50 protein-coding genes, 1 tRNA gene and 8 pseudogenes (1 of these 59 running past the window's edge) are annotated in these 57671 nt (G+C 63.7%); 21 read left to right on the top strand and 38 right to left on the bottom strand.

Annotated features, from left to right (window positions below; genetic code table 11):
* The 7 genes from CXY81_RS07010 to CXY81_RS06980 all read right to left on the bottom strand — a co-directional run.
* Positions 1-22: the 5' end (the start) of a hypothetical protein gene (locus tag CXY81_RS07010; protein WP_104171093.1), read on the bottom strand. The gene continues 317 nt to the left of window position 1, outside the view; the window shows 22 of its 339 coding nt (coding positions 1-22); it begins with the start codon at positions 20-22; the stop codon falls past the left edge of the window.
* 79 nt (positions 23-101) lie between these two features.
* The gene (locus CXY81_RS16940) at positions 102-539 is read right to left on the bottom strand and encodes a GAF and ANTAR domain-containing protein (RefSeq protein ID WP_233194035.1); all 438 of its coding nucleotides are present in this window, start codon (positions 537-539) and stop codon (positions 102-104) included.
* A gap of 496 nt (positions 540-1035) precedes the next feature.
* Positions 1036-1392 (bottom strand): hypothetical protein, encoded by a 357-nt coding sequence (locus tag CXY81_RS07000; protein WP_104194408.1) that lies wholly within the window; start codon positions 1390-1392, stop codon positions 1036-1038.
* Positions 1393-1645: 253 nt separating this feature from the next.
* Positions 1646-2371: a 5'-methylthioadenosine/S-adenosylhomocysteine nucleosidase gene (gene mtnN / locus CXY81_RS06995; protein ID WP_104194407.1), complete on the bottom strand. Its 726-nt coding sequence runs from the start codon at positions 2369-2371 to the stop codon at positions 1646-1648.
* Positions 2368-2820: an S-ribosylhomocysteine lyase gene (locus tag CXY81_RS06990; RefSeq protein WP_104171090.1), complete on the bottom strand. Its 453-nt coding sequence runs from the start codon at positions 2818-2820 to the stop codon at positions 2368-2370. The genes mtnN and CXY81_RS06990 overlap by 4 nt, the downstream gene beginning before the upstream one ends.
* An 88-nt stretch (positions 2821-2908) precedes the next feature.
* A tRNA-Val gene (locus tag CXY81_RS06985) sits at positions 2909-2981 on the bottom strand.
* A 71-nt stretch (positions 2982-3052) separates the two neighbouring features.
* On the bottom strand, positions 3053-3520 hold the full coding sequence (locus CXY81_RS06980) for a peroxiredoxin (RefSeq protein ID WP_104101900.1): 468 nt from the start codon (positions 3518-3520) through the stop codon (positions 3053-3055).
* A 256-nt stretch (positions 3521-3776) separates the two neighbouring features.
* Between CXY81_RS06980 and aceE the strand changes: the two genes are divergently transcribed.
* From aceE to CXY81_RS06950, 6 genes are all read left to right on the top strand, one after another.
* Complete coding sequence (gene aceE / locus CXY81_RS06975) at positions 3777-6503, top strand: pyruvate dehydrogenase (acetyl-transferring), homodimeric type (protein ID WP_104194406.1); 2727 nt, start codon at positions 3777-3779, stop codon at positions 6501-6503.
* An 8-nt stretch (positions 6504-6511) separates the two neighbouring features.
* The gene (locus tag CXY81_RS06970) at positions 6512-7717 is read left to right on the top strand and encodes a CdaR family transcriptional regulator (RefSeq protein ID WP_104101895.1); all 1206 of its coding nucleotides are present in this window, start codon (positions 6512-6514) and stop codon (positions 7715-7717) included.
* A gap of 105 nt (positions 7718-7822) precedes the next feature.
* Positions 7823-8749 carry an ACP S-malonyltransferase gene (locus tag CXY81_RS06965; protein WP_104171088.1) on the top strand — a complete coding sequence of 309 codons (927 nt, stop codon included), beginning with the start codon at positions 7823-7825 and terminating at the stop codon, positions 8747-8749.
* Positions 8750-8761: 12 nt separating this feature from the next.
* Positions 8762-9766, top strand: coding sequence for a beta-ketoacyl-ACP synthase III (locus CXY81_RS06960; protein WP_104171087.1), 1005 nt, complete (start codon positions 8762-8764; stop codon positions 9764-9766).
* A 64-nt stretch (positions 9767-9830) separates the two neighbouring features.
* Positions 9831-10079 (top strand): acyl carrier protein, encoded by a 249-nt coding sequence (locus CXY81_RS06955; RefSeq protein WP_104171086.1) that lies wholly within the window; start codon positions 9831-9833, stop codon positions 10077-10079.
* 90 nt (positions 10080-10169) lie between these two features.
* Positions 10170-11405, top strand: a complete 1236-nt coding sequence (locus CXY81_RS06950; RefSeq protein ID WP_104101886.1) for a beta-ketoacyl synthase — start codon at positions 10170-10172, stop codon at positions 11403-11405.
* A 93-nt stretch (positions 11406-11498) separates the two neighbouring features.
* Here the strand turns inward: CXY81_RS06950 and CXY81_RS06945 are convergent, their stop codons facing one another.
* On the bottom strand, positions 11499-12020 hold the full coding sequence (locus CXY81_RS06945; protein ID WP_104194405.1) for a DUF3145 domain-containing protein: 522 nt from the start codon (positions 12018-12020) through the stop codon (positions 11499-11501).
* A 231-nt stretch (positions 12021-12251) separates the two neighbouring features.
* Here CXY81_RS06945 and CXY81_RS06940 point away from each other — a divergent pair, with 231 nt between their 5' ends.
* Positions 12252-12836: a PadR family transcriptional regulator gene (locus tag CXY81_RS06940; protein WP_158252019.1), complete on the top strand. Its 585-nt coding sequence runs from the start codon at positions 12252-12254 to the stop codon at positions 12834-12836.
* Positions 12837-12887: 51 nt separating this feature from the next.
* Here CXY81_RS06940 and CXY81_RS06935 read toward each other — a convergent pair whose 3' ends face one another.
* The gene (locus CXY81_RS06935; RefSeq protein WP_233194034.1) at positions 12888-14663 is read right to left on the bottom strand and encodes a bifunctional 3'-5' exonuclease/DNA polymerase; all 1776 of its coding nucleotides are present in this window, start codon (positions 14661-14663) and stop codon (positions 12888-12890) included.
* A gap of 58 nt (positions 14664-14721) precedes the next feature.
* Complete coding sequence (locus CXY81_RS06930) at positions 14722-15411, bottom strand: phosphoribosyltransferase (RefSeq protein WP_104194403.1); 690 nt, start codon at positions 15409-15411, stop codon at positions 14722-14724.
* A gap of 981 nt (positions 15412-16392) precedes the next feature.
* On the opposite strand from CXY81_RS06930, the gene CXY81_RS17465 reads away from it, so the two are divergent.
* Positions 16393-16620, top strand: coding sequence for a hypothetical protein (locus CXY81_RS17465; RefSeq protein WP_104194401.1), 228 nt, complete (start codon positions 16393-16395; stop codon positions 16618-16620).
* A gap of 374 nt (positions 16621-16994) precedes the next feature.
* On the opposite strand, the gene CXY81_RS06915 is transcribed toward CXY81_RS17465, so the two are convergent.
* The 10 genes and pseudogenes from CXY81_RS06915 to CXY81_RS06880 form a co-directional block, all read right to left on the bottom strand.
* A complete protein-coding gene (locus CXY81_RS06915; protein WP_104194400.1) occupies positions 16995-17858 on the bottom strand; it encodes a hypothetical protein in 864 nt (287 codons plus the stop codon).
* A gap of 855 nt (positions 17859-18713) precedes the next feature.
* Entirely contained in the window at positions 18714-19115 is a 402-nt protein-coding gene (locus tag CXY81_RS06910; RefSeq protein WP_104101863.1) for a VOC family protein, read from the bottom strand.
* An 861-nt stretch (positions 19116-19976) separates the two neighbouring features.
* Positions 19977-20171, bottom strand: a complete 195-nt coding sequence (locus CXY81_RS16050; protein WP_134343049.1) for a three-helix bundle dimerization domain-containing protein — start codon at positions 20169-20171, stop codon at positions 19977-19979.
* Positions 20172-21359: 1188 nt separating this feature from the next.
* Positions 21360-21677 (bottom strand): annotated as a pseudogene (locus CXY81_RS06905) (hypothetical protein); the annotation flags it as partial.
* 155 nt (positions 21678-21832) lie between these two features.
* Positions 21833-23794, bottom strand: a complete 1962-nt coding sequence (locus CXY81_RS06900) for an amino acid transporter (RefSeq protein ID WP_369828352.1) — start codon at positions 23792-23794, stop codon at positions 21833-21835.
* 188 nt (positions 23795-23982) lie between these two features.
* Positions 23983-24990: pseudogene (locus CXY81_RS06895) on the bottom strand (magnesium and cobalt transport protein CorA); the annotation flags it as partial.
* A gap of 122 nt (positions 24991-25112) precedes the next feature.
* A pseudogene (locus CXY81_RS16930) lies at positions 25113-25982 on the bottom strand (magnesium transporter CorA family protein).
* 344 nt (positions 25983-26326) lie between these two features.
* Positions 26327-26737, bottom strand: a complete 411-nt coding sequence (locus CXY81_RS16045; RefSeq protein ID WP_146067641.1) for a hypothetical protein — start codon at positions 26735-26737, stop codon at positions 26327-26329.
* 208 nt (positions 26738-26945) lie between these two features.
* Positions 26946-27416, bottom strand: coding sequence for a class F sortase (locus CXY81_RS06885; RefSeq protein ID WP_198411965.1), 471 nt, complete (start codon positions 27414-27416; stop codon positions 26946-26948).
* Positions 27417-27676: 260 nt separating this feature from the next.
* Complete coding sequence (locus CXY81_RS06880; protein WP_104194397.1) at positions 27677-28447, bottom strand: hypothetical protein; 771 nt, start codon at positions 28445-28447, stop codon at positions 27677-27679.
* Between the two features lie 198 nt (positions 28448-28645).
* On the opposite strand from CXY81_RS06880, the gene CXY81_RS06875 reads away from it, so the two are divergent.
* Positions 28646-28921 carry a transposase gene (locus tag CXY81_RS06875; RefSeq protein WP_104194396.1) on the top strand — a complete coding sequence of 92 codons (276 nt, stop codon included), beginning with the start codon at positions 28646-28648 and terminating at the stop codon, positions 28919-28921.
* Positions 28922-29741: 820 nt separating this feature from the next.
* Here the strand turns inward: CXY81_RS06875 and CXY81_RS06870 are convergent.
* Genes CXY81_RS06870 through CXY81_RS06850 form a run of 5 tightly spaced genes read right to left on the bottom strand, consistent with a single transcriptional unit; the run spans position 29742 to position 37838 of the window.
* Positions 29742-30962: an MFS transporter gene (locus tag CXY81_RS06870; RefSeq protein WP_104194421.1), complete on the bottom strand. Its 1221-nt coding sequence runs from the start codon at positions 30960-30962 to the stop codon at positions 29742-29744.
* 27 nt (positions 30963-30989) lie between these two features.
* Positions 30990-31745: a respiratory nitrate reductase subunit gamma gene (gene narI / locus CXY81_RS06865; RefSeq protein WP_104101842.1), complete on the bottom strand. Its 756-nt coding sequence runs from the start codon at positions 31743-31745 to the stop codon at positions 30990-30992.
* On the bottom strand, positions 31745-32392 hold the full coding sequence (narJ, locus tag CXY81_RS06860) for a nitrate reductase molybdenum cofactor assembly chaperone (RefSeq protein ID WP_369828348.1): 648 nt from the start codon (positions 32390-32392) through the stop codon (positions 31745-31747). Before narJ ends, narI begins: the two co-directional genes overlap by 1 nt.
* A complete protein-coding gene (narH, locus tag CXY81_RS06855; RefSeq protein ID WP_104171072.1) occupies positions 32389-34110 on the bottom strand; it encodes a nitrate reductase subunit beta in 1722 nt (573 codons plus the stop codon). The genes narJ and narH overlap by 4 nt, the downstream gene beginning before the upstream one ends.
* On the bottom strand, positions 34110-37838 hold the full coding sequence (locus CXY81_RS06850; RefSeq protein ID WP_104194395.1) for a nitrate reductase subunit alpha: 3729 nt from the start codon (positions 37836-37838) through the stop codon (positions 34110-34112). Before CXY81_RS06850 ends, narH begins: the two co-directional genes overlap by 1 nt.
* Positions 37839-38257: 419 nt before the next feature.
* On the opposite strand from CXY81_RS06850, the gene CXY81_RS06845 reads away from it, so the two are divergent.
* Positions 38258-39106: an alpha/beta fold hydrolase gene (locus tag CXY81_RS06845; protein ID WP_104194394.1), complete on the top strand. Its 849-nt coding sequence runs from the start codon at positions 38258-38260 to the stop codon at positions 39104-39106.
* 98 nt (positions 39107-39204) lie between these two features.
* Here the strand turns inward: CXY81_RS06845 and CXY81_RS17460 are convergent, their stop codons facing one another.
* Positions 39205-39786, bottom strand: a complete 582-nt coding sequence (locus tag CXY81_RS17460) for a hypothetical protein (RefSeq protein ID WP_104194393.1) — start codon at positions 39784-39786, stop codon at positions 39205-39207.
* 43 nt (positions 39787-39829) lie between these two features.
* Here CXY81_RS17460 and CXY81_RS17455 point away from each other — a divergent pair.
* Positions 39830-39934 (top strand): annotated as a pseudogene (locus CXY81_RS17455) (hypothetical protein); the annotation flags it as partial.
* A gap of 63 nt (positions 39935-39997) precedes the next feature.
* Positions 39998-40846, top strand: coding sequence for a transposase (locus tag CXY81_RS06835; RefSeq protein WP_369828351.1), 849 nt, complete (start codon positions 39998-40000; stop codon positions 40844-40846).
* 197 nt (positions 40847-41043) lie between these two features.
* Here the strand turns inward: CXY81_RS06835 and CXY81_RS06830 are convergent, their stop codons facing one another.
* Positions 41044-41643, bottom strand: coding sequence for a TetR/AcrR family transcriptional regulator (locus CXY81_RS06830; protein ID WP_104194392.1), 600 nt, complete (start codon positions 41641-41643; stop codon positions 41044-41046).
* Between the two features lie 131 nt (positions 41644-41774).
* Here CXY81_RS06830 and CXY81_RS06825 point away from each other — a divergent pair, with 131 nt between their 5' ends.
* The 5 genes and pseudogenes from CXY81_RS06825 to CXY81_RS06805 form a co-directional block, all read left to right on the top strand.
* A complete protein-coding gene (locus CXY81_RS06825) occupies positions 41775-43043 on the top strand; it encodes a sugar ABC transporter substrate-binding protein (RefSeq protein ID WP_233194031.1) in 1269 nt (422 codons plus the stop codon).
* A 101-nt stretch (positions 43044-43144) separates the two neighbouring features.
* Entirely contained in the window at positions 43145-44005 is an 861-nt protein-coding gene (locus CXY81_RS06820) for a carbohydrate ABC transporter permease (RefSeq protein ID WP_233194030.1), read from the top strand.
* A 2-nt stretch (positions 44006-44007) separates the two neighbouring features.
* Positions 44008-44829, top strand: a complete 822-nt coding sequence (locus CXY81_RS06815; protein ID WP_198411515.1) for a carbohydrate ABC transporter permease — start codon at positions 44008-44010, stop codon at positions 44827-44829.
* Positions 44830-44840: 11 nt separating this feature from the next.
* A complete protein-coding gene (locus CXY81_RS06810; RefSeq protein WP_104171064.1) occupies positions 44841-46019 on the top strand; it encodes a glycoside hydrolase family 1 protein in 1179 nt (392 codons plus the stop codon).
* Between the two features lie 11 nt (positions 46020-46030).
* Positions 46031-46616 (top strand): annotated as a pseudogene (locus tag CXY81_RS06805) (transposase domain-containing protein); the annotation flags it as partial.
* A 57-nt stretch (positions 46617-46673) separates the two neighbouring features.
* Here CXY81_RS06805 and CXY81_RS06800 read toward each other — a convergent pair.
* Positions 46674-47067: pseudogene (locus CXY81_RS06800) on the bottom strand (transposase); the annotation flags it as partial.
* On the opposite strand from CXY81_RS06800, the gene CXY81_RS06795 reads away from it, so the two are divergent.
* The gene (locus tag CXY81_RS06795; RefSeq protein WP_104171063.1) at positions 47051-47479 is read left to right on the top strand and encodes a TetR/AcrR family transcriptional regulator C-terminal domain-containing protein; all 429 of its coding nucleotides are present in this window, start codon (positions 47051-47053) and stop codon (positions 47477-47479) included. The pseudogene CXY81_RS06800 and the gene CXY81_RS06795 overlap by 17 nt on opposite strands.
* 63 nt (positions 47480-47542) lie before the next feature.
* On the opposite strand, the gene CXY81_RS06790 is transcribed toward CXY81_RS06795, so the two are convergent.
* The 5 genes and pseudogenes from CXY81_RS06790 to CXY81_RS06765 form a co-directional block, all read right to left on the bottom strand.
* The gene (locus CXY81_RS06790; RefSeq protein ID WP_146067639.1) at positions 47543-48196 is read right to left on the bottom strand and encodes a hypothetical protein; all 654 of its coding nucleotides are present in this window, start codon (positions 48194-48196) and stop codon (positions 47543-47545) included.
* 38 nt (positions 48197-48234) lie between these two features.
* Positions 48235-48870, bottom strand: a complete 636-nt coding sequence (locus tag CXY81_RS06785) for a GPP34 family phosphoprotein (protein WP_104194388.1) — start codon at positions 48868-48870, stop codon at positions 48235-48237.
* A gap of 449 nt (positions 48871-49319) precedes the next feature.
* Positions 49320-49952: an IS3 family transposase gene (locus tag CXY81_RS06780; RefSeq protein WP_104194387.1), complete on the bottom strand. Its 633-nt coding sequence runs from the start codon at positions 49950-49952 to the stop codon at positions 49320-49322.
* 20 nt (positions 49953-49972) lie between these two features.
* Positions 49973-50188, bottom strand: a complete 216-nt coding sequence (locus tag CXY81_RS06775) for a DUF2945 domain-containing protein (RefSeq protein ID WP_104194386.1) — start codon at positions 50186-50188, stop codon at positions 49973-49975.
* Positions 50189-50658: 470 nt separating this feature from the next.
* A pseudogene (locus tag CXY81_RS06765) lies at positions 50659-51054 on the bottom strand (recombinase family protein); the annotation flags it as partial.
* A 560-nt stretch (positions 51055-51614) separates the two neighbouring features.
* Between CXY81_RS06765 and CXY81_RS06760 the strand changes: the two are divergent.
* Entirely contained in the window at positions 51615-51845 is a 231-nt protein-coding gene (locus CXY81_RS06760; RefSeq protein ID WP_104194385.1) for a PLD nuclease N-terminal domain-containing protein, read from the top strand.
* A 266-nt stretch (positions 51846-52111) separates the two neighbouring features.
* Positions 52112-52516: a GNAT family N-acetyltransferase gene (locus CXY81_RS06755; RefSeq protein ID WP_255408684.1), complete on the top strand. Its 405-nt coding sequence runs from the start codon at positions 52112-52114 to the stop codon at positions 52514-52516.
* 101 nt (positions 52517-52617) lie between these two features.
* Here the strand turns inward: CXY81_RS06755 and CXY81_RS06750 are convergent, their stop codons facing one another.
* Positions 52618-53631, bottom strand: a complete 1014-nt coding sequence (locus CXY81_RS06750; protein ID WP_369828350.1) for a hypothetical protein — start codon at positions 53629-53631, stop codon at positions 52618-52620.
* Positions 53632-53976: 345 nt separating this feature from the next.
* Here CXY81_RS06750 and CXY81_RS16920 point away from each other — a divergent pair.
* Positions 53977-54108 (top strand): annotated as a pseudogene (locus CXY81_RS16920) (IS256 family transposase); the annotation flags it as partial.
* A gap of 198 nt (positions 54109-54306) precedes the next feature.
* Here the strand turns inward: CXY81_RS16920 and CXY81_RS06740 are convergent.
* The 4 genes from CXY81_RS06740 to CXY81_RS06725 all read right to left on the bottom strand — a co-directional run.
* A complete protein-coding gene (locus CXY81_RS06740; RefSeq protein WP_104171056.1) occupies positions 54307-54729 on the bottom strand; it encodes a DUF302 domain-containing protein in 423 nt (140 codons plus the stop codon).
* Between the two features lie 73 nt (positions 54730-54802).
* Positions 54803-55543, bottom strand: coding sequence for a multicopper oxidase family protein (locus CXY81_RS17450; protein WP_369828347.1), 741 nt, complete (start codon positions 55541-55543; stop codon positions 54803-54805).
* Between the two features lie 18 nt (positions 55544-55561).
* Positions 55562-56080 (bottom strand): multicopper oxidase family protein, encoded by a 519-nt coding sequence (locus tag CXY81_RS17445; protein WP_369828349.1) that lies wholly within the window; start codon positions 56078-56080, stop codon positions 55562-55564.
* 1021 nt (positions 56081-57101) lie between these two features.
* The coding region (locus tag CXY81_RS06725; protein ID WP_146067637.1) for an IS4 family transposase at positions 57102-57671 on the bottom strand (570 nt) is incomplete at its 5' end.

The raw sequence follows: 57671 nt of genomic DNA, 5'->3' as shown, positions 1-57671 counted from the left end.
CGGGGTGAAATAGACGCTTCATGGTAGACCCCTGATTGTTCACGAAATGGACATGTGCAGCCAGGGTCTGGGGCATATTCCGATTCTAGACCGTGCGGGGTTTATAGGTCGAGGGTTCGGTTCACAACCTGTTCGGCAACCTCGACCAGCCGCTGGCCGTTGTCGCGGGCATATTGACGCAGGATCGCGAAGGCCTCTTCCATGTCGACGGTGTGGGTGAGAGCGACGACGCCCTTGGCCTGCTCGATTAGAACGCGGCTACTGAGCGCGCGTTGCAGCTGGGCCCGAGCCACGCCGCTCTCCCTGATGGCGCGTTCCTGAAGAATGCCGATGGTGGCGGTGTCGGCCAGCGCCTGGACCGTGCGCAGGTCCTCCGCTCCCAGACCGCCGAGGCGATCCCAGAAGAGATTGAGCGATCCGATGGTCGTCGCTTGCAGCCGCAGGGGAACCGAATGCATCGACTCGAAGCCGAGTTCGAGCGCTCCCGCCCGGAACCGTGGCCACGCCGGGGCGAGGACATCGAGGTCGGGAATGGCCACGGGTAGCCGGTCGTGTAGCACTCGACGCACGGCCCATTGCCGGCCCGCAGCTGCAGGATCTCAATCAGGCGACTTCGTTCGTTGGTTGAGGCCATTACCTCGAGATCGTTGTCGTTGTAGGCGGAGAGGATGATCCCGACCGCGGACGCGCCGAAGAGTGTGGCGCAGGTCTCTACGAGTGTGTGCAGCACGTCGACGACGTCGTACCCGACGACAAGCGGGTCGGCCAGCGTGACGAAGGTCTCAACCAACTGACCTTCACGTGTTCTGGTCACCATAATTCCATCCCAATACCGGTCTAATTCTGATGTAAAATCGACCCTTCGCGCCACAACATCGTCCGCTACCTCGCGGACCGTGCGCGCGTGGGAGAACGCGTAGCCCTGGACGATCAGGAGGGCATCCGAGGCTCCCACGTTCAACTGGGCCAGTACCATCCCCGTCGCCTGGTGCACGAAGCGACGCGAGTAGCCCTCGTCGGCGTCTGGGTCCGGCTTCACCGTATGCTCGAGCAGGACGCGCCGAAGCACCTGCCGGGCGGCGATCCCGACCAGCATCGTGGCGTCGCGATCTCAAGTCCGGTCAGGGTGCGGGGGCGGCGGGAGTACAGGTCAACCGCTCCGATATCCAACGTTCCGACGACCATCGGGAACGCGAACACGCCTTCGACGTCGCTCGCGCACACGGTTTCGGTGCCGAACGGTGCGCCGAGGGTGGAGATCGCCACGCCGGTGACGGGCAGCACCCGCAGGAACGACGAACACAGGTGCGTGCTGTTCAGGTGCGCGTTGGGCAACTCCTCGACGGCGAGGCCGAACGATTGACGGTCAGACCGGGACATGACGACGTTCACCCCCCATGGCATCCGTTACTCGGGTCGAAATTACTCGCATCGAAGTCGCTCGCGCGTGAGTGTGAACGGTGCCTTCACGACCACTCGGCTCCGCGGGAAAGCAACGATTATTCCGCGGCGGGCAGCGACTTTCTCAGTCACGCCGTTTCCAGCGTATCGCGCGGAACCCGGCTCCGCAGAGCGATTAAAGAACCTGCGTCCGACCTTTGCACGCACCGAGGATCGGTGACGGCCGGATGGGGCGTAGGCCGAGTCAGTCGGCGAACCTGCGCAGCATCTCCAGTACGACCGCGGCCGAGCGGTCGGCCGCGTCGTCGATGTGGGTGAGGTGATCGTCAATCGGTCCGCACAGGTCGGAGATGCCGCGGACCGCCACGAACGGTACACCATAAGCGAAGCAGGTTTGAGCAGCGCCCACGGATTCCATGTCGGTGGCGAGAACCCCGGGGAACAGCACGCGGAGGCTCTCTGCGCGCTCCATGCTTACGAAGGCGTCGTTGGAGACCAGCAGCCCGCGGCGCACGACCAGCGCCGATCCGTCGGGCATCCGGGCAGCCGACTCGGCGCCGCGCAGCGCCTCAGTCGCGCCCTCGTAGCGAGCCGGCATGCCGGGCACCTGGCCGAGCGCGTACCCGAAGACGCGTGCGTCAGCGTCGCTGTTGAGGTATTCGCTCCCGATGACCACCTCGCCCACCCGCACCTGGGCACCCACCCCGCCGGCCGAACCCGCGCTGATCACCAGCGGCGACGCCTCGGGGTCCTCGGCGCGCACAAAGAGGAGTGCGGATGTCGTCCCACCGGCCGCGTTGACCAGCCCGATGCCGCTCTGCACGAGCAGCACTTCACGCCCGGCCAGGGTGAGGCGGTGCCGGCGGGCCCTGCCGATGGCGACCGGCGGTGCGGAAGCGGTGGCCGCCGCCAGGAACGGAGCGGCCTCCTCCTCCATCGCGACCAGAATGATCGCGTCGACGGTCGTCATGCGGTGACGGTGGCCCAGGCGCCGCGGGCGGCCAGGAAGACCTTCACGGCGTCCTGGGCGGCTGCCAACGAGTGGTTGGCTCCCCACCCGCACTGAACCTCGTTGGCGGCGGGCACCTCGGTGGCGCCGAGGATGTCGGTCATGGTGGCCTCGATCAACTCGAGGACCTCGGCGTACTCCGGCTGCCCCTGCAGAATGAGGTAGAAACCGGTTTGACAGCCCATCGGCGAGAAGTCGATGACTCGGGTGGAATGGTTGCGGGAGTGCTCGGCGAAGAGGTGCTCGATCGAGTGCACTGCCGGCATCTCCAGGTGAAGGACGTTGGGCTGGGTGAAGCGCACGTCGTACTTCACGATGGTGTCCCCCTGCGGCAGCATCTTGGTATCGGCCAGGCGCACGTAGGGTGCGACAACCGTACGGTGATCGAGGTTGAACGATTCGACGTTCATGCGTGGCTGATTCACGTGTTCTCCCTGGAAACTGTCGTGGCACTCGGCTGGGGCTCGTTCGCAACGGACGTGATCAGGGGGTTATGTGTGGGCCCTACCGGGCTCGAACCGATGACATCCACGGTGTAAACGTGGCGCTCTACCAACTGAGCTAAAGGCCCCTGACGCAACGGCCGGTGAAGGCCGTGGTCCATCATACAGATTCTGCGCGCCGGGTGGACCGCGGCCGGGTTCAAGCCGGCTGGAGTTCGCCGATCGCAGCCCGGTAGGCCTCCAGCGACCGGGGCTCGCCCGGCGCGGTGATGAAGCTGGCCCGGATGATCCCCTCAGGGTCGATCAAGAACGTGGCCCGGTTCGCAAAGCCCTTTTGCTCGAGGAACACCCCGTATTCCTTAGCGACCGCACCGTGCGGCCAGAAGTCGGCCAGGAGGTCGAAGGTGTACCGTTCCTGTTCCCCCCAGGCACGCAGGGCGTGACGGGAATCGACCGAGATGCCGAGCAGTTCCACTTCATTGGCGACGAACAACGACAGGTTGTCCCGCAGCTCGCACAGCTCGCCACTGCAGATTCCGGAGAACGCCAGGGGGAAGAAGACCAGGGCGACCGACTTCTTCCCGCGGAACTCGCTGAGCTGCACCCGCTCGCCGAACTGGTTGAAGAGCTCGAAATCAGGAGCCTGGGTGTCATTTTCCAACGCCATGGAGCGCTTCCTTTCGTGCGCCCACGGGAACGATGCAAGGCGACGCCACAGCCTAGCCCCGCCTCCTGCCGGAACCAAGATGAGCGTCCCGAGGGACCCTCGATTCCCGGCCCGAACGGCGCTCACCGACCGCGCACAAACCGAAGGCAAAATCTGTAGGCTTGCGTGGTGCCATCGGTCGTGATCCGACCGTCATCCGGCACCGCTAACTTGGCAGGTTCGCTTCGATGGTCTGCCCAACAGAGAGAGGTCGAGTGTGACTGTCAACGACCAGGACCCGTATTCGGTTAACAGCACGGATGCGGACCCGGAGGAAACCGCCGAATGGTCGGAATCGCTGGACGCGCTCGTATCGGCCCACGGTCACCAGCGTGGTCGGGAGATCATGCTGACGCTCCTGAAACGCTCCAAGGAACTGCACCTCGGCGTGCCCATGGTGCCGACCACGGACTACATCAATACCATCGCGGCTGGCAATGAACCCGACTTCCCCGGCGACGAAGACATCGAGCGCCGCTACCGCGCCTGGATACGCTGGAACGCCGCCGTTCTCGTGCACCGTGCTCAGCGCCCCGGCATCTCCGTCGGCGGCCACATCTCGACCTATGCATCCTCCGCTGCCCTCTACGAGGTCGGCTTCAACCACTTCTTCCGCGGCCAGGACCACCCGGGCGGCGGAGACCAGATCTTCATCCAGGGCCATGCCTCCCCCGGAACCTACGCGCGGGCCTTCCTCGAGGGCCGCCTGAGCACCGACCAACTCGACGGATTCCGCCAGGAGAAGTCCCACGGCCCCAACGGGCTGTCCTCCTACCCGCACCCGCGACTGATGCCGGAATTTTGGCAGTTCCCGACGGTCTCCATGGGACTCGGCCCGATCAACGCCATCTACCAGGCGCAAACCAACCGGTACCTCACCAACCGCGGGATCAAGGACGCCAGCGACCAGCAGGTCTGGGCGTTTCTCGGCGACGGCGAGATGGACGAGGTCGAGAGCCGCGGGCAGCTGCAGGTTGCCGCCAACGAGGGTCTCGACAACCTCAATTTCATCGTCAACTGCAACCTCCAGCGCCTCGACGGCCCGGTACGCGGCAACGGCAAGATCATCCAGGAACTAGAAAGCTTCTTCCGCGGCGCCGGCTGGAACGTCATCAAGGTCGTCTGGGGTCGCGAGTGGGACGAGCTGCTCTCCCGCGACACCGATGGCGCCCTGCGCGACCTGATGAACGCCACCCCCGACGGCGACTACCAGACGTACAAGGCCGAGAGCGGTGCGTACGTGCGCGAGCACTTCTTCGGCCGCGACCCCCGCGCGCTCAAGCTCGTCGAGGGTTACACCGACGACGACATCTGGAACCTCAAGCGCGGTGGCCACGACTACCGCAAGGTCTACGCGGCATTCAAGGCCGCATCCGAGCACAAGGGCCAGCCGACCGTCATCCTGGCCAAGACGGTCAAGGGTTACGCCCTCGGCCCGAGCTTCGAGGGCCGCAACGCGACCCACCAGATGAAGAAGTTCACCCTCGACAACCTCAAGACGTTCCGCGACAGCACTCACATGCCGATCACGGATGCCCAGCTCGAGGAGAACCCCTACCTCCCGCCGTACTTCAAGCCGGACGAGGACGATGAGGCGATCCAGTACCTGCATGAGCGCCGCCGCGCGCTCGGCGGGTACGTGCCGGAGCGTCGCAGCAAGTACACGCAGATCACCCTGCCGGGCGACGCGACCTACGCTCCCACCAAGAAGGGTTCCGGCACGCAGGAGATCGCGACCACGATGGCCTTCGTGCGGCTGCTCAAGGAACTGCTGCGCGCCAAGGACTTCGGACACCGCATCGTGCCGATCATCCCGGACGAGGCTCGCACCTTCGGCATCGACGCGTTCTTCCCGAACGCCAAGATCTACAACCCCAGCGGCCAGCAGTACACCTCGGTCGACCACGCGCAGCTTTTGGCGTACAAGGAGAGCCCGCAGGGCCAGATCCTGCACGTGGGGATCAACGAAGCCGGCGCGATGGCTGCCTTCACCAACGTGGGCACGTCGTACGCAACGCAGGGTGAGCCGCTCATCCCGATCTACGTCTTCTACTCGATGTTCGGCTTCCAGCGCACGGGCGACGCCATGTGGGCCGCGGGCGATCAGATGACCCGCGGGTTCATGATCGGCGCCACCGCCGGACGCACCACCCTCACCGGTGAAGGCCTGCAGCACGCCGACGGCCACTCGCCGCTGCTGGCCTCGACGAACCCCGCCGTGGTCTCGTACGACCCGGCCTACGGCTACGAGATCGGGCACATCGTGCGGTCGGGACTCGAGCGGATGTACGGAGGAACGCACGCCGACCCCAACGTCATGTACTACATCACGGTCTACAACGAGCCGCAGGTACAGCCGCGCGAGCCCGACGACGTGGACGTGGACGGCATCGTGCGCGGCATCCACCGCGTCAGCGCGTCCGATGTGTCGGGTCCGAAGGCGCAGCTGTTGGCCTCCGGCGTCTCCGTGCCCTGGGCACTCGAGGCCCAGGCCCTTTTGGCCGAGGACTGGGGAGTGTCCGCCGACGTCTGGTCGGTCACCTCCTGGGCCGAACTGCGTCGCGATGGCATCGCGGTCGAGGAACACAACTTCCTCTACCCGGACGACGCGCCGCAGATCCCCTATGTGACGGAGAAGCTGGCCGGCACCGCCGGACCGTTCATCGCCGTCACCGACTTCATGCATGCGGTGCCCGATCAGATCCGGCAGTTCGTGCCCGGCGACTTCGCGACCCTCGGCGCCGACGGGTTCGGTTTCTCCGACACCCGCCCGGCGGCCCGCCGCTACTTCAAGATCGACGGACCGTCGATGGTGGTGCGCGCACTCGAACTTCTCGCTCGCCGAGGCGAGGTCGACCGCAGCGTCGTCGGCCAGGCGATCGCGAAGTACCGGTTGCACGACGTAACGGCGGGAACTACCGGTTCCGCCGGGGGCGAGAGCTAACAGCCCCCGTGGCACCCACACCGAAGACGAAGGAACAGACGCTCAGCTGGCTGCGAACGATATCCGGGGAGCTTTCCACGGCGACGCTGAAGCGTCTCGAGGACACGCTGCCCTGGTACGGCGATATGCCGCCCGGGCGGCGTTCCGCCGTGGGCCTGGTCGCCCAGGCCGGGATCACGTCGTTCATCTCGTGGTTTGACGACCCGCGGTCCACCCCCTGGATCGCGGCCGACGTCTTCGGTGCCGCTCCGCGTGAACTGCTGCGCTCAATCAGCCTGCAGCAGACCCTGCAGCTAATTCGCGTCACCGTCGAGGTGGTGGAGGAGCGGGTCAAAGACGGCGGGGAAATCCTGCGGGAGGCCATCCTGCTGTACTCCCGCGAAATCGCCTTCGGCGCGGCGGATGTCTATGCCCGGGCAGCCGAGGCACGCGGCCTCTGGGATGTACGCCTCGAGGCCCTGGTCGTCGACTCGATCCTGAGCGGCGAGTACGACGACGAACTGCCCAGCCGGATCGCGGCCCTCGGCTGGCACGGGCACGGCGAGGTCTGCGTGCTCGTGGGCACGACACCCAAGATGCTCGACGTCGACCAGCTGCGTCGCTCGGCCCGCCACATGGCCGCCGACGTTCTGATCGGGGTGCAGGGCAACCGGCTCGTCCTGGTCATCGGCAGGGCCCACCCGTCGCCGACCGAGACGGATGACGCGATCGGCACGGCCTCCGCCCTCAGCTTCATGGAGATCGCGGTGCAGCTCGAGCCGAGCTTCGGCGCCGGCCACCTGGTGCTCGGCCACGAGGTGCCGAATCTCGTCGACGCGTCCAAGAGCGCTAAGGCCGCCTTGGCCGGCTTCGCCGTGGCGCGCTCCTGGCGCAACGCCCCACGCCCTGTACAGGCGGACGATCTGCTCCCCGAGCGGGCGCTGGCCGGCGATCCGCTTGCCCGCGCCACGCTGATCCACCGGATCTACCGCCCGCTGCAGGCGCATTCGACCGAGCTGCTCACCACACTCTGGTGCTACCTGGACAACGGTCGCTCCCTGGAAGCCACCGCCCGGGAACTGTTCGTACACCCGAACACCGTGCGCTACCGCCTGAAGCGGGTGTCAGAGGTCATCGGCTACGACGCCACGGGCGCCCGTGAGGCCCTCATCCTGCAGGCCGCCCTGATCATCGGGTCGATCAGCGACCACGACGGCTCAACACGCCGGCGTTAATCGCGGCGTCAGAGGTGCCGAACTAACGAGATTCGACAAACACTCCGCAAATAGTTGGTGGATCTCCGACACGCCCGCAACAAACGAGGTTGGGAGACTGGATCAATGATTGTTGTCGTCTGCCCCGGTCAGGGCTCACAAACCCCCGGTTTCCTCGAGCCCTGGCTTCGGAACCCCACTTTCGCCGCCGGCCTGGACGAGATCTCCGCGGCCTGCGGAATTGATCTGATGCGCCACGGCACCGTGAGCGACGCCGACACCATTCGGGACACCCGAATCGCCCAGCCGCTGATCGTAGCCGCCGGACTCCTCACGTTGAACGCACTCCTCGCCGACGGACGGCGGGAGCGCATCACCGGTATCGCCGGTCACTCGGTGGGCGAGATCACCGCCGCAGCCGGCGCAGGCATCCTCAGCGCGGCGGACGCCGTGCGTTTCGTGCGCGAGCGCGGCACCGCCATGGCCGAGGCCGCGGCGCTGGAGCCCTCCGGCATGAGCGCCGTGCTGGGCGGCGATGAGACCGAACTCCTGGCCCGCCTCGACGAACTCGACCTCGCGCCGGCCAACTTCAACGGTGGCGGACAGATCGTCGTCGCCGGCTCCCTCGCGGCTCTGGCCGCTCTCGGCAAGAACCCCAATCCGCGCACCCGGGTGATTCCGCTGCAGGTGGCTGGTGCATTCCACACGCGGTATATGCACCCGGCGGTGAAGCACCTCACCCGTGTCTCCGCGCTGCTCGCGCCCGCCGATCCCACGCTTTCGATCTGGACGAACCGGGACGGCAGCGCGGTGTCCAACGGTGCCCGGTTCGTGGAGTTACTGGTTGATCAGGTGTCCTCGCCGGTACGGTGGGATATGTGCATGCGTTCGTTCGCGGATGCCGGCGTGACCGGAATCATTGAGGTCGCACCGGCCGGGGCTCTTGTCGGCCTCGCCAAACGTGCCCTCAAGGGCGTGCCCAGCATAGCGATCAGGACGCCGGACGACCTGCCCGCTGCGTTCGACCTGATCGACCAGCAGAACCTAGTCTGACCGAAAGAGAATATGTCCAAGCCAACACTCCAGCAATCGCACGGTCCCCAGTACACCCGGATTCTCTCGATCGGCGCCGCCCGCGGGGACCTAGTCGTGCCCAACGACGACCTGGTCGGTCCGATCGATTCGTCCGATGAATGGATCCAGCAGCGCACCGGCATCATCACCCGCACCCGAGCGAGCCAGGACATCCAGGCCGTCGACCTCGCGACGGATGCCGCCCGCGAAGCCATAGAGAGGTCCGGCATCCAGCCGCACCTGATCGACGCCGTCATCGTGGCCACGATCAGCAACGGCCGGCAGACACCGTCCATTGCCGCCGTGGTCGCCGATCGGGTCGGCGCCAACCCCGCCGCCGCCTACGACGTCAACGCCGCCTGCGCCGGATACACCTACGCCGTGGCGCAAGCCGATTCCCTGATCCGCACGGGCACCGCCCACTACGCGCTCGTCATCGGCGCCGAGAAGCTGTCCGACCTCGTCGACCCCACGGACCGCAGCATCTCGTTCCTCCTCGGCGACGGCGCCGGCGCCGTCGTCATCGGCCCGAGCGACTTCCCGGGGATCGCACCCACCGTGTGGGGATCCGACGGGTCCAAGGCCGATGCCATCACCATGAATCACACCCTGCAGGAATACCGACGCGGAGAATCCGAATGGCCCACCCTGCGCCAGGAAGGCCAGACGGTTTTCCGCTGGGCCGTCTGGAACATGGCGAAGGTGGCTAAGGAGGCTCTCCAGGTCGCGGGAATCGAGAGCGACCAGCTCGCCGCTTTCATCCCGCACCAGGCCAATATGCGCATCATCGACGAGTTCGCCAAGCAACTGAAGCTTCCCGACTCGGTCGTCATCGCCCGCGATGTCGCCACCACCGGGAACACCTCGTCGGCGTCGATCCCGCTGGCCACCCACCGTCTCCTGGAAGAGCACCCCGAGCTCAGCGGTGGCCTCGCCCTCCAGATCGGCTTTGGAGCAGGACTGGTGTTCGGCGCGCAGGTCGTCGTGCTTCCCTAGATTTCACTCAACTCCCCTCTAAACTGAATCTCGGTCATACGAGACACCCCCAAGGAGAAATAACATGGCATTGTCCACCGAAGAAGTTCTTGCCGGCCTGGCCGAACTCATCAACGACGAGACTGGCATCGCGACCGACACAGTTGAGATGGGGAAGTCATTCACCGATGATCTGGACATCGATTCCATCTCGATGATGACCATCGTCGTCAACGCCGAAGAAAAGTTCGACGTCAAGATCCCCGACGAAGAGGTCAAGAACCTCAAGTCCGTCGGCAACGCTGTCGACTTCATCGTCAAGGCTCAGGTCTAGTCCACAAATGAACAGGCCGGTCGGCATCTGCCGACCGGCCTGATCTGTGGGTGATGCCCACGTTTGCACGCCTCACGGAGAGTTAACGTTATGACCAAAAAAATCGTTATCACCGGCATCGGTGCGACCTCCCCTCTCGGCGGCACGGCCGCCGACAGCTGGTCGGCCCTGCTCGCCGGCGAATCGGGGACGAGCACGCTAGACCACGAATGGGTGGCCCGGACTCAGCTCCCCGTGACCTTCGCCGCCCAGGCCAGGGTTCCATCCGTCGACGTTCTGGCCCGCCACGAGACGAAGCGTCTCGACCCCTCCAGCCAGTTCGCGTTGATTGCCGGGCGTGAAGCCTGGGCGGATGCCGGCTCCCCCGAAGCAGACCCCGAACGGCTGGCCGTCGACTGGGCCACCGGAATCGGTGGAGTCTGGACCCTTCTCGACGCGTGGGACACCCTCCGCGAACGCGGTCCGCGCCGCGTGCTGCCGATGACCGTGCCCATGCTCATGCCGAACGGCCCGGGAGCGGCCATCGGAATGGACCTTCACGCCCGGGCCGGAATCACCACGGTTGTGTCCGCGTGCGCCTCGAGCACCGAGTCTCTCGTGAACGCCTACAACCGCCTGCAGGCCGGGCTCGCCGACATCGTCATCGCCGGTGGCTCCGAGGCCGCAATTCACCCGCTTCCGATCGCATCCTTCGCTGCCATGCAGGCCTTGTCCAAGCGAAACGACGACCCGGCCACGGCGTCGCGCCCCTACGACATCACCCGGGACGGCTTCGTTCTCGGTGAGGGTGCCGCGGCGCTCGTCGTCGAGACGGAAGAACACGCCAAGGCCCGCGGCGCGCGCATCTACGCCGAGCTCCTTGGTGGTGCCGTGACCAGTGACGCGTACCACATCACCGCTCCAGACCCCGATGGCACGGCTGCGGCCCGCGCGATGATCACCGCGATCAGGAATGCCGACGCGAGCCTGGCGGATGTCTCGCACATCAACGCGCACGCGACCAGCACTCCGGTCGGGGACATCGCCGAGTACAACGCACTGCGCCGCGTGTTCGGCGACCTGCTCGACGGAATCCCGGTGTCGGCGACCAAGGCTTCCACCGGTCACCTCCTCGGTGGTGCCGGGGCGATTGAGGCCCTGTTCACGGTTCTCGCTCTGGCCAAGCGCATGGCCCCGCCGACCATCAACCTGCTGAACCAGGATCCGAGCATCCCGCTCGACGTGGTGACCATGCCGCGCACGTTGCCTTCCGGCGATCTGCTGGCCATCAGTAACTCGTTCGGTTTCGGCGGTCACAACGCCGTCGTGGCGTTCCGGTCGGTCTAGCTCCACCCGGCGGAAAACCCGCCTGCACCGGGATGGCCCCGACCGGCACCGGTCGGGGCCTTCCCGTGTTCGGGAGCGACCTTGCGCTGCACGTCAGCCCACCTGGTGCAACCACACGACCGAGTTGAAATCGCCGGCGTGCCGGAACGGTTCGAGCTCGTCGTCCCAGGCCTGCCCGAGCGTAATGCGGAGCTGCCGGTGGAGCTCCAGCGCGTTTGCCCCGGCCAGGTCCATGGCGTGGCGCAGCCGGTCCTCCGGGATAACGACGTTACCGGCCGTGTCGGTCTGGGCGAAGAAGATGCCCAGGTCGGGGGTGTGCAGCCAGCGCGCCCCATCGGCGCCGAAACCGGCGTCCTCGGTGATCTCAAAGCGAAGGTGGTCCCACCCGCGGAGCGCCGACGCGAGCCGCGCCCCCGTACCGCAGGCGCCCTCCCACTGGTACTCGGCCCGCTGCGCTCCGCGGAGCACGGGCTGCTCAGACCAGTCGAAACTGACGGGCACGCCCAGGGCGCGACCCACCGCCCACTCCACATGGGGACTCAGAGCGCGAGGCGAAGAATGCACGTAAATGTAGCCGCGCGCAGTCGCTTCCTGCCGAGCGTGTGTAGCCACCATCGTTTCTCCCGTTCTGTGAGGTGCGTCTTCCCCAACGACCTCTGAACGAAACAATGCGGCGTGCTGTGAACTTATCGAGAACTTGAACCTATGACCAACGGTCGACGCACCGCGCAGGCGCTGCATCCATGAATTATGCCTCAGCGACCCCTGCGATCACAAGACTCGAGCCGGGACCGGATCTCCGTTCGCTATACTCAGTATGGTCATACCTTGGCCACCGGAGGTCCCATGTCTGTTCGCAGCTGCCTGCTGGCGATCCTCACGATCGGTCCGGCCTATGGCTTCCAGATTCATGGCGAGCTGGAGTCTCGAACGGCCGGTCGGCGGGCGGTCAACGTCGGGCAGATCTACGGCACTCTTGAGCGGCTGGTGAAACAGGCGGCCGTTGAATCGGCCGGCAGCACCGCAGACGGCCTACCGCTGTACCGAATCACCGCGCTCGGCCAGGCCGAGGCGCTCCACTGGCTGGCCGATACCGAGAGCGCTCCCGGCAACGAGTGGAGCGACCTGGTCGACCGGGTCCTGATCGCCGTCTCCCTCCCTGATCCTCAGGTGCTGGGCATCGATGCGCGCGGCATCGTTGCCCGGTACCGCCAGCGGTGGCAGTCAAGCACCGAGACTGCGACCATGGACGCCGCGGCCACGGGCGCGGAGCGCTTGGCGGGCGCCGCCCGGGCCGCGCTGTCCGCCGCTGCGCTGGACTGGCTTCGGGACGTCGACGCGCTGCTCGAGGACGGCCACGCCGCGGGTTTTCGGCACGGTCTGAACGACGTGCGGCCGAAGCGCGGACGACGACCGGCATCCGTCGCCTGACCTGGACGACACGCACCGTCGGAGCTGCCGTCGCCTCTGCAGGGGTCGCACCTACTTCGCCTGCGCGTAGCTGTCGACCGTCGCAACGGTGAGCAGGAAATCGACCGGGAAATCGCCGAACAAGTGCCGGCCGGCGGTATCCGCCGCGCGCCGGATGATCTCCTCGACGGTATCTGCCAGCGCGGCGGGCGTGTGCACCATGACCTCGTCGTGCAGGAAGAAAACCAGGTGCGGGGCCCGGTCGAATTCCGACCCGGAGGCACCCTGGGCCCCCTGGGCACCCTGGGGCAGCATTCGCAGTTCCCGGCGCACCTCCGCCATCCAGCACAGCGCCCATTCCGCGGCGCTGCCCTGAACGATGAAATTGCGGGTGAAGCGGCCCCAGTCTCGCGCCTGACTGCGGGCCCGGCGCTCGTCGGCATCCGTCGCCCCGGGGTCGTAGGCCTTGGCCTGGGTGGCCAGCCAGCGTTCCCCGGGCCGCGGGGAGGAACGCCCAAGCCGTGTCGTCACGCTCTCGCCGCGTTCCCCGGCGCGTGCGGCCGTTTCGGTGAGGGCCAGTGCCCTCGGAAAGGCCTTCGCGAGCCGGGGCAGGAGGCGCCCGCTCTCCCCGCTGGTGGCGCCGTACATGGCCCCGAGCATGGCCACCTTGGCGTGGTCGCGGGTCTCCACGACGCCCCCGGCGACGATCCCGGCGTACAGGTCCGTTCCCCGGCCGGCCTGGGCCATGGCCGTGTCGGCCGACAGGGCGGCGAGGACGCGCGGCTCGAGCTGCGCGGCGTCCGCGACCACGAGCTTCCAGCCCGCATCGGCGACGACTGCGCCGCGCACCTGTTTGGGCAGCTGCAGGGCTCCCCCGCCCCGAGTGGCCCAGCGGCCCGTCACCACCCCGCCGGGGATGTACTCGGGATGGAACCGGCCGTCGACGATCCAGGTGTCCATCCAATACCAGCCGTTCGCGCTGAGCAGCCGGGCCAGCTTCTTGTATTCGAGCAGCGGATCGATCACAGGGTGGGTGAGCTCCTTGAGCTCCCAGGCGCGGGTGGACGTCACCTTCAGGCCGACCTTCTGCAGTGCCCGCATCAGGTCGGGCTGCGAGTCGGGGTTGAGACCGGGTTCGCCAACGGCGTCACGGATGCGCCGAGCGAGGTTTTCGAGGCGTTCGGGCCGGATGCCCGGGGCGACGCGGGGGCCGAGTTCGCGGGTCAGCAGAGCGTCGTGCACGTCGGTGCGCCACGGCAGGCCGGCGAACTGCATCTCGGCGGCGATCAGCGCCCCGGCCGATTCCGCGGCGAGCAGCAGGCGGAGGCGGCCGGGCTCCGCAGATGCGCGGACCGCGTCGAGCTGGCGCCGGTATTCCGCCTGCGTACCGAACCCGGCGGCCGCGCTGCCGGCGTCGCGGCCGGTCACGCCGTCGGCGGCGGTCTCGGTGTCGCTGCCGGCGGCGCTGTCACCGTCGCTGTCGAACAGGTCGAAGAGTGTAACCCCGGATGCGGACGCGGCCGGTTCGAAGGCCACCGCCCGATCCCAGCGGCTCGGCTCCGCCCGGGCCAGCGCGCTTGCCTGGGTCAGCGACGACTGGCGCAGGATCGCGTGGCACAGGCGCAAGTCGTGGGCGCGGTGCACCCTGATTCCGGCCGCCAGGAGCAGCGGGTAGATGCGGGCCGTGTCCTCCCACACCCAACGGGGCCGGTCTCGCTCCTGACCGAGCACATAGCCGGGGAATTCGTGTGAAGGCAAACGGAGTGCGGGCCCCGCGACGTTGCCCTCGGCGTCGAGCGACAGCACGAGGATCTCCCCGTTTCCCGTTCGACTCGCCAGAAGGTGCACCTGCCCATTCTGCCGGTTCGGGACCGTGCCGGCGGGAAAAGCATCCGTCATATGACCGTCAGTTCGTCCGGCCGTCTGTCGGTGGAGTGGCGTCGGCCTCAGCCCACGCCTCCTGCAGCAGGGCGACGGTCTCGTTGTCTGAGAGTTGGTGGAAGTCGGTGTAGAAGGGCCCGATTGCCCACAACTCCTGCGGGGCGTGCAGCACGACGATGACATCCGCATACTGCCGCATCTCCCCGAGCAGCTCGGCGGGTGCGACCGGGACCGCGAGCACCGTGAGTGCGGCGCCCTGCCGTTTCAGGGCCGCGAGGGCTGCCTTGGCCGTGGCTCCCGTCGCGAGGCCGTCGTCCACGACGACGGCGACACGGCCCCGCGGACTGATCTGCGGGCGGTCATCGAGGTAGAGGGTGCGACGTCGTGCGATTTCGGCCAGCTCGCGACGGCGGGCTTGGGCCAAACCCACCGAGTCGCCCCCGGTGGCGGCGAACACGTCCTCATTGACGATCGCCTGCGGACTAGCACCGTCGACGACCGCCCCCATCGCGACCTCCGGATAGCCCGGGGCCCCGATCTTGCGCACCAGGATGAGGTCCAGCGGGGCTTGCAGGCGCCGAGCGACCTCGATCGCCACAGGCACACCGCCCCGCGGGAGGGCGTAGACCACCGGGTCGTGCGCCTCAAGCTCGGTCAGTCGTTCGATCAGTGGTTCGGCCAGCAGTCGGCCGGCCTCGCTCCGATTCGTGAACATGAGGCTCCCACCCGGCGAATACCTTTTGCGGGTCCGCCTAGACCGATTCTGCCGCCGACCCTCGGCTTTGTCGAGGGCCGCCCGGGGCTCAGGCGCGGCGACCCGATTCGAGCTGACTTGCACACATGCCACTTCGGTGGTCCCGGGCACTGGACGCGTCCGAAGACCGAGGGCAGACTCGGGTCAATCAGAACACTCACGGCACCATCGAACGGAACCTGGATCAGCTGTGTATCGACGACTCACCACCCTGATTGCCGCGACCGGGCTCACGGCCGGGATCGCTCTCCTGCTGACGCTCGGCACCGTGATGCCGAGTGTGACCCGCGTCTCCGCCGACGAGTGCCCGGGCGGAACCGTGCCGATCGTCGATGTCGACGGGGAGACACAGTGTGTGGCCCTGACCGAGGGTGAAACCACCCCCGNGACACAGTGTGTGGCCCTGACCGAGGGTGAAACCACCCCCGGACCGACACCGACTCCGCCGCCCCCTCCCACCCCCACTCCGACCAAGCTCCCCTCGCCACCACCTGAGGAACCCGCCACCACTCCCCCGGCAGAGCCGGCCCCCTCGGCCGGGCCACAGTCCACGCCGGCTGTCGTTCCACCGTCGGCGACGGCGGCGGCACCGTCGGAAGCCCCACCTGCCGAGAACGTGGATCCAGCCCCGACCTCTGCTCCCGCTCCAGGCGAGCGCGCAGGAACGACCAACGAACCGGAGAACACCAGCACGCCGACTCCGGCGATGATGCCCACGGAGCCGCCCGCGAACGGCAACATCACCGGCGTGATCGTGCGCGGCAACGGGCCCAGGCTGCTCTGGGGCGTCGCCGTCGGGGCATCCGCATCGGGGTTGCTGGCCGCGCTCGTCGCCTTCTACCTGGTGTCGGTGCGACCGTTCTTCATCGCACGCAGACGGCCGGGAGCACTCGGCTGACTCGCACAGGTTTTTTTGGCGCCGACCGGGTCAGCCTGATGTCGATGACGAACGCCTACCGCGGCCGGGGCGCTGTGCGGTACGCCGGCCTGGCCCTGGCCCTGGCCCTGGCCCTGGCCCCGGCCCTGAGCCTGTCGGGCGAGATGATCGACGCGATCGCCAAGCAGCCATGGCGCATCGTCGCGCGCGACTTTCGCCGCGCCGTCGACGAGAGGCCGAGCTGGCCGCCGACGTGCGGCGGTCGGATCAGTGTGACCTGCTGGTCGACCTGACCGCCAAACTCGACCGGCTCCCCCGGTATTTCTCCGTGAACCCCGGCAGGGTCATCCTCGCCGATGCGTCACTGCTGGATGGCACCCCGGTGCAGGGGTCCGGCATGGGGAGGTGATGCCCGACTGTCTCCGTCACCCGGGAGAATCTGTGGGACCTGCGTGAGGTCGCTCGCCAGAGTCAGCGGCGTGCGGGGGCCCCGGCTCGCGCACCGCGCACGACGATCGACGCGGGGGCCCTCCTCAACGCACACTGAGCCTTCCACCCGTTCGACTGTGGAGCAGCAAGGAGCATGACCGTCCACCTCGACCTGTGGCTCACCCCCCGAATCCGTTGCCCGGTCGGGTCAGGTCAGGTCAGGTCAGGTCAGGTGCGGTCAATACCAGTTGTTGGTCACGGAATGCGCCCAGGCTCCGCACGGGGTGCCGTACCCGGCCTTGATGTAGCCGAGACCCCAGGAGATCTGCGTCGTCGCGTTTGTGGCCCAGTCGGATCCGGCCGTGGCCATCTTGCTCCCGGGCAGGGCCTGAGGGATTCCGGTGGCGCCGCTGGGGTTGTTGGCCGTGTACGACCAGCCGGATTCCTTGTTCCAGAGCTGTACGAGGCAAAAGAACTCGGACTCACCCCAGCCGTACTTCGAGGCTGCCATCGCCCGGGCCGTCGCCTTTGCCTCGGCGGGCGTGTTGTTGCCGGCGACGGGCTGGGACTCAGCAGCTGGAGCAGAATCGCGCGCCGCATCCGCGGCCGCGGCCTGGGCGTCCGCCTGACCCTGAGCCTGAGCGGCAGCCTCGGCCTGGGCGCGAGCGGCCTCGGCGGCGGCTCCGTCTACCTCGGCCACAGCCGAACGGGCCGTGTCGGCCGCCTCCTGAGTCTGTTCGGTGAGCTCGATGACGGTGTCCGTCTCCAACGACTTGTAGTCCCCGAGCGCGGCAACGGATGACGCCAGTGGGGTCGGATCCACCTTGTTCGCCATGGCCGTGATCACCGTTCCGGCGTCACTGAGGGTGCTCTCCGCTCGGTCATGGGCGGTTTTTGTGGCTATGGCGGAGTAGACGCTGAGCTGCTCGTGATGCAAACCGGTGCTTTCGGAGAGCTCCGTCGTCGCGGCGATGCCGGCAGGACTAACCGCGGATGCCTGTGACACCGCACCGATTCCCATGATCAGGCCGAGGAGACCGAGAGCTGCTCCGGTGCCGACAGCGACGGATCTGGTGCGCGAACGTTTACGTTTGGCGTTCATTTCTCGCCGGGCGGTCAGGGGTGAACGGGGTGAAGCAGAGCGCATGACTTCCAAATGTGATGCGGCCGGGCTACACGATTCTCGGCGCACCTTGATCGGTGGACTCGCGGCCAGATGTAGCCGCGTTGACGAATCCCCCGGCTTGCACTCATTTTCTGGACAGATGCTCCGTTGTAGCTGGCAAAGTCATCCGTACTTGGCCGCCACCGATGCCGGTGCACGTCGGTAGGCTCGAGTCAGGACAACTCGTTGTCCGCGTAACGGGGGTGGTACAGGTGAACTCCGGCAGCTTTGTTTTGAGGGAACTTTAGGTGTGGAGTTCGCAGCCCTAAGCTCTCAGCCTTCCGTCAGGCGCCGCTCGGCTTCGCGACGTCACAGCCTCGCTCAGGCTTTGGGTGCCTCTCACCGTGGTCGTCGGTACTTCGCTGACCCGGCGTGATGCGCTGCCAGACCGGTCGCGGCATGTCCAGGCTGGAGATTGTGACGGATGCCACGCTCGAAGCGAAATACGGGGTGCACCCGATGCAATAAGTTGCCCGACTTCGATGCCCACATGCGGGTGAGCACTCGCGGACAGCCGGTGCGTTGATCACGACTTTCTGTTGGCCGCCGTTGGTGATCAGGTCTCTGACCGCGAGCACGTCCGGTCGGGACCGGTCGGGACCGGTCGGGCCGCCGCGGACGGGCCGGGCACGGCATCCGCTTCGAGGCTCTCCAAAAGGGCGACAGGGGGCAAGCTCGGTGGAGATCAGCAGCGATCAAGAACACTTGTTGGAGGGGTTCAACAGGGAGGGACATCCAGATCGATCCTCACGAGGACCTTGTCGCTCTCCACGATCGAGCGTTGTGTGCCGCTCATTGCCCGAGTTCGTATCCGATGAGCCAGTGCAGTCCATGACGGTCGATGACTTGGCCATCCGAAGCACCCCAAGGCTTTGGGGCAAGGTAGTCAACGATCTGGCCGCCCATCGCGAGTTTGTCAAACCACTCGTGGAGAATTTCCGGTTCAGCGGCGCCCAGCAATGAGAGCTTGACGCCATCAAGCCGAACACTTTTTTCACCTGCGGCTGCATCGGATCCCATCAATACAACTACGCCCTCGAGCACTCCGTGAGCTATGTTGTGGGGCGGGCCGTCGCTGCGACCGAAATCCTCGTAGGTATGCAGGGTGAGCTCTCCACTGAAAACATCCGCGTAGAAGCGGAGCGCTTCGCGCGCTGTACCGGGGAAAGTGACATAGATCTGCGGCGCCATCATATGCAAAGCATACAGATCGACCTACCACCGATCGCTAGAACGCTGTGAGGGTTCGTTGTCTGATCGAGCTGGTGATCGTCGATTCGCTGAAGTAGGACATCCGTTGCCCGCGGTCGCGCCCTGGCATTGGTGCACGTCATCAAGATCGGCGACGGTGTACCGTCCCCTACGGTTACGGTATTGGCTATTCACTGGCAATGGTCGCGCCATGATGCGATGGTACTGTCAGCTCGCCCGAGCGACACAGCCGCAACGATGGTGTCAGTCGGAAAACGAGAGAGGCACACCACTCAGGCCAAAATTCGTGCACAACACCCACTTCAAGATCAGCGGCGACCCGACATGATCCGTGGAGACTCGTTACGGCGCATGTACGCCGGCGGGCGCCCGAACCGGTGGGCGCGTTTCCTGAACCGAATCAGCGCGATGGTGTTCTCGCTCGGTATCGTTGGCCACGGCGCGGTAAGCCTCGAGACCGTCAATCCGAAGTCGCACACCCTGCTCACCCTGCCGCTCGTGGTGGCCCGCTACGAAGGTTGTGAGTACGTGGTTTCGATGCTGGGCCAGGGCTCGCGGTGGGTGCGCAATGTGCGGGCCGCGAATGGGAGAGCCGTCATCCACGCGGAGCGCAGGCGACCGGTGCTTACTCGAAGAGGTTCGCGCGGATGCCAGCGCACCAATTATCAAGTCATACCTGGCGCAAGCACCCGGCGCCCGACCGCTTATTCCGGTCGATCAGTCGGAGCCGGTCTCGGCATTCGAAAACATAGCAGCTGACTTCCCGGTGTTCATGATCCGGGATGTCCACTAAGGCGCAACGGGCACCACTGGTGGTCGCGCACTAACCCGCTGAACCGTGGCTCACTGTTTGCGTAAGCGTTCCTTGACACCGTGTTCGACGAGAACGGGAACAAAGTCACGTATCGGGCGGCCGGAGAAGTTCTGATGCTCCTCACGGACAGCTCTTTCAACGCTCGACCGTGGCACATTTGGGAATCGTTTCGTGAGTCGATCCACCACTTTTTCCACGGCCTGCAATTCATCGTTGAGGTTCACAACTTCCAGTGTCCCACCGTCGGGAGCTGCCTATCAAGGCGTTGCTGTCAGCGAAAGTTGCGCACTCTGCCCATCGCTTTCGTCAGCGACCAGCACGGAACGGAAATTACGCATCTCCCGGTCGAGGGTGCACGATGAAGTCATGGGATCTTCACAAGATGAACCTTGAGTGCGGGCCTTGCGTCCATCGCGATCGAGCCGGGACGAGCGAATACCGGGCCGAGACCTGGTGGGGTCCGACGGTTGCCTCTGCTGCCCCGGCCTTCGTTGGCAGCGTGATTGGGCGCTCAGTTGACGGGATAGACGACAGCCTGATCTCGCCAACCCGATCACTGCGGCCTTCCTCGTTTTTCGTCTCCTGACGTGCCCGCCGATTCTGATCACACTCTTCATGCAAGATCATCGCCGTGCTCGCACTCCTCGGCATCATCCCAGCAATGGTCAACATCTCGGGTACTCGGCGTCGTTCGATTTATTCCCGGGCGGGAGCTATGACGAGACGGACCTGAAGACGTCGATGTGCCACAAGCCGGTCGCGCGGGTCACCCTGGCGAAGCACGCATCCGTGGCCACCGAGGACTATTCATCCCTGTTCCGGTCCGACACGAATCGCGCTCCCTACACCCAGGCACCCCTCACCACGTCGCAGACGAACGCTCTGACAGCCCTCGCCGACAGCTCCGCGTGGGTCGTGGCCGCATCTATGCTCAAGCGGTTGTCGATACCCTCGTGCCGATGCCACTCTCGTGAGTGCTCCTTGCGACCCTCGATGCGCACCGCCTCATCGAGCAGGGGGTCTTCGAGCCATTCCCAGACCCTCAGCAGTCAATGATCCTCGACGGTTCCCGATCCCTGTCACCGCTGCGGAACGGGGTGAGAGGTTGCGATCGGCTCCCTGGCTGTCCCCGTGGCCTCGACCCCGGATGACAGCACGGGTCCGCCGCATACCGCGGTACGCGGCGGACCCCCGACTTGCCGGTGCTGTCCCGCAGATGGTTCTACTGTACGTCCGTCGGTTCCGGTTGCCCCGGTACTTCATCCGAAACGCGAGTGCCGTCCGGGTTGAGACGGATCGCTCGTGGTCGCGCCGCGCGCATCCGGTCTTCGTCCCATTCGGCGCCGGACGGGTCCGCGGTCAGATTCTCGTGCGCGACGGCTGCGGGGCCGGGTTCGTCATTCGGGTCAGGTTCAGGCGGCGGCGGCATAGGCGCTCTCGATGACCGATCCCCAGTACGGCCCGAACATGGTGTTCGCGACGTTGTTGTAGCCGAAACTGTTGACCGAGTTCTGATAGCCGGCCGAACCACTGCCGATGAACCGCGGGCCGCCGGATGATCCACCGGTCATGCCGCAGGGGATGCCCTGCGATTCGGACTGGGCGTATGGGTCGTCCGTGGCGGTGCCGGAGCAGGACTGCAGGGTGTTGCCGGTGAACGGTGCCGCCGCCGGGTAGCCGAAGGCCGAGTAGGTGAACCCTCTGCCGTCATTGAAGGCCACGCCCGATGCGCGGCGACAAAATCGACACCAGGCAGGTGGGCACCGGCACCGTCCACAACGACGCATCCGAAAGCTCTGGCTCGACGGGGAGACGAACCGCCCTGCGTGAGTCACGATTTCCCGACTGTGCAGATTTCTCTGAACCGTCGCCGTACGGGGTGCCGTCAGCCGCCGCCTACATGGATGCCGGGGCGGCGTGTCGGATCAGCTTCACTCTGGCGAAGGATTTCGCGCACGACGGGTGCGGTATCGCCTTGGCCGAGTAGAAGGTAGCGCAGGAGGTGCCCGAGGGGGTTGCCCTCTGACCATTCGAAGTAAGCGTGAGGTCGCACTCCGGATGCGTCCCGCAATGCCAAGAGAATGGCAGCGATGGCGTTCGGAGCCGCAGGACTCTGGGCTCGAAGCACCCGAAGCCCGTTGACTTCCTCACCGCGAACATGGAGCGTTTCGCTGAAACTAGACGGATCCACCACCTCGATCTCAAGAAACAGCACGTCCGCGCGACCCGGCACGGGATTCATCCCCCGCTGCGCCGTCTCCTTTCCGGCATAGTCGGTCTGTTTGCCCGGCTTGGGTTTGTTCGCAATCAGGTTCAAAGCGCCATCGAATACGAGCGATTCGGTGATGAAGCGTCGCGCCTGCTCGTCCAGTTCGACCGTTTCCACCCGCAGTTCGGTGGTGCGTGAAACTCGGGATACGAGTGACACGACGATGATCCCCAGGATGAAGAACGCAGAAATGGCTATGCCATCGGGCTTCTCCAAGATGTTCTCGCCCAAGGCGTACAGGAGGATCAAGGTCAGAATGGTGAATGCGACACTGGCCCGGCGCTGGTGGCGTCGGATCGCCGAGATCGTGACGGCGACGGCTCCGGACACCATCATCGCCAGGATGCCGGTGGCGTAGGCGCCGGCCTGCGCGTTGACGTCGGCGTTGAAGCCGATCGTGATCAGGATGCTGATGCCGGTGTAGACGAGAACCACGGGGCGCACGGCGCGGCTCCACTCGGGGGCCATGCCGTATGACGGCAGGTAGCGCGGGACGATGTTGATCAGGCCGGCCATCGCGGACGCCCCCGCAAACCACAGGATGAGGATGCTGCTCACGTCGTAGACGGTGCCGAAGGTGTTTCCGACGAGTTCGTGGGCCAGGTAGGCCAGTGCGCGGCCGCTCGCTTCGCCACCGTCTTCGAAAGCTTCCTCGGGGATGAGGAGGGTGGTGACGAAGGTGCTCGAGAGGAGGTAGGCGCTCATGATGAGGGCCGCCGCGGTCAGGAGCTTGCGGGTGTTGCGGATGCGTGAAGCCAGGCGCTCCTCGGTGGTTTTCCCTGCCGAGGCAACCAGGGGCATCATGCTCACCCCGGTCTCGAATCCGGACAGACCCAACACGAGCAGCGGGAAAGCGATGATGGCGGGACCGAGAAGATCACCGAACCCCCCGCCGCGGGAGGTGAGGGCGTCTGTCCATCCGGCGAGAGCGGCTGGTTCCGTGAGGACGTCGTAGAGGCCGACACCGATGACGACGGCGTTTAGGGTGAGATACACCGCCACCAGCGGGATGGCAACCGCCACGGCTTCGCTGAAACCGAGGAGGAAGACGCCGCCGAGGGTGAGGAGCAGGACGATCGTGATCGTCACGGCATGCCCCTCGAGGAAGCTGGGCGCATATGGGTTCTCAAGAAGGTGGACCGTGGCATCCGCCGACGACAGGGTGATCGTGATGATCCAGGACGTTGCGACGAAGCCCAGAAGTACCAGCACGAAGAACTTGCCCTTCCAGAACGGGAGGAGCCGCTCGAGCATCGCCACCGAACCCTGGCCGTGCGGGCTCTCCTTCGCCACCCGCCGGTACATCGGCAACATCCCCAGCAGGGTCAGTGCAACGATCAGCAGGGTCGCCAACGGCGCCAGTGCTCCGGCAGCCAGCACGGCGATGCTCGGCAGGTACGACAACGTCGAGAAGTAGTCGACGCCCGTTAAACACATGACCATCCACCAGGGACGCTTCGTCACCGTGTCTTCGTGGCTCTCCGGTCCGACGGGCTGCACACGGTTCCGAAGCAGCCACCGAGCAAGGCTGCCCGCTGGCGCTCCCGAACGGACGGGGCTGGCAACGCTCGCCGGGATGACCGGAACGTCCAATGAATCCACTGTGATCTTCCATCCCGCCCGCGCCGGTCACAAGACCGTGAGAGCAGATCTATCGAATGCGAACAACACCTCTATTGTGAGCCACACACGAGCGAGCGCCGCACGCTCAGGGCAAAGATCTGAGCTCGAAGTGCTGTCGGCCTCGAGCGCGGGTCACAGCCACTTTTTTTCTTGAAGACCACGTACAGGGCGACGCCAAGGAAGACCATCTCTCCGAGTGCGATCGGGTATCCGAAGATCCAGTGCAGTTCGGGCATGAAGTCGAAGTTCATGCCGTAGACCGTGCCGACGAGGGCTGGGGCGAAGAGGATGGCCGCCCAGGAGGAAATCTTCTTGACCTCTTCGTTCTGAGCGAGGCTCGTCTCAGACATGTGGCGCACTTCGTCATTCTGCCGTTGATTCACCAGGGTGGAGTGCACGGTCAGTGCGTTTTGTAGGATGGCGCGGAATGAGTCCGCTCGATCGACGACGCGGATGGCGTGGTCCAAGAAGTCGCGGAAGGAACGTTGGAGCTCCAGTTCGACCTGGTATTTTTCCGAGCCGCGGAGGAGCGCTTGGAGCATCCCGATAAGGAGGGGGTGCACCGCGCGCTAGAACTCGATGACTTCCCGGGAGAGGTCATAGATGCGTCGGGAGACGCTGGGGTCGCCGTCAAAGAGTTGGTTTTCGATTTCGTCGATATCGTTCTCGAGTCCGGCGATGACGGGTGCATACTCATCGACTACCTCGTCGAGGATGGAGTACAGCACGGCTTGTGGACCCTTCGCGAGCAGCGGGAGATTCGCCTCGAGGCGATGCCTGACCCGGCTGAGGGCCGTCGATTCGGCGTGGCGAACGGTGACAACAAAGTCCTCGCCGATGAAGAGGTGAAGCTCGCCGAATTCCACCTCTAGCTTCTCGTCGATGTATCGTGCGGGGCGCAAGACGAGGAACAACGTGGATCCGTACTGCTCGAGCTTGGCTCGTTGATGGCCGGTCAGGGCGTCTTCGACGGCCGGCGGGCGGAGATCGAATTCGCTGGCAACCGACCGTATCTCGGTGGCGTCCGGTCTGTAGAGTCCGATCCACGCCATGCCAGCGTTCTCGCGGAGGGCTTGGTACGTTTCCTCAAGGCTGCGGGGGCTCTCCGCGCGGTGTCCGGCTACGTAGATGCCGTTGTCAATCAAGGCCATGGTCGTGACCCACCGTTCAGTCGTCCGAGAAAGTGTGTGAGCAGAGCCCAAAGACGGCGTGCCATCAGGGCGTCGATCAGGATGGGGCGGGAGAGCACCGCACGTGAGTGCGGGCCGGGATCCTAGATCCAGTCGTTGCGTTTGAAGAGGAAAAACAACAGCGTGGAGAAGCCCACGATCAACGCTACCGAACTGAAGAAGCCTCCGATCTCGCTGAACCCGGGGTAGGGCACGTTTTGGCCGTGGAAGCCGGTGACGGCCGTCGGTACGGCGATGATGGCGGCATAACCGGTCACCTTCTTGGTGATCACGTTGAGCCGGTTTCCCTGGAGGGCCCGATTCGCTTCGAGGATACTCGTGGCGAGGTCGCGCAGGCTCTCCGTCCATTTCATAGCGCGCAGTACATGGTCGTAGACATCCTGAAAGTAAGGACCCATCTCGTCGGCCACAAGGTGAAGGTCGCGGCTGAGGAGCGTGTTCACCACTTCGCGCATCGGCAGGATCACCCGCCGAAGCGTTACCAGGCTCTTCCGGAGCGCGAAAGAACTCCGTTGCAGGGCTTCCTGGTCGGCCGAGGGCACGAACAGCTGGTTCTGGAGCTCTTCGATCTCCTCGTCGAGGGCCTCTACCGCCTCGAAGTACCCGTCGACGAGTTAGTCCAACAGCCCGTGCAACAGGAAGGCGACACCATGCTTCGCCAAGTCCGGGAAAGAGTCCCATCTGGGAACCACAGCGTCCAAATCGATGCTCTCCTCCTTGTGCACGGTAACCAGTGCACGGGCCGTGATGTAGGCGGCAATCTCGTCGGTGGTAACCGCTTTCGAGGCCGGATCGAAGCCGACAGCGTAAGCAGACAAGAACGAGTGATCGGGATAGTGATCGAGCTTCGGCCGCTGACGCAGTTTCGTGGCGTCTTCGACGGTCAACTCGTGCAAACCCAGCTCCTCGGTGAGTAGTGCGAGGTCGGCACCATCCGGGGTACAGAGGTCCACCCAAACCACGGAGTTGGCAACTCAAGATGTTCGGACACATCGGCCAGCGCAAAGTTCTCGTCGATGAGGACATCATCACGGTAACAGCGGGTACGAGGAGTGGGAACGGCATAGTCCATCATGTACACCCGTGATCTTCTGGGACCCCCTTTCGCGATTCACGAAGGTGCATTGGGCGACAATCCTTCTCCAAACGGCATGGTCTTCGCACTGTTACACCTCTGGCATGCTCAAGGACCCAGTCCTTGGTGGCCATACAGATCCCCACCAACCCCCGGCTGAATCATAGGACGCGAGTCCCGCTAAAGGCGGCCCGGGCTTGGCTAATTCGACGCGCGGCCGGACTAGTGTTCGGTCCAGCAGCCCAGGATGGCAGTAGCTACTTGATAGGAAAACGCGGTGCGGGTGACGCCATGCGGCCCGATCATATCCGTCAACTTTCTGGCGTCAACTTGTAACGTCATGTTGTCTTTGAGGAAGACGACCACGCCGCCTGTGGTTTCGTAAGCAGGCAATCCGAGATTCGCGAGTCCTTCAATGGGTTGGACTGGGGCAAGGTTTCCTTGCATTGTGTCGAAGTAGCTGCGGGCAGACGCTGCGTCCGAGGATTCCTGCACCGAGATCACGAATTCTCCACCAGTCAGATGGTATGTGCAGGTGTATTGGCGATTGATCCAGCTCTCGACGGAGTGTGGCGGGGCGGCGAGAGCCAGCGCACGTGTGATGTTGTCGCGTGTTTCGGTGCCACAAATCATCTGTGATGCTGCGGACGGTCCTGCCTCCGCGCTGCCTGCCGAGCTCGACTGCGGAATCGGGGAGGCCGACGTGCCTGGCATGGACATTCCGGGGGCCGTTGTGTTCACGGCGCCGGAGGAGGTGGTGGCGCATCCAACCAGCAAAGCCGTGGAAGCCACCGCGATCGCAAGCAGCCAGTCGGGCCTCTTGATACGCGTCTTAGTCCTGCTACGCCGCATGGCTGGACACCAAGCTGGCGTAGACAACAACATTATCTGGGTACGTACGAGTGGTTTCATCGAACTCTCCACCGCAGGTGATCAGCCGTAGTCCCGCATGATCGGTGTTGCCGTAGACGGCGAACTGCGGAAAGTCATCTTTCGGGTATTCCTCCACTCCGTCGACCACGAATACCGCCACTGTCGCATCGGCTCGGGTAACCAAAATCTCGTCGCCGGGACGCATCTCGCCAAGTCGGTAAAACACCGCGCGCCCCTGCACCCTGGAGTCGACGTGACCCAGGATGACGGAAGGTCCGATCGCGCCAGGGGTGGGCGAACCGGTGTACCAGCCGGCCGGAGAGGCCTCGTCCAACGACGGCGTCTGCACCGTGCCATCAGGATTCTGTCCCAATTGCATCAGGACAGAGTCCACTTCAATCGCGGGGACGTTGATCTGGGTGGGCTCGGAGTCGGTCAAGGTCGGGCCGACAACCTGGTCAACCCGCGGAGTCGGCGGAACTGAGATGGGCTCCGGTGAGGGTGTAACGGAGACGGACTCCTGCGATGGGGCTGATACGGCAGCCGAGGCAGGCGGCCGTGGAGGAGGAGGGTTGCCCCACAGGACGAAACCGATCGCCGTACAGCCGACGGTGAAGAGCAGAACCGCCGCCGCGGTAGCCAGACGGCTACCGCGACGACGCTTTTCAGCCGGGATAATCACCGGGGATCAAACCGATCTCAGCCTCGTGCGGCAAGACGCCGACGAATCATCACCGCGCCACCTGCCGCGGTCAGGGCCCCGGCACCGAGGGCGAGAAGGCCTATGTCAGCACCGCTTGAAGTGCTGCCACCGCCGGTTTCCACGCCACCGTCAGGCATGTTCGCTTGCGACGCGCTCAGGGCGCCACACAGAGCCGGCGACGTTGCTGCCAAGGGCAGACTCGGCACCAAGTCACTCTTTGCGTCCTGTGCTGCTTTCGTCAACGTGGCCGGGTCTAGCCCGTGGACCACCACAACTGCCGTGCCTGCCTCCAGCGAGGCCGCGGTGGCGGCATCCAGAGTGAAGGTTCGGTTGTAGTCGTAGTTTGCACCCATCCCGGCAAGCGTTAGATCAGTTCCGGCCGCCGGACTCGTGTCGCCGCTCGTGGACAACGTTGTGCCAATCTCTCCGTAGGACGGCTGACCTTCGGTCGTGCTGATCACACCATCTCCATTGGTGTCAGCTGCCGTGGTGGGACATTCCCCCTTCGCACCGATGTGGATGTGCTGTACGTGCGGGTACGGCTTACCGTCGAAGGTCTCGGCCAGACCCTTGACGGTCTGGGTGACTGTGGCCTGGTCACCGGAAACCTCAACGGAGATGGTGCCGCTGCCGTTGCTGCCGTTGATCGAATCGAGCGTCCCCTGGTAGGACGCGTCACCAGTGGCTGCAAAGGCTGGACCACTCGTCAATACGGCGACACCTAAAGCAAACGCGGGCACAAAAAACACTGCTGTTTTCTTATTCATCAAAGTCCCTTACTAGGAGGTAGTTTCGAAAACATATCGGAGTGAAAACATAAAAGAGTATTCTTCAGTTGAGTTTGTGCGTACAGGCCTTACATGTCAAGAGTGGCCCTGGCCTTGGTGGCCGACAACTCACAAGACACACTGTTTACTCTGGAAAGATCACGTCGGGAGTTCACTTTTGAGTAAGCAGACGAGGCCGTGAAGCTGATCATCACCACCGGCAAAGCGGTCGCGACCGTCACCCGAGAGAGCGGAGTCAACGAGGCAACCCTGGGCCGCATGGTGACCGCGTTCAAGGCGCTCAACGAAACCCGACGGGCCGAAGTGATGGAGTCTGAAGGGGCCGAGCTACAGCGGCTACGGCAAGAAACCGCGGATCTGAAGATGGACAGGGCGTGCTTGAAAAAATCGTCGAGCTTCTTCCACCAGGAAGCATCGGATACGACGGCCAGGCGTATGAATCGATTGGCGTAATAGAGATCAATTTCACCATCACCCGCATGGTCCGCCTCGTCGACATCGGCCGTCCGCCATCGCCGGCGTCGATTGGGGGTGGAAATCATTTCCCGAAGAACTGTCGCCACGACCAGGAAACGCCTAAGGATGGCGAGATCTGTCCGAAGAAATAGAAGACCTCCACCACCGCCACCACCCCTGGCCGAGACTTCCGTCGCGACACCGCCGCCGGCGCCACTCCTCGATCGGGCCTGTCACACCAGTTGACTTCGAGTTGCCAGAGCTACTCGGACGTTCAAAGGTCGACCCGGGCGCTCGCTGGCAGAGCGTCATGAAGCCAGTCTGCAAGCGCCACTTACGTCGCTGCATCACAACATCGCTCGCGGAGCGGATGCCCTACTTAGCTCATACCCTTCGTCATCGGTGAGGCACACCTGCTCGCCAACACCCACCTCAAAATGCTCCGCATGCTCACAAACGTCGACATGGACACCGGATCGCACATCGCGATACGCCTTATCGGGCAGCACACACTTCGGCGTCGGTGAGCTCAAACTCGCGGTGCTCCCAGCGCCAGACCGAAACATCTCCACCCGGGACAATGATCGGGATGAACGCAGCCGATACGACCGATTACATCCGCAGCACCTCGAAGCTGCCGGCCAGTCCAACCCACACTTCGCCAACGACACCATCCACGCCGTCACGCCATCTACCTCGCACCGGAAACTTCCGACAGGGCTTTAACAAACCCGGTCGACATCGCCGACGGTGACCCCGGCACCGTCAAACACCGCGACGGGCGACACCAACGAGCGGGCGTAGGTCTTTGGAAATGTCACTGAGTCGTGGTGGCAGACGGTCGGTTTTTCACAAAAAGGATCGTGAAAATTAGAGCGGCCAGAGCGGTACCGGCGAGGAGAATTAGTCCGATCGCGTAGCTGTTTTCCGCAACGTTGTAGGTGGCCCCCATCACCAGTGGCGGGAAGTATCCGCCTAACCCACCGGCAGCGCTGACGATGCCGCTCACCGCCCCCACTCTGGCGGGCGGTGCGCTCCTCCCGATCCAGGCGAACACTCCCCCAGCACCGAGACCGAGTGCAGACGCCATCGCGACAAAGGTGAGGCCGGCGGGGATCTCGCCATCGGGACGGAGGTTCACCACCCAAGCGAGAACGGCCACCGCAGCCAGCGACCCGATTACCACTGGCTTCGGTCCGATACGGTCGGCAAGAATTCCGCCGATGGGGCGGAGAATAACGGCGGCAACCGCAAACCCAGCCGTTCGTGTTCCCGCGGCAGTGAGGTCGAAATCGTATATCTGGCGGAGGTACGTGGGCAGGTAGGTGGAAAAAGCGACGAATCCGCCGAAGACCAGCGCATAGAGAAAACTCATCTGCCACGTCACGCTGAGCCGCGCCGCCGCGGTGAGCTTGGGAAGGAATGGATCAGTGCTGGCCGTGAATCCGGGGGCCTCTGCCATAAGTGTCCATACGCATATTGCTGTGACGAGGAGGAGCGTCGCGATGATGAGGTGAGTTGGAACGTATCCGAGCCATTCCACCAAACGTGGAGTGAAGAATGCCGACACTGCGGTGCCGCCCATCCCTGCCCCGAAGACGCCGGTTGCAAAGCCTCGGCGGGATGGTTGGTACCACTGGCTCACGAATGGAATTCCCACGGCGAACACGGTTCCGGCTACGCCGAGCAGCAGCGCTGTCACGACCAGGAAGGCAAATGCGTTGAGGGTTCCGGCAAGCGCGACAAGCAAGAGGGCGGGGACGGATGCAAGCAGTACCAGTGTGAATAGGAGGCGTCCGCCGAATCGGTCGGTGAGCACGCCCACTGGAATGCGGCCGATCGATCCGACGAGTATGGGCATCGCCACGAGTACAGACGTCTGGGCCGACGAGAGATTCATCGACTCGGTATAGCGGATGCCGAGCGGCGAGACACTCGTCCACGCCCAGAAGCACACGACGGAGGTGAGAGTCGCGAGGGTGAGGTTCACACCCTTGCTGTGGTGTGCCTTCTGCCGTGCAGTCATTTTCGAGCCCATCGGTGTGCCCATCACCCGCACCTCCGATCAGCGTTTGTCCCGGGTGCGATCCTGGGTTCCGATGGGCGCCCACCCGCGGCGCACCGGCCGAATCTGCCCGGGCTCTTGATCTCTGGACCGGTAGACGATGTAGGGCCGGAACAGGTAGTGCAGAGGTGCGGTGAAGGCGTGCACCAGCCGGGTGAAGGGCCACACGACGAACAAAATCATGCCCACGAGGGTGTGAATGTGGAAGGAGAACGGAGCTGCGGCCATGGCCGCGATATCTGGTTGCAGAATGAAAAGCGAACGAAACCAGGGCGACACGGTTTCACGATAGTTGTGGCCATGCTCGCCGCTGAAAACGCTAGCGAGGGTGGTCCAGAGCCCCAGGACGATCGCGGCGGTCAACACGATGTACATCATCTTGTCGTTGGTGGTCGTGGCCATGAAGACCGGCCCGGTTTTGCGGCGCCGATAGATCAGGATCACAATGCCACCGAGAGTGCAGACCCCCGCAACGCCGCCGACCAGCAGAGCGTTGAGGTGATAGAAGTCCTGGCTCATCCCAAAAAAGAGTGTCCAGGACATCGGGATCACCAGGCCGAAGAAATGCCCGGCGATGACGGCGAGGAACCCGAAATGAAATATTGGCGATCCAATGCGCAGGAGCCGGGATTCGTAGAGCTGGGACGAGCGGGTGGTCCAACCGAATTGGTCGTAACGGTAGCGCCAGATAGTTCCACTGATCAGGATCGCCACCATCACATAGGGGAGAATTCCCCAGAGCAGCACGTCCCACATCACGAGCTCGCGTTCAAAGGAAGCAGGCGCGGGTCGTACGGTTCAAGTCCGACACTTTCGGCGGGGGGGCCGACGCCGGCCATGGCTTGCACGGCCTGCCGGTCGGCGGGCGAGGGGCCTGGAAGTGTGGCGCAAATGCCGTCTATCACGGTGGCGTACGGCGACCCGTGCTCCGTGAGTGAAAGCCGGAGCATTTCGACGCTGGGCCGGTACTGGATGAGCAGGTCCCGGCCTGCTACTGGGCTGGCCACAGCCGCGAACTCGAGCACCAGCGGCAAGAAGTCGGGCAACTCACCGTGCGTATTGGTCAGATAGTCGCTCCCCCGGTACACCTGCTTGAACGCAGCCAGCACGTCGCCCCTGCGCCGGGTGTCGCCATCCGTCCAATAGGACAGGTAGAGCGGATGATGCTTACTGAGGTCGAACGTCTCAACATAGGAGCGCTGGAGAATGCCGATCGCGGTGTTCTCAAGGTACGCGATGACCGCGGTGAGATCAGGTGCTGCCGGGCCCTGTTCGGCCAGTGCGGACCGCATCAACTCGCACCTTCCCACGAGTTGAGCGTCCGGATACGACAGGCACCACGAGGCAGCCTGGTAGAAGACCCGCTGCGCCAGGCTATGAGCTGCAGCCCGGTCGCGCCTCACAGCGCACCGCCATCCGTCGGTGGGCGCAAATCAGCCGGTGACGGCGGTGCAGCACGCGGCTGGTCGCGTTTCTCGGAGAAAGAACCCACGGGGCTTCCGTTGCCGTCCCAGTTGAGGAGGTTTACGCGGCCACGGAGCGACTGCTCGCCGGCGGGAGTGTCGGAAGTCTGCCGATCTTTGAGCGCGTAGAAGTTCTCCACGGCGACGGGCGTCGGTCGACCACTCGCCTCCCCGAACGGCGAGTCTTCGTACATGCCCGGTCCGCCCTCGAAATCGACCGAGCAGCCCATCTCCTCCAGGTCATGCGCCTGCTCGACGTGCGCCTTGGGGATAACGTAGCGCTCGTCGTACTTTGCGATCGCCATCAGCCTGTACATTTCATACATGTTGCCTGGCGTCATCCCCACAGCCGCGGGGATCGACGGGTCAGGTTCTTGTCCCATCGTGATGCCGCGCATGTAGGCGCGCATCGCCGCGAGTTTGCGTAAAACCTCGGTGATCTTGTCGGTGTCGCCAGCGGTAAAAAGTTCGGCGAGGTACTCGACGGGAATGCGCAGCGCGTCGATGGCGCCAAAGAGGTTGCCGTTGTCTTCGGCATCGTGGCCCTGTTCGCTCAGGAGATCGACAATGGGAGACAGCGGGGGCACGTACCAGACCATGGGCATCGTGCGATACTCCGGGTGCAGCGGTAACGCCACCTTGTACACCTTCGCGAGAGCGTACACGGGCGATTTCCGTGCGGCGTCCAGCCAATCGCTGGGAATGCCTTGGTCGAGGGCGGCAGCGGCCACTTCGGGGTCGTTCGGGTCGAGGAGCACGTCCATCTGCGATTCGTACAGGTCGGTGACATCCGTCACCGCTGCGGCGTCGGTGACGCGGTCGGCGTCATAGAGGAACAAGCCGAGGTAGCGGAGGCGCCCGACACACGTTTCGGAGCAGACTGTGGGGAGGCCAATTTCCACCCGCGGATAACAGAAGGTGCACTTCTCGGCTTTGCCGGTTTTGTGGTTGAAATAGATCTTCTTGTACGGGCAGCCGGTGATGCACTGGCGCCAGCCGCGGCACTTGTCCTGATCGACGAGCACAATGCCGTCTTCCACGCGCTTGTAGATGGCACCGGACGGACACGATGCCATGCAGGAAGGGTTGAGGCAGTGCTCACAGATCCGCGGAAGGTAGAACATAAAAGTTTGTTCAAAGGCGAACTTAATCTTGTCCTCCGACTCCCTCCGCACCTTCTCCACGATGGGGTCAAGGTGACCCATCTCAGGGGCGCCGCCGAGGTCGTCGTCCCAGTTCGCCGACCAACTGATTTTGGTGTCCTCGCCCGTGATCAAGGATTTCGGGCGGGCCACTGGGAAGTCGTCTCCCAGCGGTGCGTCGATCAGTGTTTTATAGTCATAGGTCCAGGGCTCGTAATAATCCTTCAACTCGGGCTGCACGGGGCTTGCGAAGATTCCGAAAAGCTTCTTCAGGCGTCCGCCCCCCTTCAGCACAAGTCGGCCCTTTTTGTTTAGCTGCCAACCGCCCTTCCACTGTTCCTGGTCCTCGTAGCGACGCGGGTACCCCTGCCCCGGCCGGGTTTCCACGTTGTTGAACCAGACATATTCGGTTCCGGCGCGATTCGTCCACGCCTGTTTGCAGGTCACCGAGCAGGTGTGGCACCCGATGCATTTGTCGAGGTTCATCACCATGCCCATTTGAGCCATCACGCGCATCAGTACCGCACCTCCTGGGAACGCTTTCGGATTGTGGTGACCATGTCACGCTGGTTGCCGGTAGGGCCCAGATAGTTGAAGGCGTACGACAGCTGCGCATACCCGCCAATGAGGTGGGTGGGTTTGACGAGCAGGCGGGTGGGCGAGTTGTGAATTCCGCCCCGGCGGCCCGTCGCCTCCGACTTGGGTACATCGATTGTGCGCTCTTGCGCGTGGTAAACGTAAACGACTCCCGCGGGCATCCGATGGCTGACCACGGCGCGGCACACGTACACGCCGTTGAAGTTGACACACTCGATCCAGTCATTGTCAGAGACCGAGATGGCCGCCGCATCCATGGGGCTAATCCAAGCCGTCGGTCCTCCCCTCGATAGAGACAGCATAAAAAGGTTGTCCTGATATTCTGAGTGGATCGACCACTTCGAGTGCGGAGTCAGATAGCGCACTGTGATCTCGGTGGTTCCGTTCGGGCCAAACCGAGGTTCGCCAAACAGGCGCTGCATATCCAGCGGTGGTCGGTAAATCGGGAGGGCCTCCCCGAGGTCGCGCATCCAGTCGTGGTCGAGGAAGAAGTGCATCCGGCCGGTGAGGGTGTGCCAGGGTTTCAGCCGCTCGACGTTGATCGTGAACGGGGAATACCGACGCCCACCAGTCTCCGACCCGGACCACTCAGGCGAAGTGATGACAGGGACGGGCCCCGCTTGCGTCTGCGCAAAGGTCACCCGCTTCTCTTCGGATCCCTCGGCAAGGTCGACGAGCTTCATGCCGGTCTGCTCTTCCAGTTCGCGAAACCCCTGCACGGCCAGTTCGCCATTGGTGGTGCCGGAAAAGCTCAGGATGGCCTGGGCGAACTTCGCATCGGTATCGATGGCCGGGCGGCCGTTCCCCGCGCCACCGAGCATCACCCCGTTGCTTCGGGCGAGCCGCTCGATCTCGTGCCCCATCCGATAGGTGATGTTCTTCACGGTGAAACCGCGTTCCTCCGCGAGGGGTCCAACCGTGGCTAGCTTCTCCGCGATAGCGGTGTAGTCCCGTTCGACGATCGAGAAGACAGGCATATTCTGACCGGGGACCGCCGGTATATCGGTGTTCCGCCAGTCGCGCACCACTCCACCCGGCTGCGCTATCTCCCCCGGCGTATCGTGTTGCAGCGGCACACTGACCAGGTCCCGTCGGGTGCCGAGGTGCGTCACCGCCTGCCGGGAAAACTCCTCGGCGAGCAGTCGAAACGTGTCAAAGTCGGTTTTCGCCTCCCACGGTGGGTCGATTGCGGGGCTGAAGGCGTGCACGAAGGGGTGCATGTCGGTAGAGGAAAGGTCGTGTTTTTCGTACCAAGTTGCAGCCGGAAAGACGATGTCCGACAATAGCGTGGTTGACGTCATCCGGAAATCAGCTGAGACGAGCAGGTCCAGTTTTCCCTCCGGCGCCTCGTCGTGCCATTTCACATCCCGCGGTCGGGCGGCGTTCACGTGGTCGGCGCCCATCACGTTGTTGTGAGTGCCGAGAAGGTTGCGCAAAAAGTACTCATTGCCCTTGGCAGATGAGCCGAAAAGGTTGGAGCGCCAGAGCACCAGGGTGCGCGGCCAATTCGCTGGAGCGTCGACGTCGTCGATGGCTGGGGTCAGCCGCCTGCTTTTTAGGGCATCGGCGATCCAGGTGGGGGCGTCGGGCGCCTCCCCCGCATCCACCGCCGCTTGCGCCTCATCGGCGAGGTCTAGCGGGTTGCGGTCGAACTGAGGGTAGAACGGCATCCAACCGAGCCTGTTCGATTGCGCGATCGTGTCCGCGGTGTGCATACCGTCGAAGTGCCCATCAGCGAGAGGGGACTTGAGCGAGTCGGCCGAGTACCCATCTGAGCGCCATTGATCGGTGTGCATGTACCAATACCCGGTACCGATCATGGTGCGCGGGGGTCGACTCCAGTCCAAAGCGTTAGCGAGAGAAATCCATCCCGTGATCGGACGGGTTTTCTCTTGGCCGACGTAATGCGCCCAGCCGCCGCCGTTTCGCCCCATGCATCCGGTGAGCATCACGAGCGAGAGCACCGCACGGTAGGTGGCGTCACCGTGGAACCACTGGCAGATACCGGCCCCCATAATGATCATGGACCGCCCCTTCGATTCCTCAGCGTTGCGGGCAAATTCTCGCGCCACCCGGATGCACGCGGCGGCCGGCACGCTCGTGATCTCCTCCTGCCAGGCCGGCGTGTACGGCGTCGACGCGTCGTCGTAGTCGGTCGCCCAGTCGCCCGGCAGCCCTGGACGCCCAACCCCGTATTGAGCGAGCATCAGGTCGAACACCGTGGTTACCAGGTGCCCGGCCACTCGCCGGACGGGAACGCCGCGAGTCACGATCGACCCCTCCCCGGAGGGTGCCTCGAAGCAGGGCATCCGGATCTCAGCGGATTCCGGAGGCTGGCCTGAGACGGACTCTTCGAGAAGGCTCAACGCCGGGTCGACACCCTCGAGGTCGAGGTTCCACTTGCCCTTACCCGCTTCACCGTACCGGTAGCCGATGGAACCATTGGGCACCACGGGAGCGCCAGTGGCTGAGTCAAGCAAAACCGTTTTGAACGCAGCATCCGGAAGATGCGCCTTGTCGGGCAAGTCAGCCGCCATCAAAAATTTCGTGGGCACCAGCCCACCGCCGGCGTGCTCCTCGAGCCGGACAAGGAAGGGCAGATCTGTGTAGCGGCGCACATAGCCGCTGAAATAGGGCACCTGCCGGTCGACGAAGAATTCCTTGAGCATCACGTGCCCCATCGCCATCGCAAGCGCCGCGTCAGTGCCGGCCTGCGCGGGCAGCCACTCGTCGGCGAACTTCGTGTTGTCGGCATAGTCGGGGCTGATCGCGACCACCTTTGTGCCGCGATACCGCACCTCCGCCATAAAGTGCGCGTCAGGCGTGCGCGTCACGGGAACGTTTGATCCCCACATCATCAGATAGGTGGAATCCCACCAGTCACCTGATTCAGGCACGTCAGTCTGGTCGCCGAACACCTGCGGAGAGGCCACGGGAAGGTCGGCATACCAGTCGTAAAAAGACGTCATCACCCCGCCGATGAGCTGGATGAACCGGTTACCCGCCGCGTGCGACACCATAGACATGGCCGGGATCGGGGAGAACCCGGAGCACCGATCCGGACCGTACTTCTTGATCGTGTGGACGTGGGCGGCGGCGGCGATTTCGATCGCCTCCTGCCACGGAATCCGGACGAGCCCGCCCTTCCCTCGCGCTTGCTGGTAGCAACGACGTCGTTCAGGGTCGTCCACAACGTCGGCCCAAGCGAGCACGGGGTCCTGGAGACGCACCTTCGCCTCACGGTACATTTCGACGAGAACTCCACGGGCGTACGGATACCGCACCCGCGTGGGTGAGTAGGTGTACCAACTGAACGCCGCACCACGGGGGCACCCCCGCGGCTCGTACTCCGGACTGTCAGGGCCCACCGACGGGTAATCCGTCTGCTGCGACTCCCAAGTGATAATGCCGTCCCGAACGTAAACCTTCCACGAACACGACCCCGTGCAGTTCACCCCGTGGGTGGAACGCACCACCTTGTCATGGCTCCACCGGTCGCGGTAGAACACATCGCCCTTGCGCCCGCCTTCACGGAACACTGCGCGCCCATCATCTGTTTGGTCCCACCGAGTGAAAAAACGGCCTAGCGCCAACATGGTGTCCGACGCTTTTCCGTCCAAACCGGCAGGCACTGGAGCAGCTGCCATGGGGAGATTCTATATATCGCCCTTGCAGTCCGCTAGTGGTGCCCGTGAACGCGGATGGTCGACACCTAACACGAGACTGTCATCCTGGGAAACAGGGTTGAACCGGGTTTCGCAAAAACACCTCACTTCTTAATCCAGGACGTCATGGATAGTAGCGCTAAGTGTTCGCACTGACGCCGGTTGAGAAGACGTACTTCAGCAGCGTCCGCACGGAAGTGCGCCGTGCGTGGAGGGCTGCAGCTCGCCAGGCAATTCGTTTCGGCGTCTGACGGTTTTAAACTGCCTCTTCCGCGGAGCGGTGATGGTGACACGGTTTGCTCTGTGCCCATCAGCTCAGCGTTCTCCCAGCGAATCTCTATTGTCTTGGGTGCACAATTTCGATTGCCTCCAACGAACCGCCCCGATTACGAGGAGAGACCATGCCCTTCATCACCGCCCCGGATCACAACGGTCCCGACGTCGAACTGCACTACGAAGACGTCGGAGCCGGTAAGCCCGTCGTACTGATCCACGGTTGGCCCCTGAGTAGTAGGTCCTGGGAGGGGCAGGTACCCGCACTGGTCGAGGCCGGCTACCGGGTCATCACTTTTGACCGTCGCGGGTTCGGCCAGTCGTCACAGCCTTGGGATGGGTACGACTACAACACGTTCGCCGCCGACCTGAAGGCCGTGATCGATACCCTCGATCTGCGGGAGGTCACCCTCGTCGGATTCTCGATGGGCGGTGGAGAGCTCGCTCGATACGTCAGTACCTATGGCACCGCCCGCATCGCCAAACTCGTCTTCGCAAGCGCCGTGCCGCCTTACCTCTGGAAATCGGATGATAACCCTGACGGAGGCGTCGACGCCGATTTGGCTCAGTGGTTCCACGACGGATTGTCCGGAGACCGGCCGGCGTTCCTGCACGAATTTTTGCAGATGTTCTTCACCGCCGGCAAGCCGTCCCCGGTCAACACTCCAAAGGTTAGCTCCGAGCAGATTGCCTATAATCTCGACATCGCTCAACTGGCATCGCCGAAGGGGACGCTCGACTGCGTAACCGCATTCTCCACTACCGACTTCCGCGACGACCTTACGAAAATCACGGTGCCGACTTTGGTCATCCACGGTGATTCCGACACCATCGTGCCATTCGAGGTGAGTGGCAAACGTACTCACGAGGCCATTACCGGCAGCGAACTCGTCGTGATCACAAACGCCCCGCACGGGGTCACCGTTTCGCACAAGGACGAATGGAACCAGCACGTACTCGCATTCCTCGCGAAATAGCCAACCGCGTAAGGCCATCGCCGACGGGGTTACGTACCCTTTAGGCAGGATTATTTCGCCTTGTGATAGGTCGTAGCCATGCATGAATAGCCCGACACTCAGGCCTTATCCCGGGCTTTCTTCTCCGCGTCCTTCCGAGCCAGAGCGGCCGCGTCGGCCTCCAACGCAGCGCGCGCCTCGGCAAGTTTCACCAGGCGTGACTCCCGCCGCGCGAGCTCCGGCGGCAACTCATCGCCGCGTTTGTCTTTCCCGAACCGTGCATTTTCGGCATCGTCGATCGCGGTCGCGTCAGCCAGCAGCGCGGGGACTTCATCGGCGAGGACCTTCTGCTTCTCTGTCAACCGGCCGTAACTCATCGCCTTGCGCAGAGACGCGTTCGCGCGCACCTTCGTGCCGTCCAACGCGACCTGCCCCAACGACACCATCCCGGCAGCGCGGCAGAGTTCCAACGCCTGCAAGAACACGAACGCCGGTTGATTTCCCGGGCTTGGGGTCGTGGTCTGGGAAAATTGCTTATGAGCGATTTGGGTGGTCTGTTTCCTGCGGCTGAACTGGAACACGTTGATCCGGTCGTTGATGACGGTGTTGAGGCTGGCGCTGGCGTGAACAAGAGGTTCCGGGCGTTCGAGCCGGCTTGCGTCGTATGCGAAGTCGAAGGGGCAGCCGCCGTATGACCCCAAGTTGATGGTGCGTGTCCTGCTCTAGGGGTATCGCGTCGGGGTTCGATCGTCGCGGGAGTTGAAACGGGTCTTCGTGGACGTGGTCGCGTTTCGGTGGTTGGCCGCGCAGCAGGCACCAGATTTTCGTTTGATCGCCCGGTTTAGGAAACGGCACCTCTCCAGCCTGGGAAACGTGGTCTTGCAAGCGTTGGAACTGTGCCGTGCGGCCGGGATGGTGTCGCTCGGGCAGGTCGAGCTGGACGGCACGAAAGTGCGCGCGAACGCGTCCAGACGCAAGGCCATGAGTTACGCCCGGTTGACAGAGAAGCAGAAAGTCCTCGCCGACGACGTCTCCCCCCTACTGGCTGATGCCGATGCGATCAACGACGCCGAGGATGCCCGATTCGGGAAAGACAAACGCGGCGACGAACTGCCGCCCGAGCTCGCCAGGCGGGAGTCGCGTCTGGTGAAACTGGCGGAAACGCGCGCCGCGCTGGAGGCCGACGCGGCCGCTCGGGCACGGAAAGACGCGGAGAAGAAAGCTCGGGAGAAGGGCCACGATGACGATACTGCCCTGCAGAAGGGTGCTGTGGATGTGGAACAGGTCGTGCCACTGATCGAGAAACTCCATGCCACGGTAGGTGTCCTGCGCCAGCAGATCCTCGCAGATGCGGGGTATTGTTTAGCAGCGAATCTGGACTACGCCAAGACCGTCGAGGCGGCCAGCGGCGGCCGGACCGAGTTTTTCATCGCGACCGGCCGGGTCAAGCACGGTGAACGTGTTCCGGAGGTTCCCCGCGGATGGATCCCCGCCAATGCGACGTTGCGGGAGCGGATGGGCCGGAAATTGAAGACGAAGAAGGGCCGCGCCGTTTACGCACGACGCAAAGCGATCGTTGAGCCCGTGTTCGGTCAAATCCACACCCGGCAGGGTAAGTTCTTGCTGCTGAGCGGGTTGGATCAAGCAGCCCACGAGTGGGACTTGATCGCTGCCTGCCACAACCTGATGAAGCTACACACCCTGCAAACCAAGGCCCGCCTGGCCGCGCACAACGCCCTGACAGCCCGCCCAGCAACCTAAAAACCCGGCGGAACCGCCCTGACGGGGGCAGCGACCCCGGCTTGCGCCGTCAACGCGCCCGTGGCCCCGTTTTCGATCGGCACAAGAACAAAAGCACAGCCACAGTCCCTGACGATCGCGCCGGCAAAGTCCCACCCAACCGACGATATCGACCGCCATTTCGTGCAATCAACATCGTTCGCCGGGGTCAAAGGCGGTCAGGACGGCGGCAACAGGTAGCCGCGCAGGAACTCATCGAATGCGGCGGGCATGTCGACGCTCTCGTCGAGCAGCCACTGCTGCTGGAGCCCGTCCATCACGGCAGTGATGAGACGCGAGGCATGCCGCACGTCGAGGTCGGTGCGCACGAGGCCGTCGCGCTGGGCCTCGGAGAGCACGCGCTCGGTGTCAGCGGCCGTCGCCGCGTACCGTTCGACGAAGTACTCGTGCACCGGATACTCATAGTCTGTGGCCTCGGCGGAGATGACCGTGTATAGCGATGTCAGTCCGCGCGTGGTCTGGTTGTAGGCGACGACCTTGCGCATTTGCTCGAGAAGCGTGATCTCGCTAACGTCGCCGACGGCAGCGCGCACGCGCTCGTCGCGCTGTCTCAACACCTCCGTGAACAGGTCTTCCTTCGAGGCGAAGTGGTGCAGCACCCCTGCGGGGGTCAGCTGGACGCGCTTGGCGATCTCGCGCAGGGAGCCGCTGTGGAAGCCGCTCTTACCGAACACGAGAAGCGCGGCATCCAAGATTTCCTGGCGTCGGGCTTGGCCCTTGGGGTAGCTGCCGCGCTTGCGGTCCTGAGTGTCCGTCATAGAAGAAACCTATCGTATGTAAGGTTTTTGGGCTAGGGTCGAAATCCAACGAGGGGCTTCACCCCTCTGCGGCCGTTACGAGCAGTCGCAACTCTGCCATACGGCAGGAGTCGAACCAATGGAGGCACGACATGAATCGATGGGGATCAATCGCGGCAATGGGCCTGGTGGGGGTTATCGCCCTGACCGGCTGTGGCCGTGCCGAGGGCGGGAGTACCGCCACGAGCGGCGCCGCAATCGACGACAGGCCGGCAACGGGCGAAGTCACGGTCTGGGCGATGGGCAACGAGGGCGAAGTGCTCGACCAGCTCGCGACCAAGTTCGAGGACGAGAATCCGGATGTCACGATCAACGTCACTGCGGTGCCGTGGGATTCCGCGCATGACCGCATCGCCACGTCGATCGCCGGCGGCGAGACCCCGGACATCTCGATGCTCGGCACGACCTGGGTCGGCGAGTTCGCTGCAACCGGCGCTCTCGAGCCCACCCCGGAAGGCCTCGTCGACGAGGCATCCTTCTTCGAGGGCTCTTGGAGCACGGCGGTCGTCGACGACGTCGCCTACGGTGTGCCGTGGTATGTCGACTCGCGTGTTCTCTACTACCGCACCGACCTCGCCGAGGCCGCCGGCGTCGAGGCGCCTACCACGTGGAGCGAGTACAAGGCCTTTGCCCTGGCGCTCAAGGGCGGCGGCGCCACGTCAGGCGTCTCCCTTCCGCCGGGCGGATTCGACTCCTGGCAGTACGTTGCCCCTCTCGCCTGGCAGGCCGGCGGCGATATCCTGAACGAGGATGGCACCGAGTTCACGTTCGACACCCCAGAGTGGGCCGAGGCGTTCGAGTTCTACAAGAGCTTCTTCGACGAGGGCGCCTCCGAGGCGGTTCGCCTCGAGGGCGGCGAGATCGAACAGAAGTTCATCGACGGATCGGTCGGCTCGTTCTTCAGCGGCCCGTTCCACGTCGGACTGCTCCGTGAGCAGGGCGGCCCGGACTTCGCCGACAAGTTCGCCGTCGCCCAGGTTCCCGGAGCCGACACCCGCACGAGCTTCACGGGAGGCGGCAACCTCGCCGTCTTCGGCGACAGCGAGAACCGTGACGCGTCGTGGAAGTTCGTGCGCTGGCTCAGCCAGCCCGAGACGCAGCTCGAGTGGTATGACATCTCCACCGACCTCCCCTCGGTGCAGTCCGCGTTCGAGGATCCGATCTTCGCCGACGACCCCTACCTGAGCGTGTTCGCCGCGCAGCTCGCCGACTCGAAGGCGCCGCCCGCGATCCCAACCTGGGCCCAGGTGTCTGCCGTCATTGACCAGGAGCTCGAGAAGGTCACGCGCGGTGACCAGACCGTCGACGCCGCACTCAAGACGATCCAGCAGCAGGCGGACACGATCGGCACCGGCAACTAGCCATGGCCGTCTTCGCACCAGAGACCGGGCGGGCGCCCTCACCGCGTCCGCCCGCGCCGCCTGCGCCGACGGCGCTTCGGCGCTTGCCCGGTCGGCGCAAGATGACCTGGATCGCGTGGGGCTTTGCCGCCCCGTTCATGATCCTGTTCGTGGTCTTCATGGCCGGCCCGATCTTCGCGTCCTTCGTGATGAGCTTCACCGACCTCACGACCCGCGACCTTCGATCGCCGTTCAACGTGAACTTCATCGGCCTCGAGAACTACCTAAACCTCTTTCAGGACCCCCGGTTTCTCAAAGCCCTCTCCAACACCGCGGTCTTTGTGATTGTGGGCGTCCCGCTCACGATCGTTCTCGCTCTGCTCGTGGCCCTCGCCCTGAACAACGGCATCAACAAGTTCCGCACCGTGTTCCGCGTGGGCTACTACGCTCCCGTCGTCACGAGCATCGTGGCGATCGCGATCGTCTGGAAGTTCATCCTCCAGCCGGATGGGTTGCTCAACGGGTTTCTCTCGATCTTCGGAGTCTCCGGCCCCAACTGGCTCGAAGACACCGCGTTCGCCCTCCCATCGCTCATTGCCATGGCGATCTGGCGCAACATCGGAACCCTCATGGTGATCTTCCTCGCCGGGCTCCAGGGCGTGGGGCAGGAGCAGCTCGAGGCAGCCATGATGGACGGCGCCGGTCCGGTTCAGCGATTCTTCAACGTCGTCGTGCCTGCCCTGCGACCGACCCTGCTGTTCGCGGCGGTCATCACGGGCATCGGGTTCCTGCAGTTCTTTGAGGAGCCCTTCGTGATGACGCGCGGAGGGCCGCTCGACGCGACCCTCTCGACCGCGATGTACACGTTCAACCAGTTCGGATTCGGCAACTACTCCTATGCCTCCGCAGCCAGTTACGTGCTGTTCCTCGGCATCGTTGTCCTGTCGCTCGTGCAGTTCCGATTCCTCCGACAGAAGGACTGACCATGATGAGACGCAAACCGAGATGGTGGCTCTACATCGTGCTCGTCACGGGGTTCGTCGCGATGATTTTCCCGTTCATCTGGATGCTACTCGGCTCGTTCAAGACAAACGCCGAGATCCGCAGCGCCCCACTGAACTTCTTCCCGGAGAACCCGACGCTCGAGAACTACGTGCAGCTCTTCGGGCGGCTCGACTTCACGACCTACTTCACCAACAGCGTTGTCGTCGCGGTTTTCGTGACGCTCGGCAACATCGTGTTCTCGTCAATGCTGGGCTACGCGCTCGCGAAGCTTGAGTTCGCCGGCAAGAAGGTGCTGTTCGGTCTTGTGCTCGGCACGCTCATGGTGCCGGGCGTCGTGACCTTCGTGCCGCTATTCGTGCTCACCTCGAACCTCGGCCTCGTGAACTCGTACCCCGGCCTCATCCTGCCGTTCCTGATCACGCCGCTCGGCGTGTTCCTGATGCGGCAGTTCATCCTGAGCCTTCCCGACGACATTATCGAGGCCGCCAGGATCGACGGCGCCAGTGAGTGGCGGATCTTCCTCCGGGTGATCATGCCGCTGTGCGGACCGGCCGTCGCAACCCTTGCGATCCTGACCTTCCTAGGCAGCTGGAACAACTTCCTCTGGCCGCTCGTCGTCGCGACGAGCGAGGACAAGTACACGCTTCCGGTCGCCCTCGCGCTCTATTCGGTCGGCCAGAACGCCTCGCAGTACGGCCTGATGATGGCGGGCGCCGTCGTGGTCGTAGTGCCCGTGCTCGCGATCTTCATCGCCCTGCAGCGCTACTTCGTTCAGGGCATCGCCCTGACCGGAATCAAATAGTAAGGAACACAATGACTTTTCCCAACGGATTCCTGTGGGGTGCCGCCACTGCGCCGCACCAGGTCGAGGGCAACAACACTTCCAGCGACTGGTGGCTGCGCGAGCACGGGCGGCTGCCGAGCCCGCATCCAGTCGAGTCGCCGAGTGGCGATGCCGCGGACAGCTACCACCGCTACCCGGAGGACATGCGCCTGCTCGCCGACGCCGGGCTCACGAGCTACCGGTTCGGCATCGAGTGGGCCAGGATCGAGCCAGAGGAAGGCTTCGTCTCCCGGGCGCAGCTCGACCACTACCGCCGGATGATCGACACGGCGCTCGGCCTCGGACTCACGCCCATGGTCACACTGCACCACTTCACCAACCCCGCGTGGCTCGCGCGGGACGGCGACTGGCGCAACCCCGCGGTCGTCGACCGGTTCGCGCGTTTCGTCGAGTCGGCTCTGCCGATCCTCTCCGACGTCGACCTCGTCTGCACGATCAACGAGCCGAACATGGTCGCCATCATGGCGAACTCGCGCGAGGCGTTCCCGCACGTCGGCCTCCGGGCCGGCGACCCCGTCGTCACCGAGAACCTCATCGCCGGACACACGCGCGCGGTCGACATCCTGCGCGGCGCCGGCAAGCGCGCCGGGTGGTCGGTCGCGACGCAGGCCTACCAGCCAGAGCCGGGCGCCGAGCAGGCGGCCGACGACTACGGATACTCGCGCGAAGACGTCTTCATGGACGCAGCGCGCGGTGACGACTGGATCGGCATCCAGGCCTATACGCGCACGAAAATCGGCGCGAACGGGCCGATCGCGATTCCGGCTGCTGCGGAGCGCACCCTCACCGGCTGGGAGTACTACCCCGGAGCGATCGAATTCGGCATCCGCCGCTCCTGGCAGCGCAACGGTGGCGTACCGATCTACGTGACGGAGAACGGCATCGCGACCGCCGACGACGCGCGCCGCATCGACTACACGACGGGAGCGCTCGAGGGGATTCTGAGTGCCATCGCGGACGGCATCGACGTGCGCGGCTACCTGCACTGGAGCGCGCTCGACAACTACGAGTGGGGCAGCTACGCGCCCACCTTCGGGCTCATCGGCTGGGACGCCGAGACGTTCGAGCGCCACCCCAAGCCGAGCCTGGCGTGGCTCGGAGAGGTCGCCCGGGCCGGGCGGCTCTTAACCTCAACACCGTTCAGTTAAGCGTTCTCGTGTTGCGTTGTGGTTATGCGCGTACAGGGTGGGTGAAGCCGGTCTCTGACCGTCGGTTGTCGGATGTATTGTCGGTTAGTTTGTTGACCCGGGTGTTCCCGGCTGATGTCATCGACGAGGTGGTTCAGGCCGCGGGGCGGACTGAGCAGCGAAACCGGGCGTCGCCGGCGCGGGTGATGACGTATTTTTCAATCGGGATGGGCTTGTATGCCGAAGCGTCCTACGAGGACGTGTTTGCTCAGCTCACGGATGGGCTGTCGTGGTCGTCTGGTTGGTCCGAGGCGTATGCGCCGCCGTCGAAGTCCGCCATCTTTCAGGCGCGTCGGCGGCTGGGGTTTGAACTGGTTCGGGACCTGTTTGCCCGTGTCGCACAGCCGCTGGCAGGGCCTGACACGCCGGGGTCCTGATTGGCTGGATGGCGCTTGATGTCCATCGACGGAACGATCCTGGATCTGGCCGACAGCGTCGTAAATGCTGAGTTCTTTGGTCGCCCACCCGTCAGTCGCGGGGAGCAATCTTTTCCCGCAGGCACGGTTGGTGGCGTTGGCTGAGTGCGGAACGCATGCCAGTCTGGACGCGGTGATGGGCCCGTGCACGACGTCGAAAGAGCTTGCCAAGTGGTTTGTGTAAGTGTTTCGGAATTGGTTAGAGGTGGGGGTTGATTCGGTCTGGGTAGGCCAAGGCGAGCTGGTTGAGGGCGAGCTTCCAATTCGTGGTGATTTTGGCCTTCGACGAGGCGGCCTTCGGCCTTGCGTTTGGTCGTGCGGTTGCCTCCTCGTTCCTTGGCTCGGTCGCGGGCGCGTTTGTCTTCGATGTTGCAGATCGCCAGCCAGAGCATCTTGATCGCGGCCTCATCGTTGGGGAAGTGACCGCGGTTCTTCGTCACCTTCCGCAGCTGGTAGTTCAACGACTCAATGCTGTTAGTCGTGTAAATCACGCGTCTCAAATCGGGTGGAAACGCGAGGAACGGAGTGAAGCGTTCCCACGCGTCCTCGAACGTTTTCACCGCTGCCGGGTACCGAATGCCCAGGGGTGATGACGCGGACGACGAAGCAGATCTCGCGCCCTACTTCATGCAATACGCCATGGACGAGATGCGAATCGTCATGACACCGAGGCTGCTCCGCCTACGACGCCTAGTGATCGGAGAGGTCAGCCGCTTCCCCGAACTGGCCCAAGCCCTATTCGAAAACGGTCCCCAACGATCGATCCAATCATTGGCCATCGTCATCTCCAAGCTCGTACAGCGCGGACTCCTGAGCGCACCGAGCCCAGCAGTAGCAGCCACGACCCTGAATTGGCTGGTACTCGCCGCGCCGGTCAACGAAGCCACGCTCCTGGGCGACGAGGCCATCCCGACTACCACCGGCATGAAGGCCCATGCAGCGGAGGCCACGCGCGTATTTCTCACCGCCTACGCCAGCGATACCGGTCTCGACGATCTGCGCTGAGACTGACGAGGAAGACTGGGAACACGCACTACCGGCCACAATGCGCCAACGCGATACCGCCGCTTAGCTTTGCGACTCACACACTTGTTCGGGGGTCTGTCGGACTGGTCTCCCGGCTGCTAGACAGACGTGCGCCCGTATGGATGGGCGCTTGGGCGAATTGACGTGGGGCAACATGGGGCATGGTCCTAGAGACTGGAACCCGCCGGGATATTGGGACGCACCGAGGGCCGCCACATCGTCGATGAGCAGCTCGTCGACGATGTCAGCGCGGGTGTGGGTGGCACCCTTCCGTGGGTTCGCGCCGATGCTCCCGATCATGGCTTTGATGACGTCGCAGCCCTCTTCATTGACGTTCGCGATCCGACCCCAGCGTCCGGCGGTATAGGCCGCGCCGACACCTGCAAATACCTGTCCCGCGGGCGGAGGGGCGAACGAACCGATGCTCGTGATCGTTCCCGCGACACCATCGGCGAGAGCCCACCTGTCGTCTGAGCTGACGTCGGCGTCCAACATCCCGTTGACACCGGTAGCCATGTTGAGAACGCCCACACCGACCCCGAGAACACCGAAGCCCTTGCCGATCCGCGCTGTCTCCCGGCGAGGTGCTGAACAGATACTGCAGCTCGTGCACCAGAAACCGATGTCATCCACATTCGGGGACGCCGGCGTCGCGGGTAACGAAGACGCGGGGGTCATCGTTTCGGTATCGGTCATGTTCATCCTCTCCCGTGGAAAGTCGTACGGTCACGCACTCATTGCGATGTGGACATATGGCGGACGCCGCGAAGTATCGACGAGATGACGTCCCTCGTCGCTGGCGGGTACCAGTCCCCGGCGATGATCGACAGCAGACCCGTCTCTCCACGGTACGTGCCGTTGTTACGCAGCAGGTCGATGACCGCCGCGATTCGGGGATCCGACACCGTTGCTGGCAGGGTCCGCGCCCGCGCCAGAACGGACTTGCGCTCGAGGAACACAGACTCGTCGGCGATCTCGAGTCGATCACGTCCGGTCGGATAGCCGCCGGTTTCGCGTACGACCCCGCGCTCGACGAGTGCCACATAGAGGTGGGGCAACACGGCGACAGTCACCGGCTGAAGCACCTTGTAGGTGAACGGGGGTCGTCGCCGAGCAGATACCACTGCAAGGGCATCCAACATGGCGGACCCGGTCGGCGAGTCGTCGACGACCACGAGGCGGGCGTTGTCAGCGGGCTCGGTTAGAAATCCGTCCTTCGGGTCTGTCAGGATACGTCCTTCGAGCGCGAGTTCGATCAAACCGCCGGCGCCCGGCACGATCTGGTCGGGTTCGAGCTGTCCCGGCCTCTGCTGGAGCATCAGCTGGATGTCTTCGGCGATGCTCGGCACCGACGTGGTGGCGTCTGTCATGGTCCTATTCTTTCAGGCCGACGGGGCAAGGTCACCATGGCCACGCATCCTCGACGAAGTCGCCTACTGCTTCGGCGCCATCAGAGACGGCATTTCCGACGTCCGATGCGACATCGGATACGACCCTCGCCGTCGCCTGTCCGAAGTCGCCGATCTTGTCGATCTCCCGATTTGCCGAATCGGTGAATAGTCCCCAGCGGGAATGTCGCTGCTCAAGGTCGATGAGCTGCTGACTCTTTCTCCAGCGGACGGCCGAGGCTCATGGTTTGGCCCGGCGCCGGTGGATCGTGGGGCACGTGTCTCCGAACTCCTGGAGGGAGTTCGATAGAACGATGAGGTTCTCCAGCGACCGGCTGAGCCGGTGGAGTTTTTGTCACGACGAGCGGATCGCCGGTCCGGTTCGCTGAGCGAGCGCCTTGTGGCCTTGCCCCCGGTTAGTGGACACGGGGTTATGCGGCTTTAGCGAAGACCGCGTTTTGGTTTGAGTATTGCAGTTCGAAGTCGACGGGGCTGACCTGGCCGAGGGATGTGTGCCGGCGGCGCCGGTTGTAGCGGTCTTCGATCCAGGCGCCGACCTCTTTGGATGCTTTGTTTTTGCTGGGCCAGACGCGTCGATGGTAAAACTCGGTCTTGAGCGTGGCGAAGAAACTTTCCGCCATCGCGTTATCCCAGCAGACCCCGGTGTAGCCCATCAACCGGGTGATGCGGTGCTGTTTCGCGAACGCGGTCATCTGCGCTGACGGGGTGACACGATCGGAGTGGAAGATTACCTGCTCGGGCCGCTCACCGCGGAGCGCCATGGCCATGACCAGGGCGGTCTTGATGAGGTCGGTGCAGTCGGCGATGGCCCAGCCGATCGCGCGGCGCGAGTGCGCGTCGATCACGGTGGCCAAATAGAGCCACCCTTCCCAGGTCCTCAGGTAAGTGATGTCGCCCAGCAAGACCTGGTTCAGGGCCCCGGTGTCCCACTGCCGTTTGATGATGTCGACCGGGTGGGCGTCCTCGGTTTGGCTGACCGTGGTGGTGCGCCAGCGTTTGGGGCTGATGCCCACCAACCCGAGGCGGCGCATGGTGCTGGCCACGGTCGCGCGCTCAGTTGCCCCTAACGTGGCGACAGCTTGCGAAGGGCACTGGCCTTATGCGCGGCTTCGGCATCCGTTTTCTCAGATTTCACGATAAACGCAGGGTCATCTTTCGAGGCGTGGAACGTTTTGCCCGCGAAGTCAAAATCGCTCGTCTTCTTCTCGATTACCTCCCCCTGAGTTCGCCCCTGAGACGTCGCCCAACTCACCCGGTCGCCTGTGCTGAAGTCTGTCATCCTTGAAGCATACGGACGGAGACGGACCTGGGCTAGAGGGGTGGGCTGAGTGTCATGTTCCTGTCTGTTCTAAGGAATGATCGTGCCCGCGCAATTCGTTTTCCACGCTTGATTTGCCACGCGCTCGTGACGGCGCTCGCTAAAATTCTCCAGTCCTGCTCACTGAAATTCCCCACTCCGGGTCGCTTCCGCACATAGAAGCGGGCCTTTCTCGAAACTGATGGTCTTCGACCACACACCAGCTTCAAGAAAGGCCCTACTCCTATGCTTTCAGAGGAGGACGACGTAGGTGGAGAACCGGCCAGTGCTGAGCCATTCCTCTATCCAGGGCCCTCGCTCGATGTCGTTGCCACAGCGCGCCCTGCGCAGCGTTTGGCCCTGGCGCCTGTTCCGCGCCAGGAAACGAGGTGCCGCGAACTCGTCCCACTCCCCCAGTTGCAGGCATGGCGCCTGCCTCAGCGGAGAATCTTTCAGACCTCGGCGCGGAGATAGGCGTAGACGGTTTCGCGGCTGATCCCAAAGTGTCGAGCGAGAGCAGCTTTCGGCACGCCGGCGGCGGCCTTCTCACGCAGCTCCGCGGCGCGGGCCGCGTCCAATGAGGGGGTGCGGCCGCGGTACACGCCACGCTTCTTAGCCAGGGCAATACCCTCGCGCTGACGTTCACGGATCAGGGACCGCTCGAACTCAGCAAAGGCTCCCATGACGTTATGGAGCAGGTTCGCCATCGCGTTGTCGTCACCGGTGAAGGAGACTTGCTCTTTCACGAACTCGACTCGGACCTTCTTCACGGTGAGCCGGCGCACGATCGAGCGGAGGTCGTCGAGGTTACGGGCAAGGCGATCCATGGAGTGCACGAGCACAGCGTTCTACGCAGGTCGGAGAAGCCCTCGGCAGGTGAACAGCCCATCAGGGTGAATACCGTGGCCGACACTGCGATTAACCACACAAACGCCCACTTGTCGGCCACTTTTCTCCCCTGATTGAGGCAAACCTATCGGTTTACGAAATCAAGCCACAAGGGGTCCTTGCGCGGGTAGCACCCTGGCCTTTTGCTCGAGACGCTTCCCCTGGCTTGCAATCGGCAGCGCGTTGCCCTGGACAGCCACCGAGTCGTAAGCTCGCGCTAGATAGCGCAATCGGATGCCCGCGAGTCGAGGGGCGGTCGAAATGGAATTCGGTTCTTTGTCTTGGTGGAACTTTTGGGTGGTCGTTCAGGTTTTCCTTTTGGTTGGGATCATCGTGGCTCTGGCGCTCTTCATCCGCTGGGGACGGCGCAAGAGCGCGATTCTTGAAGCAAACGAATCCACAAAAAATCGGGGAGGCGCTGGCCACGGAAGGTAGTGGGAGGGAAGCACCGCGCGAAGGGTTCCGTAGACGCATCTTCACTGGGGCCCTATCTTGAAGTAGCCAAACGAACGGAACCGTCATGGACAATCCAGCCGCACTTGCAATCGCTCTCGCATCCGTCGTCGCAGTCCTCTACAGCGCTGCGATCGCGTACGCCATCGTCCAGATCGCGCGAACCCGCGACCTGTCCGAGGTGGAGAAAGTCCTCTGGATGATCGCCGTCGTATTCGCGCCTCTACTCGGCGCGCTCGTTTGGTATTTCGCCGGGCCACACCCATTCGGCCTTCGACTCACACGCCAGGTTCGATAGACCTCGACCTTCATTTCCCTTCGCGGAAGGGGTTCCCCGGTGGCACAGTGCATCAGCCCCAGCGAGCCGCGCTGGCGATGGTGTGCGAAGTAGCCAGACTGTTGTCATGCTCATTGATCACTGGCCCTTCGTCGGCTTGCACCTGAACACGGATCGACTCGAGCTTCACCTACCCACCGATGAGGAGTTGACCGAAGTCGCGTTGGTCGCCGCCGGGGGCGTCCATCAGCGCGGTGAGCGCCCCTACCTGACGCCGTGGACGGACCATTACCACCGAACGCACAGTGCACGTCATGAAGCAGCATTGGAGCCGCCGAGGCGATTGGAGCACGGACGCGTGGACCCTGGAACTCGCTGTTTTCCACGAGCAGCAACCCATCGGCATGGTTGCTCTCAGAGGGCGTGAGTTCTCAATCCTTCGCGAAGTCAAGACAGAATCCTGGCTCGGCGTCGAACATCACGGGAAAGGCCTGGGGACCGAGGCACGGTCCGCCCTATTGCACCTCGCCTTCGACGGCCTCGAAGCCGACGCTGCCTGGTCCGAGGTTGTCCAAGACAATCCAGCGTCACAAGGTGTCTCGCGAAAGCTTGGCTACAAGCACGATGGCATCTCCAGAGATGTACTCGATGGCCGAGCAGTCACCTCCGACCGACTGCGTCTGACACGTTAGGCGTGGGACGGGAGGCCGCGTCTCAAGGTGACGATGGCTGGCCTCTCGCCCTGCCTGCCGTTCTTCGGTGTGACACCTGGCCGACGAAACTAGACAATCCGTCACGACGGTGACGGCGAGGAGCTGCCGTCGTTCCAAAAGACCTTCCTGCAATCAGTCAATTCGGCGGAGGGTCGTCGCCAGGGTCTCGCGGAGATGCCGGCGCTGAGAGCGACGAAGACTGCGGCTGCCCCGGCTGTGGTGAGGAAGGTTGAACTCACTTTCCAGCTCTCGACGAGGAAGCCGCTGAGCGCGCTCCCAGCCGCTGCACCGACGTTGTGAGCGGTGTTCACCCACGTTGTTGACTCGGTCTGGCGGGTCGTCCCACCAAAATCGCTGGCCGTAAAATACGCCACGATCATGATCGGGGAAAGGAAGAGGCCAGCGGCCGAGATAACCAGTCCCAGGGAGATTGTCGACGTCGCGAGGCCAGCACCGGCTGAGGCCGTGATGAACAATATCGCCAGGATCACGAGTTGGCGCTGCGAGGACACCGTGATGTGAAGAGCGCCATAGGCAAGGCCTCCAACGGCGCTGTCGGCCGCGAACAGGGCGAGAACAACCCCCACGGCTGCGACATTACCGAGGGTGGCAATCATGGTCGGGACCGCAACGTAAATGGTGCCGACCACAAGGCCGACTGCCAGCACAGGCAGGAGCAGCGCAATGAATCGAGGTTCTGTGAGCAGGGGCGCAGCGCTGGCTACGTTCCTGCTTGACGCGTCGACCGGGGTCGCGGCCATCGCGGGAGAAGACATCATCAGAGCTGTCCCGACCAGAATCAGTGCGGCAGGGATGAGTAGGGCGGTACTTGGCTGGATGATGACCAAGAGCAAGCCGGACAAGGCGGGGCCGACAAGGTAGAGCAACTCCTCCAGGACTGCATCCAGACTCAAAGCCTTTTTCAGGTGGCCTGGCGTCGGGGTCAGCGATGCCCAGGCGACCCGCATTGTCGGCAGCGGTGGAGCGAACGCGCCGAGGAGGCCGGCCACGGTCACGCATAACCAGACTGGTGCGCCCGAGCTCGTGAGCAGTGCGAGTGCGACCAAGCTCAACCCGAAAACGCTGCTGAGCAGGAGGAGGACAAGGCGGCGACCGAATCGATCGATGAGGCGGGCTCTGGCTGGTGCGAGGAAACCGGGGTAATCTTCATATTTCTCCTGTAAGGCATGGCGCGGGACATACTCAGATCTCTCGCGACCGGGGTGGCAGATTCGCCGGCGTCGGGTATTTAACTCTCAGCGAATCGACGTCGGCACCCGCCGAGATCCTTCCTCGCTGGACAGCGCTTGCTGACACTCTCCACGATGCGTTCACGTTTGATGACCAGTTCCGTATCGGCCAATGCCGCCATCACCGTGAACACCATCCCGCCATCGGCGTGCTCGTCGCCACGTTTCCCGGCCCATCGTGGTGAAGACCGCGACGGGCAGATTGCCACCCGACCTTTCTCCCCGGCCAACGGCGTGACGCTGGCCGGGGAGAAAGACGTTCTGGGGCTGTGGGCTGGCACGAGCGGTGAGGGCGTCAGGTTGTGGATGTCCGTCCTGACCACGGGCTCCAAGAGATGAACGAGTAGGTCCCCGGCAGTTTTTTCAGCCTGTCACAGATCAGGAAGAACGTGATGGGCACGCTTGGGTTCTTGATGACCCTCTTCCCAGATAAACCCAGGAAAATAGCGCCGCTGAGCGTTGCTGTTCACAGATTCAGCGACAAAGTCCTGACCGTGCTTCAGCGGAGCGGATCGCATGTTACTTGCTGCTGTTTTCTTCTTGGAGAGCTGCTAGCGCGGCGAGAAGACGTTCATCGGCTTGATCAGCAACGTTCTGTATCCCTGGGGAATTGCTCAACTGGACCATGGTTTGTGCGTTGATGGCTTGCACCGTGGTGGTATTCGCTGATGGGCTGCGTCGGATGACGACGTTGCACGGAAGCAGCAATCCCATGTCGGGCTCTGCGTTGAGTGCTTGTTCGGCGAGGGCCGGGTTGCAGGCGCCCAGGATCAGGTAGTCGCCGAGTGACTGTGCGCTTTCCGCGCCGAGTTTCGTTTCGAAGGTCGCATGGACGTCGATTTCGGTAAGAACGCCGAATCCCTGGTTGGCGAGTTCTTCCCGCACTCTGGAGACGGATTCCTCGTAGGGCAGCGAGACGGTGATGGTGTGTGCGTAGTTCATTGGTTTCTCCTGATCCATTTTCTTGAACTGATGGTTGCAGCTGGTGTCAGTTTGCGGTGATGACTCCCATCATTCAACTGTCTTCGTGGTCGAGGATGTGGCAGTGGTACACGGTACGTCCGCTGAAGTCGTCAAACGCGATGCGTACACGCACGGTGCTGAGTGCCGGGATGTTCACGACGTCCTGCCACATGATGGTTTTGACGGGCTGGCCTGACTGTTCGATGATCTGCATCGGCCACACGTGCAGGTGCACGGGGTGATCGAGCGGGCTGGTATTTGTCAGCAACCAGTCCTCCACGCTGTCGAATTGCACGGTCGTGTCGACCCGGGTGGCATCGAATGCGCGGCCGTTGATCGTGGCTGACATCATGCCGCCATCCATTCCTCCGCCCATGCCGCTGCCTGTGTCCCCGCCCATTCCGCCGCCCATATTTCCGCCCATTCCCATCGCGAAGATTAGCTCGCGTCGGGCGGTTCCGGTAGCTGTGCGTAGGTCACGCGGAACGGGCTGACCGGGTATGGCGGCGACTGTGGCGACAACGTCACCGGCCACGATAAATGTGGCCAGCGCGATGTCGGCGGCGGAAGTGGAGCCTACGCCGCCCATCATTATTCCGCCGGATCTACCTCGGTCGTAGGTGTGGGCACGCAGTACGGAGGTGCCGATTGTGCCGGTGACGAGAAGGTCGGCCCGGTTCCCCGGGGCCAGCACGACCTCGTTGACTTCGTGCGCGGCTTCGAAACGTCCGGAGTCGATTCCGAGAAGGGACATCTGCTGCCCGTCGAGGCGCAGCCGCAGGTAGCGGGACACACAGGCATTGATGATGCGCTATCGTTCCCGTTCGCCAGGGCGGGCAGTCATGCTGGGGGTGAGTTGTCCGTTGACCAGGACGAGGTCTCCCTCGCGTCCGGCCATTTTCTCCATCGCTGTGGCCGCTGGAATTGTTCCTGTGGAATCGAGGGTGATGTCGGAGACGACGAGGACGCGTTCCCGGCTGGCAGGGATGGGGTCGGGGTCTTCGACGATGATGGCGCCGTAGAGTCCGCCGAATACCTGATCGGCCACGAAACCGTGGTGGTGCGGGTGATACCAGTACACGCCCGGCGGGTGATTGGCGGGCAGGTCGTACTGGTAATCAAAGGAGTCGCCGGCTGCGACGGTGACGAACATGTTGTCGCTGTCGTTCTCGGACGAGACGTGGAGGCCGTGCACGTGCAGGTTGCTTGGGTCTGCCAGACCATTGCGAAGGCTCACGCTGAGGGTATCTCCCGCTCGAACGCGCAGTGTGGGGCCGGGCACGCCACCGTTGTAACTGGGCGCACGCACGTCACGGCCAGCGAGGGTCACCTGTTGGGGTGAAGACTCGAGGTCAACGGTGAGAGTGCCATTGACGCTTCGTAGCTCCGGGGGCTCCACGAGGTCGCTCCCGGACGGTGTTGCCGGTGACGTAGTTGATGAGATCCGTTGATTGACGAAGAAACCCGTTCCGCCTACAGCCGTGCCTGCGATCCCCACCCCGCCGAGGATCAGGGCGCTACGGCGACTGAGATCGGGCACTACCGGTCCTCCTCGAGCACCCGTAGCTGATCACGCAACTGCTCCGCAGTGAGCTCCCCCCGAGCGAAACGCTCCTCAAGAATTTGCCTAGCACTGATCGAATCAGCTTGCCTCGGAGCGGATCGTGTGTCATCGCTTCCGGATTTGTTCGACAGTAAACGAACAATGACGTAAATGAGCACGGCGACGCCTGCAATAGCTAGCAGTCCGAATCCCCAGGACCATCCCATACTTCCGTTACCCCACATCATCTGAGTTCCTTCCGTTTACTAATCCGTAATGCCGTTATACCCCTAGAGGTATATAGTCTTAACTGGTAGATCGTACACGGCGTTGGCACGTGGAACGGCACGTACCTCACACACCGGTGCAACCCGCTGAAACTCACGCGACAAAAAGGGCCCAAACGCGAGGCTTTGACGGCTTCGAACTAGGCCCAGGGGTTGCGGGATATAGCTTGAGGCTATGACGACCGGGTGGAATCGGAAGACCATTGCTAGTGCCATGCTCGTCACTATCTTGACCTCGATCGGGGGACGCGCGCCTGCCAAGTGATGACGCTCTGGCGATAGGTCGCTGCTTTCCAGGATCCACTTGGGGACGCGCTAAGCCTCAATACCGTTCAGTTAAGTGTTTGAGTGGTGATTTCTGGCTCGTGGAGGGGTTGTGGCCAGTGCGTGTGGTGGAAGCGTTTGGCGGGCCACTTCGAGACTTGCGTTTGATGACGCGAGGGTGTGATCGCCGTCGTCGCGCGGGGTTCAGGCGCCGGACGAGGGCGAGGATGGCGTGGCGCCAGACCGCTTTGGCGTGGTCAGGCTGCGGAGGGGGAAAAAGCGCCCTGAGCGACAGAGCGGCGGGCGATGCGGAGTGCGGCAACGAAAGAGACCCGGTCGGGGTCACGGCGAGCGTGTTGGGCGGCCTCAACCATGAGCGTGCGGATCGCGTAGTGGCAACAGAGGTGCCCCCAGATTTCCTGCTTGACCAGGTCGGGGGATTTGGACCGCATCACCATGCGCGGCCCGCGTTGGTGAGTTTTCAACTCGTCAAACACGGACTCAATCTCCCACCGTTCGGAATACACGATCGCGAGTTCTTCCGCTGAGGCTTCGCCCGGATCAAGGATCGTGGTCAGCAGCCGGTAGGCGCCAGGGTTGTCGCGTCCATCGTCGATCGTGTAGTCCACGACCCGCACGGTCAACGGTGGTGTCGATTGCCGCCCAGGGCCAGAGGTCGGGATGATCGTCGCCAGCCAGGACCCGTCAGCGAGGGTCTCCAGATGCCTCGGACGAAGGTTCGTCTTGACCCGCCAAAGCAGGTCAGCGCCCGTCGCTGCCGCCTGAGCCCACAACCGGAAGCCGTAGAAGCCCCGGTCGGCCAGGAC

The organism is Cryobacterium sp. M25, from assembly GCF_002929635.1.
Classification (GTDB): Bacteria; Actinomycetota; Actinomycetes; order Actinomycetales; family Microbacteriaceae; genus Cryobacterium; species Cryobacterium sandaracinum.
The sequence above is the reverse complement of the archived record's forward strand: the minus strand, read 5'-3'. Positions and strand labels throughout refer to the sequence as shown.

What these genes read in the sequence shown, in the direction of transcription:
- CXY81_RS06940 (WP_158252019.1), top strand. Translation starts at nt 12,252, where the DNA reads ATGTCTGTTCGCAGCTGCCTGCTGGCGATCCTCACGATCGGTCCGGCC.
- CXY81_RS06845 (WP_104194394.1), top strand. Translation starts at nt 38,258, where the DNA reads ATGCCCTTCATCACCGCCCCGGATCACAACGGTCCCGACGTCGAACTG.
- CXY81_RS06930 (WP_104194403.1), bottom strand. Translation starts at nt 15,411, where the DNA reads ATGTTCACGAATCGGAGCGAGGCCGGCCGACTGCTGGCCGAACCACTG.
- CXY81_RS06815 (WP_198411515.1), top strand. Translation starts at nt 44,008, where the DNA reads ATGATGAGACGCAAACCGAGATGGTGGCTCTACATCGTGCTCGTCACG.
- CXY81_RS06965 (WP_104171088.1), top strand. Translation starts at nt 7,823, where the DNA reads ATGATTGTTGTCGTCTGCCCCGGTCAGGGCTCACAAACCCCCGGTTTC.
- CXY81_RS06880 (WP_104194397.1), bottom strand. Translation starts at nt 28,447, where the DNA reads ATGAATAAGAAAACAGCAGTGTTTTTTGTGCCCGCGTTTGCTTTAGGT.
- CXY81_RS06820 (WP_233194030.1), top strand. Translation starts at nt 43,145, where the DNA reads ATGACCTGGATCGCGTGGGGCTTTGCCGCCCCGTTCATGATCCTGTTC.
- CXY81_RS06945 (WP_104194405.1), bottom strand. Translation starts at nt 12,020, where the DNA reads ATGGTGGCTACACACGCTCGGCAGGAAGCGACTGCGCGCGGCTACATT.
- CXY81_RS06825 (WP_233194031.1), top strand. Translation starts at nt 41,775, where the DNA reads ATGAATCGATGGGGATCAATCGCGGCAATGGGCCTGGTGGGGGTTATC.
- CXY81_RS06910 (WP_104101863.1), bottom strand. Translation starts at nt 19,115, where the DNA reads ATGATGGCGCCGCAGATCTATGTCACTTTCCCCGGTACAGCGCGCGAA.
- narH (WP_104171072.1), bottom strand. Translation starts at nt 34,110, where the DNA reads ATGCGCGTGATGGCTCAAATGGGCATGGTGATGAACCTCGACAAATGC.
- CXY81_RS06790 (WP_146067639.1), bottom strand. Translation starts at nt 48,196, where the DNA reads ATGACCGATACCGAAACGATGACCCCCGCGTCTTCGTTACCCGCGACG.
- CXY81_RS06835 (WP_369828351.1), top strand. Translation starts at nt 39,998, where the DNA reads ATGGTGTCGCTCGGGCAGGTCGAGCTGGACGGCACGAAAGTGCGCGCG.
- CXY81_RS06950 (WP_104101886.1), top strand. Translation starts at nt 10,170, where the DNA reads ATGACCAAAAAAATCGTTATCACCGGCATCGGTGCGACCTCCCCTCTC.
- CXY81_RS17465 (WP_104194401.1), top strand. Translation starts at nt 16,393, where the DNA reads ATGACGAACGCCTACCGCGGCCGGGGCGCTGTGCGGTACGCCGGCCTG.
- CXY81_RS06785 (WP_104194388.1), bottom strand. Translation starts at nt 48,870, where the DNA reads ATGACAGACGCCACCACGTCGGTGCCGAGCATCGCCGAAGACATCCAG.
- CXY81_RS06980 (WP_104101900.1), bottom strand. Translation starts at nt 3,520, where the DNA reads ATGGCGTTGGAAAATGACACCCAGGCTCCTGATTTCGAGCTCTTCAAC.
- CXY81_RS06990 (WP_104171090.1), bottom strand. Translation starts at nt 2,820, where the DNA reads ATGAACGTCGAATCGTTCAACCTCGATCACCGTACGGTTGTCGCACCC.
- CXY81_RS06915 (WP_104194400.1), bottom strand. Translation starts at nt 17,858, where the DNA reads ATGAACGCCAAACGTAAACGTTCGCGCACCAGATCCGTCGCTGTCGGC.
- CXY81_RS06760 (WP_104194385.1), top strand. Translation starts at nt 51,615, where the DNA reads ATGGACAATCCAGCCGCACTTGCAATCGCTCTCGCATCCGTCGTCGCA.
- mtnN (WP_104194407.1), bottom strand. Translation starts at nt 2,371, where the DNA reads ATGACGACCGTCGACGCGATCATTCTGGTCGCGATGGAGGAGGAGGCC.
- CXY81_RS06795 (WP_104171063.1), top strand. Translation starts at nt 47,051, where the DNA reads ATGCCCAGGGGTGATGACGCGGACGACGAAGCAGATCTCGCGCCCTAC.
- CXY81_RS06955 (WP_104171086.1), top strand. Translation starts at nt 9,831, where the DNA reads ATGGCATTGTCCACCGAAGAAGTTCTTGCCGGCCTGGCCGAACTCATC.
- CXY81_RS06870 (WP_104194421.1), bottom strand. Translation starts at nt 30,962, where the DNA reads ATGGGCTCGAAAATGACTGCACGGCAGAAGGCACACCACAGCAAGGGT.
- CXY81_RS06830 (WP_104194392.1), bottom strand. Translation starts at nt 41,643, where the DNA reads ATGACGGACACTCAGGACCGCAAGCGCGGCAGCTACCCCAAGGGCCAA.
- CXY81_RS06775 (WP_104194386.1), bottom strand. Translation starts at nt 50,188, where the DNA reads ATGACAGACTTCAGCACAGGCGACCGGGTGAGTTGGGCGACGTCTCAG.
- narI (WP_104101842.1), bottom strand. Translation starts at nt 31,745, where the DNA reads ATGTGGGACGTGCTGCTCTGGGGAATTCTCCCCTATGTGATGGTGGCG.
- CXY81_RS06810 (WP_104171064.1), top strand. Translation starts at nt 44,841, where the DNA reads ATGACTTTTCCCAACGGATTCCTGTGGGGTGCCGCCACTGCGCCGCAC.
- CXY81_RS16045 (WP_146067641.1), bottom strand. Translation starts at nt 26,737, where the DNA reads ATGATTTGTGGCACCGAAACACGCGACAACATCACACGTGCGCTGGCT.
- CXY81_RS06960 (WP_104171087.1), top strand. Translation starts at nt 8,762, where the DNA reads ATGTCCAAGCCAACACTCCAGCAATCGCACGGTCCCCAGTACACCCGG.
- CXY81_RS06850 (WP_104194395.1), bottom strand. Translation starts at nt 37,838, where the DNA reads ATGGCAGCTGCTCCAGTGCCTGCCGGTTTGGACGGAAAAGCGTCGGAC.
- CXY81_RS06740 (WP_104171056.1), bottom strand. Translation starts at nt 54,729, where the DNA reads ATGAACTACGCACACACCATCACCGTCTCGCTGCCCTACGAGGAATCC.